The organism is Catellatospora chokoriensis (assembly GCF_011297315.1).
GTDB classification, from domain to species: Bacteria; Actinomycetota; Actinomycetes; order Mycobacteriales; family Micromonosporaceae; genus Catellatospora; species Catellatospora citrea.
Map to the genome: position 1 here is coordinate 56,052 of NZ_JAAOTI010000033.1, position 46,429 is coordinate 102,480.

At 72.1% G+C, this 46,429-nt stretch carries 42 protein-coding genes and 1 pseudogene (1 of these 43 running past the window's edge); 35 read left to right on the top strand and 8 right to left on the bottom strand.

Features of this window, described 5'->3' with window-relative positions; translation table 11 throughout:
* The 3 genes in view from HAV39_RS35460 to HAV39_RS35470 are tightly spaced (at most 11 nt apart) and all read left to right on the top strand, a layout consistent with a single transcriptional unit that may run on beyond the window.
* On the top strand, positions 1–709 hold the 3' end of the coding sequence (locus HAV39_RS35460; RefSeq protein WP_191843535.1) for an FtsX-like permease family protein. It extends 2,297 nt beyond the left edge of the window; only the last 709 of its 3,006 coding nucleotides appear in the window; its start codon lies beyond the left edge, outside the window; its stop codon occupies positions 707–709.
* Positions 706–3,690 (top strand): FtsX-like permease family protein, encoded by a 2,985-nt coding sequence (locus HAV39_RS35465; protein ID WP_191843536.1) that lies wholly within the window; start codon positions 706–708, stop codon positions 3,688–3,690. The genes HAV39_RS35460 and HAV39_RS35465 overlap by 4 nt, the downstream gene beginning before the upstream one ends.
* A gap of 11 nt (positions 3,691–3,701) precedes the next feature.
* Complete coding sequence (locus HAV39_RS35470; protein ID WP_191843568.1) at positions 3,702–4,565, top strand: ABC transporter ATP-binding protein; 864 nt, start codon at positions 3,702–3,704, stop codon at positions 4,563–4,565.
* A 200-nt stretch (positions 4,566–4,765) separates the two neighbouring features.
* Here HAV39_RS35470 and HAV39_RS35475 read toward each other — a convergent pair whose 3' ends face one another.
* Entirely contained in the window at positions 4,766–6,352 is a 1,587-nt protein-coding gene (locus HAV39_RS35475; protein ID WP_239120845.1) for an alkaline phosphatase D family protein, read from the bottom strand.
* A gap of 111 nt (positions 6,353–6,463) precedes the next feature.
* Between HAV39_RS35475 and ftsY the strand changes: the two genes are divergently transcribed.
* From ftsY to proS, 8 genes are all read left to right on the top strand, one after another.
* Positions 6,464–7,717, top strand: a complete 1,254-nt coding sequence (gene ftsY / locus HAV39_RS35480; protein WP_191843537.1) for a signal recognition particle-docking protein FtsY — start codon at positions 6,464–6,466, stop codon at positions 7,715–7,717.
* Between the two features lie 33 nt (positions 7,718–7,750).
* A complete protein-coding gene (locus HAV39_RS35485) occupies positions 7,751–8,557 on the top strand; it encodes an aminoglycoside phosphotransferase family protein (protein ID WP_120318496.1) in 807 nt (268 codons plus the stop codon).
* 248 nt (positions 8,558–8,805) lie between these two features.
* Positions 8,806–10,212, top strand: a complete 1,407-nt coding sequence (locus HAV39_RS35490) for an ammonium transporter (RefSeq protein ID WP_191843538.1) — start codon at positions 8,806–8,808, stop codon at positions 10,210–10,212.
* Between the two features lie 24 nt (positions 10,213–10,236).
* Entirely contained in the window at positions 10,237–10,575 is a 339-nt protein-coding gene (locus HAV39_RS35495) for a P-II family nitrogen regulator (RefSeq protein WP_166386781.1), read from the top strand.
* A gap of 33 nt (positions 10,576–10,608) precedes the next feature.
* Positions 10,609–12,885, top strand: coding sequence for a [protein-PII] uridylyltransferase (locus HAV39_RS35500; protein ID WP_191843539.1), 2,277 nt, complete (start codon positions 10,609–10,611; stop codon positions 12,883–12,885).
* Between the two features lie 290 nt (positions 12,886–13,175).
* Positions 13,176–14,741, top strand: a complete 1,566-nt coding sequence (gene ffh, locus HAV39_RS35505; RefSeq protein WP_191843540.1) for a signal recognition particle protein — start codon at positions 13,176–13,178, stop codon at positions 14,739–14,741.
* Between the two features lie 315 nt (positions 14,742–15,056).
* On the top strand, positions 15,057–16,139 hold the full coding sequence (locus HAV39_RS35510; protein ID WP_191843541.1) for an amidohydrolase family protein: 1,083 nt from the start codon (positions 15,057–15,059) through the stop codon (positions 16,137–16,139).
* Between the two features lie 330 nt (positions 16,140–16,469).
* Complete coding sequence (gene proS, locus HAV39_RS35515; protein WP_120318502.1) at positions 16,470–17,879, top strand: proline--tRNA ligase; 1,410 nt, start codon at positions 16,470–16,472, stop codon at positions 17,877–17,879.
* Between the two features lie 57 nt (positions 17,880–17,936).
* Here the strand turns inward: proS and HAV39_RS35520 are convergent, their stop codons facing one another.
* The gene (locus HAV39_RS35520) at positions 17,937–18,311 is read right to left on the bottom strand and encodes a hypothetical protein (protein WP_191843573.1); all 375 of its coding nucleotides are present in this window, start codon (positions 18,309–18,311) and stop codon (positions 17,937–17,939) included.
* A 199-nt stretch (positions 18,312–18,510) separates the two neighbouring features.
* On the opposite strand from HAV39_RS35520, the gene HAV39_RS35525 reads away from it, so the two are divergent.
* The 14 genes and pseudogenes from HAV39_RS35525 (at position 18,511) to HAV39_RS35590 (ending at position 27,253) form a co-directional block, all read left to right on the top strand.
* A complete protein-coding gene (locus tag HAV39_RS35525; RefSeq protein WP_191843542.1) occupies positions 18,511–19,161 on the top strand; it encodes a ribonuclease FAU-1 family protein in 651 nt (216 codons plus the stop codon).
* 37 nt (positions 19,162–19,198) lie between these two features.
* Positions 19,199–19,867, top strand: a complete 669-nt coding sequence (locus HAV39_RS35530; RefSeq protein WP_191843543.1) for a DUF402 domain-containing protein — start codon at positions 19,199–19,201, stop codon at positions 19,865–19,867.
* Between the two features lie 121 nt (positions 19,868–19,988).
* Positions 19,989–20,453 (top strand): 30S ribosomal protein S16, encoded by a 465-nt coding sequence (rpsP, locus tag HAV39_RS35535; RefSeq protein WP_191843544.1) that lies wholly within the window; start codon positions 19,989–19,991, stop codon positions 20,451–20,453.
* Positions 20,425–20,688 carry an RNA-binding protein gene (locus HAV39_RS35540; protein WP_120318507.1) on the top strand — a complete coding sequence of 88 codons (264 nt, stop codon included), beginning with the start codon at positions 20,425–20,427 and terminating at the stop codon, positions 20,686–20,688. The genes rpsP and HAV39_RS35540 overlap by 29 nt, the downstream gene beginning before the upstream one ends.
* A gap of 18 nt (positions 20,689–20,706) precedes the next feature.
* Positions 20,707–21,225: a ribosome maturation factor RimM gene (gene rimM / locus HAV39_RS35545; protein WP_191843545.1), complete on the top strand. Its 519-nt coding sequence runs from the start codon at positions 20,707–20,709 to the stop codon at positions 21,223–21,225.
* Between the two features lie 5 nt (positions 21,226–21,230).
* Positions 21,231–22,001, top strand: coding sequence for a tRNA (guanosine(37)-N1)-methyltransferase TrmD (gene trmD, locus HAV39_RS35550; RefSeq protein WP_191843570.1), 771 nt, complete (start codon positions 21,231–21,233; stop codon positions 21,999–22,001).
* Between the two features lie 160 nt (positions 22,002–22,161).
* Positions 22,162–22,518 (top strand): 50S ribosomal protein L19, encoded by a 357-nt coding sequence (gene rplS, locus HAV39_RS35555; RefSeq protein WP_120318509.1) that lies wholly within the window; start codon positions 22,162–22,164, stop codon positions 22,516–22,518.
* A gap of 175 nt (positions 22,519–22,693) precedes the next feature.
* Complete coding sequence (lepB, locus tag HAV39_RS35560; protein WP_239120846.1) at positions 22,694–23,581, top strand: signal peptidase I; 888 nt, start codon at positions 22,694–22,696, stop codon at positions 23,579–23,581.
* Between the two features lie 35 nt (positions 23,582–23,616).
* Positions 23,617–24,252, top strand: coding sequence for a signal peptidase I (gene lepB / locus HAV39_RS35565; protein ID WP_191843546.1), 636 nt, complete (start codon positions 23,617–23,619; stop codon positions 24,250–24,252).
* Between the two features lie 54 nt (positions 24,253–24,306).
* Positions 24,307–24,948, top strand: coding sequence for a signal peptidase I (gene lepB, locus HAV39_RS35570; protein ID WP_191843547.1), 642 nt, complete (start codon positions 24,307–24,309; stop codon positions 24,946–24,948).
* Positions 24,949–25,002: 54 nt separating this feature from the next.
* Complete coding sequence (locus HAV39_RS35575; RefSeq protein WP_191843548.1) at positions 25,003–25,467, top strand: NUDIX hydrolase; 465 nt, start codon at positions 25,003–25,005, stop codon at positions 25,465–25,467.
* Positions 25,461–26,093 (top strand): annotated as a pseudogene (locus HAV39_RS35580) (ribonuclease HII); the annotation flags it as partial. The gene HAV39_RS35575 and the pseudogene HAV39_RS35580, both read left to right, overlap by 7 nt.
* Positions 26,094–26,231: 138 nt before the next feature.
* Positions 26,232–26,549, top strand: a complete 318-nt coding sequence (locus HAV39_RS35585) for a DUF2469 domain-containing protein (protein WP_020523399.1) — start codon at positions 26,232–26,234, stop codon at positions 26,547–26,549.
* A 119-nt stretch (positions 26,550–26,668) separates the two neighbouring features.
* Positions 26,669–27,253 (top strand): murein hydrolase activator EnvC family protein, encoded by a 585-nt coding sequence (locus HAV39_RS35590; RefSeq protein WP_191843550.1) that lies wholly within the window; start codon positions 26,669–26,671, stop codon positions 27,251–27,253.
* Positions 27,254–27,296: 43 nt separating this feature from the next.
* On the opposite strand, the gene HAV39_RS35595 is transcribed toward HAV39_RS35590, so the two are convergent.
* From HAV39_RS35595 to HAV39_RS35610, 4 genes are all read right to left on the bottom strand, one after another.
* On the bottom strand, positions 27,297–28,466 hold the full coding sequence (locus HAV39_RS35595; protein WP_191843551.1) for an aminotransferase class V-fold PLP-dependent enzyme: 1,170 nt from the start codon (positions 28,464–28,466) through the stop codon (positions 27,297–27,299).
* Between the two features lie 11 nt (positions 28,467–28,477).
* Positions 28,478–29,683 carry a DNA-processing protein DprA gene (gene dprA / locus HAV39_RS35600; RefSeq protein ID WP_191843552.1) on the bottom strand — a complete coding sequence of 402 codons (1,206 nt, stop codon included), beginning with the start codon at positions 29,681–29,683 and terminating at the stop codon, positions 28,478–28,480.
* Positions 29,680–31,200: a YifB family Mg chelatase-like AAA ATPase gene (locus HAV39_RS35605; protein WP_191843553.1), complete on the bottom strand. Its 1,521-nt coding sequence runs from the start codon at positions 31,198–31,200 to the stop codon at positions 29,680–29,682. The genes dprA and HAV39_RS35605 overlap by 4 nt, the downstream gene beginning before the upstream one ends.
* A gap of 183 nt (positions 31,201–31,383) precedes the next feature.
* Positions 31,384–31,743: a YraN family protein gene (locus HAV39_RS35610; protein ID WP_191843554.1), complete on the bottom strand. Its 360-nt coding sequence runs from the start codon at positions 31,741–31,743 to the stop codon at positions 31,384–31,386.
* A 161-nt stretch (positions 31,744–31,904) separates the two neighbouring features.
* Between HAV39_RS35610 and HAV39_RS35615 the strand changes: the two genes are divergently transcribed.
* The 8 genes from HAV39_RS35615 to HAV39_RS35650 all read left to right on the top strand — a co-directional run bounded on the left by HAV39_RS35615 (position 31,905) and on the right by HAV39_RS35650 (position 39,967).
* On the top strand, positions 31,905–32,759 hold the full coding sequence (locus HAV39_RS35615; protein WP_191843555.1) for a hypothetical protein: 855 nt from the start codon (positions 31,905–31,907) through the stop codon (positions 32,757–32,759).
* Between the two features lie 257 nt (positions 32,760–33,016).
* Complete coding sequence (gene rpsB, locus HAV39_RS35620; RefSeq protein WP_191843556.1) at positions 33,017–33,853, top strand: 30S ribosomal protein S2; 837 nt, start codon at positions 33,017–33,019, stop codon at positions 33,851–33,853.
* A 78-nt stretch (positions 33,854–33,931) separates the two neighbouring features.
* Positions 33,932–34,759, top strand: a complete 828-nt coding sequence (gene tsf, locus HAV39_RS35625; protein ID WP_191843557.1) for a translation elongation factor Ts — start codon at positions 33,932–33,934, stop codon at positions 34,757–34,759.
* A gap of 109 nt (positions 34,760–34,868) precedes the next feature.
* Entirely contained in the window at positions 34,869–35,588 is a 720-nt protein-coding gene (gene pyrH, locus HAV39_RS35630; RefSeq protein ID WP_120318522.1) for a UMP kinase, read from the top strand.
* Between the two features lie 308 nt (positions 35,589–35,896).
* Positions 35,897–36,454: a ribosome recycling factor gene (gene frr / locus HAV39_RS35635; protein WP_191843558.1), complete on the top strand. Its 558-nt coding sequence runs from the start codon at positions 35,897–35,899 to the stop codon at positions 36,452–36,454.
* Complete coding sequence (locus HAV39_RS35640) at positions 36,454–37,545, top strand: phosphatidate cytidylyltransferase (protein ID WP_191843559.1); 1,092 nt, start codon at positions 36,454–36,456, stop codon at positions 37,543–37,545. The genes frr and HAV39_RS35640 overlap by 1 nt, the downstream gene beginning before the upstream one ends.
* A 108-nt stretch (positions 37,546–37,653) precedes the next feature.
* The gene (gene rlmN / locus HAV39_RS35645) at positions 37,654–38,781 is read left to right on the top strand and encodes a dual-specificity RNA methyltransferase RlmN (protein WP_191843560.1); all 1,128 of its coding nucleotides are present in this window, start codon (positions 37,654–37,656) and stop codon (positions 38,779–38,781) included.
* Between the two features lie 97 nt (positions 38,782–38,878).
* Positions 38,879–39,967, top strand: a complete 1,089-nt coding sequence (locus HAV39_RS35650; protein ID WP_191843561.1) for a DivIVA domain-containing protein — start codon at positions 38,879–38,881, stop codon at positions 39,965–39,967.
* A gap of 66 nt (positions 39,968–40,033) precedes the next feature.
* Here HAV39_RS35650 and HAV39_RS35655 read toward each other — a convergent pair whose 3' ends face one another.
* Positions 40,034–40,255 (bottom strand): DUF2631 domain-containing protein, encoded by a 222-nt coding sequence (locus HAV39_RS35655; protein ID WP_239120742.1) that lies wholly within the window; start codon positions 40,253–40,255, stop codon positions 40,034–40,036.
* Between the two features lie 203 nt (positions 40,256–40,458).
* Here HAV39_RS35655 and HAV39_RS35660 point away from each other — a divergent pair, with 203 nt between their 5' ends.
* A complete protein-coding gene (locus HAV39_RS35660; protein WP_191843572.1) occupies positions 40,459–42,042 on the top strand; it encodes a Rieske 2Fe-2S domain-containing protein in 1,584 nt (527 codons plus the stop codon).
* Between the two features lie 378 nt (positions 42,043–42,420).
* Positions 42,421–43,608 carry a S8 family peptidase gene (locus tag HAV39_RS35665; protein WP_191843562.1) on the top strand — a complete coding sequence of 396 codons (1,188 nt, stop codon included), beginning with the start codon at positions 42,421–42,423 and terminating at the stop codon, positions 43,606–43,608.
* A gap of 146 nt (positions 43,609–43,754) precedes the next feature.
* On the opposite strand, the gene HAV39_RS35670 is transcribed toward HAV39_RS35665, so the two are convergent.
* The gene (locus HAV39_RS35670) at positions 43,755–46,232 is read right to left on the bottom strand and encodes a GcvT family protein (RefSeq protein WP_191843563.1); all 2,478 of its coding nucleotides are present in this window, start codon (positions 46,230–46,232) and stop codon (positions 43,755–43,757) included.
* Between the last annotated feature and the right edge of the window lie 197 nt (positions 46,233–46,429).

Sequence of the window (46,429 nt, forward strand, 5' to 3'; positions counted from 1 at the left end):
CACCGGTGAGCTGTCCGAGATCGAGCCGCTGCAGGCGCTGCCGCGGCCGGTGGACCTGCGCTGGGTGTCGCCGGTGCTGCCGGGCGCGAGCACCGCCGGGGCACTGTTCGACCTGCAGACCGCCGACCGGCTCAGCGGCAGCCGGGACAACGCCATCCAGCTGCAGGTATGGCTGAACGACGCCGCCCCGGCCGACGCCGTGGACCGGTTGCGCGCGGCCGGCCTGGTGCCGGTGCGCGACGAGGCCGTGCCGGAGCGCATCGACCGTTACCGCGAGCAGGGCGCCGGGCTGGCGTTGCGGCTGCACCTGGCGGCGGCGGTGCTCAGCGTGCTGCTGGTGGCGCTGGCCGTGCTCGTGCTCGCGGCGACAGACCGCCGGAACCGGTCGGCCGAGCTGGCCGCGCTGCGGATGCAGGGACTGCCCGCCGGTGCGGCCGCCCGCGCGGGCCGCCTCGGCAACCTCGCCATGATCGGAATCGCGGCCCCGGTGGGCGCGCTGACCGCCACCGCGGCCTGGGCCGTCAGCGGCCCGGCCCGGCAGATGCTGACCGCCAGCGGGGGCCTCGCGCCGCCGGGACCGGGTCTGGCGGTCGTCGCGGCGGCGGTCGTCGCGGCCACCGCGGTGCTGCTCGCGGCCGCCCTCACGGCCGGACGTTCGCTGGCCCGGGCCACCACCGGTCGCCCCGGCAGTCAGGAGGGACAGCGATGACGGCGCTGCTGTGGGCGATGGTGCGGGCCCGGCGCGGGCTGGCGGTCATCACGCTGCTGCTGACGGCACTGGCCGCGGCCGCCGCCGCCGCGGGACCGCTCTACCAGGACGCGGCCGCCGAGTCGCTGCGCGGGGTGGAGGTCGCGGCGGCCAGTGTGGACGAGCGGGTGGTCACCGCGCAGACCTCGGACGACCCGCGCGGCGGCGACCAGCCGCTGCGCCCGTACGTGCCCGGGATGATCACGCTCAGTGGCACCTCGGCGCAGGTCGTCGTCACCGGCGCGCAGGGCGAGAAGAACGCGGAGGGCGAGGAGAAGGCGCAGAACATGTTCCTGGCCACCCGGACCGGGATCTGCGAGCACCTGGTGATCGTCCGGGGCCGGTGTGCCACCGGCGAGCGCGAGGTCGTGCTGCGCGAGGACGCCGGCCGCGACCTCGCCGTGGCGCCCGGGCAGGACCTGGCGTTCCAGACGCCGCCGACCGGATCGCGGGACGAGGAGGAGAGGTCCCCGGTGCGCCTCACCGTCGTCGGCTTCTACGCCCCGGTCCGGTTCGACGACCCGTACTGGGGTGATCGAGAGATCCTCACCGGCCTCGACCAGCCCGCAGCGTTCGCCACCGAGCGCACCGTGGCGGCCGTCGAGGGCAGCCGGATGCGCATGGTGGACCTCCTGGTCACCCCTGCGGCGTTCGACGACATGGACCGGCTGCGCGACGACCTGGGCGACGCCGAGTCCGAGCTGGACGCGGGCGGTTTCGGCGTCGACAGCGAACTGAGCAAGCTCATCGCCCGGATCAAGGACGGCGAGTCGCAGCTGGCGTCGAGCCTGCTGCTGGCGGCCGTGCCGCTGGTGATGCTGTGCTGGCTGGTGCTGTTCATCGCGGTGGCCGGCGGGGTCGAGCAGCGGCGCGGCGAGCTGGGCCTGACCGCGCTGCGCGGCGTGCCCGCCCGCACCCGGTGGTGGCTGGCCACCGCCGAGACGTCGGTGCCGGTGCTGCTCGCCGTGATCCCCGGCTACCTGCTCGGGTACGCGGCGACCGCGCTGCTGGCGACGGTCGCGCTGCCCGGCTCGCCGCCGGTGTACCTGAACCCGGCGTCGGCGCTGTACACCGCCGTGGCGGTGCTCGGCGCGCTGCTGGCCGGGCTGCTCGCGCAGGTGCGCGCGCTCACGACACCGGTGCTGGGCCTGCTGCGCCGGGCCAGGGTGCGCCGCCGCGGCGGCCTCGTCGGCGGCGTCGAGGCGATGGTCGGCGCGCTCGCACTGGTCGCCGGCTACCAGGTCGCGGCGGGCGGGGACACCGGCTCGGGCGGCATCGGGCTGCTCGCGCCGCTGTGCATCGCGCTGGGCCTGGGCCTGGTCGCGGCCCGCGCGATCGGCGTGCCCGCCGAGCGGCTGGGCAAACGGGCGCTGCGCCGCGGGCGGCTGCGTACCGGCCTGGCCGCGCTGACGCTGGCCCGGGGCGGCGGCACGCACTGGGTCGTGGTGCTGCTGACCGTCGTGTTCGGCCTGCTCGGGTTCGCGCTGTCGGCTCGGGACGTGGCCGCGCAGGCCTGGCACGAACGGGCCGAGGTGCAGGTCGGCGCGGCCCGGGTGCTCCAGGTCGAGGCGCTGCCCGCGGCCAGCCTGCTGCACGCGGTGCGCGCCGCGGACCCGTCCGGCCGGTACGCGATGGCGGCCATGCGGGTGAACGTGAACAGCGAGACGAAGTTGCTGGCCGTGGACAGCTCCCGGTTCGCGGCGGTGGCGCTGTGGCCCGACGCGTACGGGGCCACGCCCCCGGCCGAGGTGGCGCGGCAGCTGCGGCCCACCGAGGTCACCCCGCTGTCGCTGACCGCGGCCGAGGTCGAGATCACCGTGACGCTGGACCGGCTCGAGCCCGGTGCCAAGGCGGGCCTCACCCTGCGCCTCGTCGGCACCGGCGGGGCCCAGTCCACGGTCCGGGTGGACAAGCTGCTGCCGGGCACGCACGCGTACCGGATCGCCACGCCCACCTGCGCGGCCGACGCGTGCCAGCTCAGGCACCTGATGGTGGACCTCTTCACGCCGAAGCGCTACCTGGTCGACCTGACCGTCGGCGACCTGCGCGACCCCACCGGCAAGACGGTGCTGGCCGGCGCGGAGCTGGCCGGACACCACTGGCGGCTGCCGCAGACCAGCGCCGCGCGGCCCGTGCCGGAGATGGCTCCCGCCGCCGGCGGCCTGCGGGTGTGGGTGGACAGCGTGCTCACGCCGGACATGCGCGCCGCGGCCGATCCCGCGCCCGACCCGCTGCCCCTGGTCGCCGCCGGTGACCTGCCGCCCGAGCTGCTCGGTGCGGGCGGCACGGTGCGGGTCCCGATCGTCCGGGCGGGCACCCTGCCGCTGGTGCCCCGCAACGGCTCGCACGGCGCGCTGGTCGACCTGCAGTACGCCGACCTGCGGGTGGGAGGTGAATCGGACGCGCAGGAGCCCGAGGTGTGGCTGTCCGCCGACGCGCCCGCCGATCTCGTCAGGCGTCTGGAGGCCAGCGGGCTGAAGGTGCTCGGCGAGCGCGACGCCGCCGGGCAGCTGCACCTCTACGAGGAGCAGGCCCCCGCGCTGGCGATGCTGTTCCTGGCCGCGGCCGCGCTCGTCGGTGTGCTCTTCGCCGCGGGCGGCCTCCTGGTCACCGCGGTGCTCGAACGCGGCCGGACCGACGGCGGGCTGGCGACGCTGCGCGCGCAGGGCGTCAGCGAGCGGGTGCTGCGCAGCGCGGACCTGGGCGGCCGGTTCGCCCTGGTGCTCGCGGGCACCGTGATCGGCCTGCTGGCCGCGGTGCTGTCGTGGGCGCTGGCCCGCGGCGTGTTGCCGGTGTTCGGCGACGGGGGCACGGCCGTGCCCCCGCCCGACCTGCCCGGGCCGCTGGTCGCCGCCCCGATCGCGGCGGCCCTGCTGGTGCTGTTGACAACCTGCCTGCTCGCCACGAAGGTGGCCCGCGGGAGCGAGGGAGCGACGTCGTGAAGAACTCCAGCCTGACCGGCCTGGCCGTGGTGTGCCGCCGGGTGGTGCACATCTATCGCGCCGAGGGCGGCGACGTGGTCGCGCTGGCCGGTGTCGACCTGGACATCGCGCCGGGAGAGCGGGTGGCCCTGGTCGGGCCGTCCGGCTCCGGCAAGTCGACGCTGATCGCGCTGCTGGCCGGGCTGATGCGGCCCAGCGCCGGGCGGGTGCAGATCGGCCTGGTCGACATCGGCCGGATCAGCGAGGCCGAACTGGCCCGGCTGCGCGGCACGGACCTGGGCGTGGTGCTGCAGGGGGCCCGGCGCAACCTGCTGCCGTACGCCACCGTGCTCAGCAACGTGTGGCTGGCCCAGCGCCGGGCGGCGCACGTGCGCCCCGCCGACCTGGAGCCGCCGGAGCGCATCCTGTCGCTGCTCGGGCTGACCGGGCTGGGTCACCGCAAGGTGCAGGACCTGCCGCCCGGCGCGGCGCAGCGGGCCGCCATCGCGGTCGGCATGGCCGCCTCGCCCGGCCTGCTGCTGGTGGACGAGCCGACCAGCCAGCTCGACCGGACCGCACGCGACGAGGTGCTGGCGGCGCTGGAGGCGGTCAACACCGAGCGCGGCACCACCATCGTCGCCGTCACGCATGACCCCGACGTGGGCGCGCGGCTGGGCCGGGCGGTCACCATCCGCGACGGCCGCGTCGGCTCCGAGGGCCGCGACGGCCGCGAGTTCGCGGTCATCGCCGGAGACGGCACCGTGCAGCTGCCACCGGACGTGCTGGACGTGCTGCCGCCCGGCACGCTGCTCTCGGTCGAGCACGCCAACGGCAAGGTCACCCTGGTCACCGACGACCACTCGGTGTCCGTGCCGGTGGCGTCCGAGTCCGCCTGACGGCTGGAGACCGGGGCCCCGGCCGGGGTCCGCCGACCCGTGCGCACCGTCCGCACCCCGTTTTGCATAGGCGCTGGCCTATTACATCGAGTTCGATCGCGAAATAGTCGATGTGATAGGCCGGCGTCTATGCAGCGCTGGGGCTGGGGCTGGGCTCGGGTTCTGTGTCGCTATTCCGACACAGAACCCGGTGGCGGACGTCAGGCCGTGAGGTCGTAGCGGAGCACGGGGGACAGTCCGGTGCCGTCGGCGGTGCCCTCGATGACGACCGACGCGGCGCGGCCGTGGTGGGTAAGGGTGGCCACGGCGCTGCCGAAGTACGGCGGGTCGTAGGCGCGCCAGCGCACCCGCGGCCGGGGCACCCCGAACAGGCGGGCGACCAGGGCCGCCGGGCCGGACAGCGCCCGCCACCAGCCCACCCGTAGCAGGGTGCGCATGACGCCCTGGATGCTCTGGTGCAGCGGTGAGCAGGTGATCTGGTGCACGACTGCGGTCGCGCCCGGGATCGAGGCCCGGGCGACGTACGAGTGGTGCACGTCGCCGCCGAGCACGCTGACCGTGGCGGGTCCGCGCACCCCCGCGATCAGGGCGGTGAGCTCGTCGAACGAGTGCCCGACCGCCGCCCAGTGCTCCAGGTCGTACTTCTGGCGCAGCCGCTCCATGCCGGGCCGCCGGGCGGCCAGCACCTCGATCACGGCCTCGCCGTGGTGGATCGTGGGCGCGAGCAGCCACGGCAGGGAGCAGGCCAGCACGAGATGGTCGCAGCCGGCGCGGGCCTGCTCGGCCAGCTCGTCCCAGTGCTCCTGGGGCCACATCCGGCGCTCGGGTCCGTCGATCACCCGGTTGCCCCGGCAGTCGAGCATGACCAGCCGGGTCCGGCCGACGTCGACGGTGTACCCCCACGGGTAGGGGTCGGGCCCGGCGGGCGTCGCGACCCGGGTCGCGAACTCGGTGAGCACCGCGGTGGCGTCCTCGCCGCCCCGGATGCGCGTCCACACCGGGTCGCGGTCGAGCTGGTCCGGGGTCAGGTTGCCGAGGTGCTGGAACAGCCAGTAGGACGCGATCCCGGTGGTGCTGCGCTCGTCCCACCAGGGCTCGCGGCGCACCTCTGCGAGCCAGGCGGCCGAGGAGTTCCAGTCGTCCATGATCTCGTGGTCGTCGAAGATCATCACGCTGGGCACCGTCGACAGCAGCCAGCGGACCGGCGGCTCGGTCCACGACTCGTGGTAGAGGTGCACGTACTCGGCGAAGGTCACCACGTGCCCGTCCGGGGCCGACAGGGGCCGCGCCCGCCCGGCCAGCCAGCTGCGGGTGGGTGCGGACAGGCCGTCGGCGTAGATCTGGTCGCCGATCAGCGCCAGCAGGTCGGGCAGCTCCGCCTGCCCGGTCCGGGCCTGCGCCAGCAGCCGGTGCCCGAGCGCCTCCAGGGCGTCGGGGTCGTGCCCGGCCTCGGCATGCGTCGACGCGCTGGCCTCCCGGCAGGAGCCGAACGCGATCACCGCGTCGGCCCGCCCCGGATCCCGGATAGTGATCACGGAAGCGGGGTATCCGGGCAACGGCCACACGGTCGCGCCGTCGAGTTCGACGGCGTACGACGTCGTGCCGGACGGCAGCCCGGCCAGCACCACCAGCCCCACGTGCACCCCGAACGCCTCGAACGTGTCCGACGTCACGGTGATGTCACCGGCCCGCACGCGCACCTGCGCGGGTTGGTCGGTCTGTACCCAGATGACCGCCTGGTCACCGTCGACGCGGCGCAGGAGCGGGCCGAGGAGGAGGTTCGCCACGCGGACATCCTCCGGGATCGGCGCAGCCGGGGCCAGGGCGGAGCCTGTCGTATCGGCGCGCGCGGCCTCCGGTGTGCGCCGGACGGCCCCAGGTTTGAGAGGATGCCGAGCATGAAAGACGCGCTCGTCCCCGTACTCGTGGTCATCGGCCTGCTGCTGCTGGCCGGGCTGACGCTGTTCCTGGTCCGCCGGCCGCGCCGCGGCGCGCTGCCGCCCGCCGAGGAGCAGCGCCCGGGGATCGAGCGCGGGGAGAAGATCCCGCCGAGCGTGATCACGGCACCCGCGCCGGAGAAGCCCGCGCCCGAGAAGGCGCCGGAGAAGGCCGCACCCGGCAAGCCGGCCGTGGTGCCCGCGCCGGCCCCGCCCGCGCCGGGGGAGACGGCCCCGCCGGTCGAGGTCGCGCCGCCGAAGCCGGCCGAACCGGAGATCGAGACGCCGGAGCCGACCGCGGGCCGCCTGGTGCGGCTGCGCGCCCGGCTGTCGCGCTCGCAGAACGTCTTCGGCAAGGGACTGCTCGGCCTGCTCTCCCGCGACCACCTCGACGACGACGCGTGGGACGAGGTCGAGGAGAGCCTGATCAGCGCCGACGTGGGCGTGCAGGCGACCACCGAGATCGTGGCGAAGCTGCGCGAGCGCACCCGGGTGCTGGGCACCCGGACCAGCGCCGACCTACGCGCGCTGCTGACCGAGGAGCTGACCGAGGCGCTGGACCCGAAGCTGGACCGCTCGCTGCACACCGGGGTCGTCGACGGCAAGCCGTCGGTGATCCTGGTCGTCGGCGTGAACGGCGCCGGCAAGACCACCAGCTGCGGCAAGATCGCCCGGGTGCTGGTCGCCGACGGTCACACCGTGGTGCTGGGCGCGGCCGACACCTTCCGCGCGGCCGCCGCCGAGCAGCTGGCCACCTGGGCCAGCCGGGTCGGGGCGCAGGTCGTGCGCGGTCCCGAGGGCGGTGACCCGGCCGCCGTCGCGTTCGACGCGGTCAAGAAGGGCATCGACGCGGGCGTCGACACCGTGCTCATCGACACCGCCGGCCGCCTGCAGAACAAGGTCGGCCTGATGGACGAGCTCGGCAAGATCAAGCGCGTGGTGGAGAAGCACGGCCCGGTCTCGGAGACCCTGCTGGTGCTCGACGCCACCGCGGGACAGAATGGGCTGAGCCAGGCTCGGGTCTTCACCGAGGTCGCCGACGTCACCGGCGTGGTGCTCACTAAATTGGACGGCACGGCGAAGGGCGGTATCGTGATCGCGGTGCAGCGTGCTCTCGGCATTCCGGTGAAACTGGTCGGCCTTGGCGAGGGTCCCGACGATCTCGCACCCTTCGACCCACAGCAGTTCGTCTCCGCCCTGCTGGGCGACGAGTGACGAGCCGACGAGCGACGAGCAGCTGACGAGTCCATGGTGACAGCCCCTTTCCAGGATCCCACCGAGATCCCGCTGCGTGGCGGAAACGTCAGCACGGTGGTGCGGGTCGGCGAGACGGTCCGGCGCAACGCCGGCCCGTGGACCCCGACCGTGCACGCCCTGCTGCGCCATCTCGAGTACGCCGGTTTCACCGGTTCCCCCCGTGCCCTGGGCATGGACGAGCACGGCCGTGAGGTGCTGTCCTACCTGCCGGGCGAGTGCGGGGAGTACCCGCTGGCCCCGCACTGGGTCACCGACGAGGCGCTGGTCACGGTCGCCACCATGCTGCGCATGTTCCACGACGCGCAGGCGGGCTTCCGCACGCCGCCGGGCGGGGTGTGGCGCTCGTTCGGGCCGCCGCCGCCGGACGCGGAGATCATCTGCCACCACGACGCCGCTCCGCACAACGTCATCTGGCGGCCGGACGGCACCCTCGCGATGATCGACTTCGACCTCGCGTCGCCCGGCTCGCGCATCTACGACGTGGCGTACGCAGCCTGGACCTGGGTGCCGATCTTCAGCGACCGCGACTCGATAACGCTCGGCTGGCACCGGCCCGACCGGCCCCGCCGGCTGCGCCTGTTCGCCGACGCGTACGGGCTGATCCCGCGCGACCGGCACCGTCTCGTGCGGACCATCCGCAAGCGCATCGTGGACCACGTCGAGGGCATCCGCCGCCTCGCCACGGCGGGGGAGCCGGCGTTCGTACGTATCGTGCAGAAGGGCCACCTTCGTCGGCCGCTTCGCGACCTTCGGCTGATTGACTACGAGCGGTACACGCTGGAGCACGCGCTGCGCTGAAACGCGCCATGAATGGTCTCCTCACGTGTGAACATTTCTTCACACGTACGAAACAGATCGTGACGTGCCGGAAACCGAGCAGCGTCACTGCGCGAAACAGGGGTTGGCGATGCTGCCCCCCAACCAGCACCGATGGCACTGCGGCGATCGGTCGGGGATGACATGACGAGCGGCCCGCCGACACGGTGGCGCCACGACGGTCGACCTCGGGGCTGGCTGGGAGGAACCCACTCACTTAGGAGGGCAGCGTGCTGCTCGTCGAAGATCCACCGACGATCGACACCGGTAACACAGCGTGGCTGCTGGTCTCGTCCGCTCTGGTGCTGCTCATGACTCCGGGTCTGGCGCTGTTCTACGGCGGCCTGAACCGTGCCAAGGGCGTCCTCAACATGATGATCATGAGCTTCGCCTCGATCGGGCTCGTCTCCATCATCTGGGTCGTCTATGGCTTCACGGCCGCGTTCGGCACGAACGAGAACGCGGACCTGAACTCCTTCATCGGTAACTTCTCCACCTACCTGGGGATGCCGACCGGCAAGACGGGCGAGATCTGGTTCCTGGCCGGCGCGTCGACGGGCATCCCGACGTACGTGTTCGCCATCTTCCAGATGATGTTCGCGATCATCACGGTCGCCCTGATCAGCGGCGCGATCTCCGACCGGGCGAAGTTCGCCGGCTGGCTGCTGTTCGCCTTCGGCTGGGTCACCCTGGTCTACATCCCGGTCGCGCACTGGGTGTGGGGTGGCGGCTTCATCGGCGCCAAGATCTTCGCGCTCGACTTCGCGGGTGGCACCGCGGTCCACATCAACGCCGGTGCCGCGGCACTCGGCGTGGCCTTGGTGCTCGGCAAGCGCATCGGCTGGCCGAAGGACAAGTTCAAGCCGCACAACGTGCCGTTCGTCGCCCTGGGCGCCGGTCTGCTGTGGTTCGGCTGGTTCGGGTTCAACGCGGGCTCGGAGCTGACGGTCGACGCCATCACGGGTGTCGCGTTCCTGAACACCCAGGTGGCCACGGCCGCCGGTCTGCTCGGCTGGATCATCGTCGAGTGGTTCCGTGACGGCAAGCCGACCCTGGTCGGCGCGTCCTCCGGCGCGGTCGCCGGTCTGGTCGCGATCACCCCGGCCTGTGGCTTCATCCCGACCCTGCCCGCGGTGCTGCTCGGCCTGGTGGCCGGTGCGGTCTGCGCGCTGGCGGTCGGCCTGAAGTACAAGCTCGGCTACGACGACTCGCTCGACGTGGTCGGCGTGCACTTCGTCGGTGGCTGGATCGGTTCGCTGTTCATCGGTCTGTTCGCCAGCACCGAGCTGAACTCCTTCATCACCACGCTGGGCGGCCAGGACGGCCTGTTCTACGGTGGCGGGGTCACCCAGCTCGGCCGGCAGGCGCTGGCCAGCGGCATCGTGACGGTCTTCTCGTTCGTGGTCGCGGCACTGCTCGCGTTCGTCATCGACAAGACCGTCGGCTTCCGGGTCAAGCCCGAGGCCGAGGTCGAGGGCATCGACGTGGCCGAGCACGCGGAGAGCGCGTACGAGCTGTCGTCCTCGGCGGGCGGCGGCAGCGCCGGCGCCTTCGCACTGGCCGGTATCGGTACGCCCAAGGCTCCCAAGGCCGATGTGGAAGAGACGGCACCGGCCACCGAAAAGGTGTCCGGCTAAGGTTCCCAGATGGAGGGGTTGAGCATGAAGCTGGTCACCGCCGTCATCAAGCCGTACCAGTTGGACGCTGTGAAGGAGGCTCTGCACGCCATGGGCGTCGCCGGGCTGACGGTCAGCGAGGTCCAGGGTTACGGCCGGCAGAAGGGCCACACCGAGGTGTACCGGGGTGCCGAGTACACGGTGGAGTTCCTGCCGAAGATCCGGATCGAGGTGGTCACGGACGAGCTGGACGTGGAGAAGGTCGTCGACTCCATCGTCACCGCCGCCCGGACCGGCAAGATCGGGGACGGAAAGGTCTGGGTCACCGAGGTGTCCGAGGTGGTCCGGGTCCGCACCGGCGAGCGCGGACTCGACGCGCTCTGAGGCAGTAGTCGCAACAACCTGAAAGAGGACCACATGGGCCCGGGGAACGTCGTAGCTTCCGCATCGGACAGCGCGGCGGGCCCCGGGCCCGACTATGCGCGGCTCGCGCTGCGCGAGCAGTCCTCCATCGGCCCGGCCGCCCGGCTAGCCCGGGCCGACGCGCTCGACGCCTGGCTGCGCCGGCTCATGCCGGACGGCGTCGCCGGGGTCGCCCTGGTGGCCGTCGGCGGGCTGGGCCGCCGCGAGTGCACCCCGCACGGCGACCTGGACCTGATCCTGGTGCACGCCGGGGTGCCGCGGGTCGACGAACTGGCCGCGTCACTGTGGTATCCGATCTGGGACGCCCGGATGGGCCTGGACCACTCCACCCGCACCGTCGCCGAGTCCCTCGACGCGGCGCACGACGACGTCAAGGTGGCCCTCGGGCTGCTCGACGCCCGCCACATCGCCGGTGACCCGGCACTGTCCGCCCAGCTAAGCCGGGCCGCGGTGGACCAGTGGCGGCGCACCGCGCGCCGCCAGCTGCTGCGGCTGCGAGAGCTGGTCGAGGAGCGCCACGCCGCCCACGGTGAGCTGGCGTACCTGCTCGAAGGAGACGTCAAGGAGGCCGCCGGCGGCCTGCGCGATGTCGGCGTGCTGCGCGGCATCGGTGTCGCGGGCGTCGCCGACGCGCTGCCGCCCCAGGTGCGCGCCGCCGCGACCAGGCTGCTCGACGTACGCGACGCGCTGCACGTCAGCATCGGCCGACGCAACGACCGGCTGCGGGCCCAGGAGCGCCTGCAGGTGGCCGAGCTGCTCGGGCTCGCCGACGGTGACACGCTGCTGCGCCGGATCGGGCTCGACGCCCGTGCCGTCTCGTGGTCGCTGACCGACGCCTGGCGCTCGGTGCAGCGCTGGACCGCCGCCGGATCCCGCCACGGCGACCCGCGCACCCGCGAGGCGGTGGCCGTACGCCGCCCGATCGCCCGTGACGTGGTCGCCGCCGACGGCGAGATCGTGCTGGCCCGGGCCGCCGTCGGCCCGCACCCCGACCCGTCGCTGTCGCTGCGGGTGGCGGCCGCCGCCGCCCAGCACCAGATGCCCATCGCGCGGGCCACCCTCGAATGGCTGGCCCGGTTCTGCCCGCCGCTGCCGACCCCGTGGCCCGCCTCGGCCCGCACCGCCCTGCTGACCCTGCTCGGGGCGGGCACCGGCCTGGTGGCGGCCTGGGAGGCCTGCGACCGGTTCGGGCTCACCTCGGCCTGGCTGCCGCAGTGGACCCGGCTGCGCGGCACCCCGCAGCACCACCCTGTGCACCGCTTCACCCTCGACCGGCACCTGGTGCAGGCCGCCGCGAACGCCGCCACCTGGTCGCGCGAGGTGGCCCGGCCGGACCTGCTGGTGCTCGGCGCGCTGCTGCACGACGTGGGCAAGGGCCTGCCCGGTGACCACAGCGAGGTCGGCGCGGAACTGGCCCGCGAGATCGCCACCGCGATCGGCCTGCCGGCCGCCGACGTGGACACGATCGCCGCGCTGGTGCGATACCACCTGGTGCTGCCCGACACGGCGACCCGGCGCGACCTCGACGACCCGGCGACGATCAACTACGTCGCCAAGCTCGTCGGGGACACCGGCACCCTCGAACTGCTGCAGATGCTCGCCCGCGCCGACGCCCAGGCCACCGGCCCGGCCGCCTGGTCGGCCTGGAAGTCCAAGCTCATCGACGACCTGTGCGTGCGGGTGCGCAAGGTGCTCGGCGGCGGGCAGCTGCCCGAGCCCACCCCGCCCGACCCGGCGCTGCTGGCCGGGCCGCTGCCGGTGGTGCAGGTCGCCGACGACTGGGTGGCGCTGGCCGCGCACGACCGCGTCGGCCTGCTCGCCGCGGTCGCGGGCTGCCTGGCCACGCACAAACTGGAGATCGTCGCCGCGGGCACGTCCACCATCGGCGAGCGCGCGATCATCGAATGCGCCGTGAACAACCGCTACGGCGCCCCGCCGGACCGGGAGCTGCTGGCCGCGGATCTGCGCCGGGTCGGGCTGGACCAGCTGCCGCTGCCCCGCCGCCTGGGCAGCGCCGGCGGCCGCAAGCCGGTGACCGGGGCCGAGCCGCGGGTCATCTGGGGTGAGGCCACCGGCGCGACGCTGCTGGAGCTGCGCGCCACGGACTCGCCCGGCCTGCTCTACCGGGTCACCTCGGCGCTGGCGGAACTCGGCGTCGACGTGCGCACCGCCCGCGTCTCCACCCTCGGCGCCGACGTGGTCGACGCCTTCTACCTCGTCGGCGACATCGACCGCGACACCGTCGAAGCCGCCGTCCTCGCCGCCGCCTGACCCGCCCCGCACGACCTCGCCCGGGTCGTCGCGGAGGTAGGCGACCCTCGATCATCCGACTTGCCTGGCACCTGTGGGTATCTTGATCCCGCTTTCGCCCATGTGCCAGGCAAGTCCGGCGATCTTGCGGACGCGGACGCGGCCGGGGGTGGGCGGTTCGCGGGGTCGGCGGGGTGGGTATGCGGGACCGGGCGGCAGTGGGATCGGGCGGTGAGGGCAGCGGCTACCCTTACCAGGGCTGCCTGTAGCCGCTCATTCAGACGAACTCGACCAATTGGGGATGTTGCGCTGTGTTTGACACCCTGAGCGACCGGCTCTCCGGCATCTTCTCCAAGCTGCGGAGCAAGGGCCGGCTCACCGACGCCGACGTGGACGCCACCGCCCGGGAGATCCGGCTGGCGCTGCTGGAGGCGGATGTCGCCCTGCCGGTGGTGAAGGCCTTCATCTTCCGGCTCAAGGAGCGCGCGCGTGGCGCGCAGGTCTCGCAGGCGCTCAACCCGGCCCAGCAGATCATCAAGATCGTGCACGAGGAGCTGGTCGCGGTCCTCGGCGGGGAGGCGCGGCGGCTCCAGTTCGCCAAGCAGCCGCCTACCGTGATCATGCTGGCGGGTCTGCAGGGTTCCGGTAAGACCACGCTCGCGGGCAAGCTCGCCCGCTGGCTCAAGGCTCAGGGCAACCAGCCGCTGCTGGTCGCCTGCGACCTTCAGCGGCCCAACGCGGTCAACCAGCTCCAGGTGCTCGGCCAGCGTGCCGGTGTCGAGGTGTACGCGCCGGAGCCCGGCAACGGCACCGGCGACCCGGTGCAGGTCGCCAAGGACTCGATCGAGCACGCGCGCCGCCACATGCGCGACATCGTGATCGTCGACACCGCCGGCCGCCTCGGCATCGACACCGAGATGATGGCGCAGGCCGCCGCGATCCGCGACGCGGTCAACCCGGACGAGGTCATCTTCGTCATCGACGCGATGGTCGGCCAGGACGCCGTGGCCACCGCGGAGGCGTTCCGCGACGGCGTCGGCATCACCGGCGTCGTGCTCTCCAAGCTCGACGGCGACGCCCGCGGCGGCGCCGCGCTGTCCGTGCGCGAGGTCACCGGCCAGCCGATCCTGTTCGCGTCCACCGGCGAGAAGCTGGAGGACTTCGACGTCTTCCACCCCGACCGGATGGCCAGCCGCATCCTCGGCATGGGCGACGTGCTGACCCTCATCGAGCAGGCCGAGCAGGCCTTCGACGAGGAGCAGAAGGAGAAGATGACGGCGAAGCTGCTCGGGGGCGAGCAGTTCACGCTGGAGGACTTCCTGGACCAGCTCATCGCCGTACGCCGGATGGGTCCCATCGCGAACCTGCTGGGCATGATGCCGGGCATGGGCCAGATGAAGGACCAGCTGGCCGAGCTCGACGACAGCCACTTCGACAAGGTCACCGCGATCATCCGCTCGATGACCCCGGGCGAGCGCACCACGCCGAAGATCCTCAACGGCTCGCGGCGCGCGCGTATCGCCCGCGGTTCCGGGGTCACCGTCACCGACGTGAACCAGCTGCTCAACCGCTTCGAGCAGGCGCAGAAGATGATGAAGCAGATGGGCGGCATGATGGGCCTGCCCGGCGGCGGCCGCCGCAAGGCGACCAAGTCGCCCAAGAACAAGCGCAAGGGCACCAAGAGCGGTGGCGGCCCGCGCGGCGGTTTCCCGGCCGGCCTGCCCGGCATGGGCGGCGGCATGCCACAGCTGCCCCCGGGCATGGACCCGGCAGCGCTGGAGCAGCAGATGGGCATGGGCGGCGGCAGCCCGTTCAAGGCCCCGAAGCTCGACTTCGGCAAGCTGATGAAGGGCGACGACAAGGACAAGGGCAAGTAGGCCCGGTCCGTCCCGCACGGTTTTTGAAGATCGCCACCTCAGGGTCCGCTACCGGTCACCCCCCGACGCCGGGCCTGAGGTGGCGATCTTCGTCTGCATGGGATCGATGCATGCAGTCGGGGAGGCGCCGGCACAGTTGCTGACTGCCATCACTCAGCTGTGCCGACGCCTCGCGCCTGCGTCTATTATCGAACACCTGTTCGAACAAATGCAAGGGACCGGCCTCGATCCGCCGGTGCTCGACCCGTTCGGGTGACCGCGACGACCCGGGACACCCCCGCGGCGGTGATCGAGTCGTGTGGGACAGTGCGAGGCATGGCGACGGCGCTGCATGTGCGGGGCGTGGTGCTCCCCGACGACGAGGTACGGGACCTGTGGCTGGTCGGTGACCGGGTGACGCTCACCCCGGTGCCGGGGGCGCGGACGGTCTCCGACGGCGGATACGTGCTGCCGGGCCTGGTCGACGCGCACTGCCACATCGGCATCGCGCCCGGCGGGGCCCCGGTGACCAGCCTGGAGCAGGCGCGGGAACTGGCCTTCGTCGACCGGGACGCCGGGGTGCTGGCGATCCGGGACGCGGGCTCGCCGTTCCCGTACGCCCCGCTGGACGACGACCACGACGTGCCGCGACTGGCCCGCGCGGGCCGCCACGTCGCGCCGCCGCGCCGGTATCTGCCCGAGATCGGGGTCGAGGTGCCCGCCGACCAGGTGGCCGCGGAGGTGACCCGGCAGGCGGCCGCGGGCACGGGCTGGGTGAAGCTGGTCGGCGACTGGATCGATCGTGACCGCGGCGACCTCGCGCCGGCCTGGGACGAGGCCACGCTGACCGCGGCCGTGGCGGCGGCGCACGCCGCCGGCGCGCGGATCACCGCGCACTGCTTCGAGGAGTCGAGCGTCGCGACGCTGGTGCGCGCGGGCATCGACTGCGTCGAGCACGGCACCGGTCTGTCCACCGACCTGCTCGACGAGATGGCGCGCCGGGGGACCGCGCTGGTGCCCACGATGATCAACATCGAGACGTTCGGGCACATCGCGGAGCGGGCCGAGGCGAAGTTCCCCGGATACGCCAAGCACATGCTCGCGCTGCGGGACCGGTTCCCGGCCGTGGTGTCCGCGGCGCACGACGCCGGGGTGCCGATCTACGTCGGCTCCGATGCGGGCGGCGGCATCGCGCACGGGCTCGCCGCACAGGAGATGCTGCGCCTGCACGCGGCCGGCATGTCCGCGAACGACGTGCTCGCCGCCGGCTCCTGGCGCGCCCGCGACTGGCTCGGCTTCCCCGGCCTCACCGAGGGCGGCCTGGCCGACCTGACCGTCTACGCCGAAGACCCCCGCCAGGACCTGCGCACCCTGCTCGCCCCGCAACGCATCGTCCTCCGCGGCCACATCATCCGCTGACCCGTCCCCGACGCGCCCGACCCCTCTCCGGGCGCCGGCGCGCCGGGATCGGCGCTGCAGTTTCGGGGAAAGTGCACGAATCCGGGCCGTGAAGACTGCAGATTCCCCGAAACTGCAGCCACCGTGGGGTCTGGCGTGGCGAGGTCAGGGGAAAGGGCGGGCCGGTTCGTGATCGTCGGACTTGCCTGGCACCTGTGCGTATCTTGCGCACGCTTTCGCCCATGTGCCAGGCAAGTCGGGCGATCTTGAGCACTTCGGGCGGCGGGGTAAGGCGGGACACGGGCGGGCTGGGGGGAGCGGGTCCGGCGCGGGTCAGTAGGATGACCCGCTATGGCGCGTGTGCTCACTCCCCGGGCGGAAGACTTTCCCCGCTGGTATCAGGACCTGATCTCCAAGGCTCAGCTGGCCGACAACGGCCCGGTCCGGGGCACCATGGTCATCCGACCGACGGCCTACGCCATCTGGGAGCGGATGCAGGCCGACATGGATGCCCGGATCAAGGCGGCGGGCGCGGAGAACGCGTACTTCCCGCTGTTCATCCCGGAGAGCTACCTCAAGCGCGAGGCCGAGCACGTCGAGGGCTTCTCGCCCGAGCTCGCCGTGGTCACCCACGGCGGCGGCAAGCAGCTGGCCGAGCCGGTCGTGGTGCGCCCCACCAGCGAGACCGTCATCGGCGAGTTCATGGCCAAGTGGGTCGACTCCTACCGTGACCTGCCGCTGCTGCTCAACCAGTGGGCCAACGTGGTCCGCTGGGAGATGCGCCCCCGGATCTTCCTGCGCACGTCGGAGTTCCTGTGGCAGGAGGGGCACACCGCCCACGCCACCGAGGCCGACGCCAAGGCATACACCCTGAAGATCCACCATGAGGTGTACGAGCGCCACATGCGTGACCTGCTCGCCATCCCGGTGGTGCTGGGCCGCAAGACCAACCGCGAGCGCTTCGCGGGTGCCACCAGCACGTACACGCTGGAGGCGATGATGGGCGACGGCAAGGCGCTGCAGATGGGCACCTCGCACGAGCTCGGCCAGAACTTCGCCAAGGCGTTCGACGTGGCGTACTCGTCGCAGGCGGGCACCCGCGAGCACGCCTGGACCACGTCCTGGGGCACCTCGACCCGCATGCTCGGCGGTCTGATCATGTGCCACGGCGACGACAACGGCATGCGCGTCCCGCCGGCGCTCGCGCCGATCCAGGCGCTGGTGACCGTCGTCAAGGAGACCGACGGCTCGATCACCTCCGCGGCCCGCACGCTGGTCGAGGACCTGGTCGCGGCCGGGGTCCGGGCCAAGCTGGACGACCGGGTCGACACCCCGTTCGGCCGCCGCGCCGTCGACGCCGAGCTGAAGGGCTACCCGATCCGGGTCGAGGTCGGCCCGCGGGACCTGGCCGAGGGCCGGGTCGTGCTGGTGCGCCGCATCGACGGCTCGAAGACCCCGCTCCAGCTCGGCGAGGCGGTCGGCGCGGTCACCGCCGCGCTGGAGGCCGACCAGAAGGCGCTGTACGACGAGGCCCTCGCCCGCCGGGAGGCGAACACCGTCGAGGTGTCCACCCTGGACGAGGCGCTGGAAGCGGCCGGCACCGGTTGGGCCCGGGTGCCGTGGTCGGCGGTCGGCGTCGACGGCGAGGCGCTGGCCAACGAGCGCGCCATCACGGTGCGCTGCCTGTTCCGGGCCGACGGCTCCGTCCCGGCCTCGCAGGACGAGCCCGACCTGACCGCGATCCTGGCCCGCTCGTACTGACCCGAACGACACGGAAGCGGCCCCCGGTCAGGCTCCGGGGGCCGCTTCCGCGTCATGTCAGGCTGCCGGTTGCTCGGGCAGCCGCGACAGGATCACACCGAGCGTGTCCTTGATCTGCGACACGTCGGTCTTCAGCCCGGCTACGTCGGTCTTCAGTCCGGCTACGTCGGTCTTCAGTCCGGCTACGTCGTCGTCCAGTGCCGAGAAGCGGGTGTTCATCTCGGCGCGGGTGTCCTCCAGGTCGCGCCGAAGCCCGGTCAGGTCGGACCGGTGCTGCTGGTGGTACACGGTGTGCCGCTCCAGCATCGCGGTGTGCTTGCGCTGCGTCTCGGCGATCTGGCCGACCTCCACGATGACCGTGGTCGCATCCTCGTCGATCTTCAGGATGCGCTTGTGCTCGGCGTGCTGGTGCTGTTCGACGGGAATCGACATTCCCACGTCCTCCTGAGTCTGACTGCAAAGGGACTACTCAGGAGCGGCCACACTCCCAATCCGGTCCGGTCGCCCGGTGTGAGCCGCCCGTTCCCGCTCTCCCATTAGCGGCCGGGGGTGGTGCTGTGGTGCTGTGGCGTCGGGTCGACTCTAGTGTCGTACGACTTGGTCAATCAAGTTTTTCGCTAGGGTTTGGCACATGCGTTTCGAACCCGGACGGGTGATCCTGCACCGCCACTTCCACGGCCACCGGATCGGCCTGCTCAAGACCGCTGTGGTCGCCGCCGACGACGAGCAGGGCCTGCTGCTGTGGGTGCCCCGCGGCGCGCCGATGCTGGACCGGCTCGCGGTCGACCGGCGGGGCCTGCGGGCCATGCCGTTCTCGGAGTGGATCGAGACGGAGACGAAGCTCTGGGAGGTCACCTGGTCGGGGCCGAGCCTGCTCAAGTGGCTGCCGCGCGGCGAGGACCACTCGGTGTGGTTCTTCCGCGACGACGACGGCCGGTTCACCAAGTGGTACGTCAACCTGGAGGAGTCCGGGACGCGCTGGGACGACGGCCGGGTCGCCGGTGTCGACATCGTGGACCAGGACCTCGACATCGTGGTCACCCCGGACCGGTCCTGGCGCTGGAAGGACGAAGAGGAGTTCGCCGAGCGTCTGGCGTACCCGCAGCACTACTGGGTGGCCGACGGCGAGGCGGTGCGGGCCGAGGGCGAGCGCGTGGTCAAGCTGATCGAGGCGGGCGCCTTCCCGTTCGACGGCACCTGGTGCGACTTCCAGCCCGACCCGGCCTGGGACGTGCCCGCCGACGTCCCGGCCGGCTGGGACCGCCCCCGCGCCCGGCCGTGACACCGCCGGCCGCGGCGGGCCGGTAAGGTCGCGGCGCATGTACTTCGAGACGGGACAGACCGTGCTGCGGCGGTGCTGGCGCGGTGGGCGGATCACCTTCCTCCAGGCGACCACCGTGGTGGAGGACAGCGAGCGGGGCCTGCTGCTGTGGCTGCCGGCCGGCACGACGTACTGGCGGATCATGACCGAGGACGGCCGCAGCCACCATGACGGCACCCTCGACGAGCTGGGGCCGGACGCGATCCTGCGTCCGCTGGTGTGGGCCGGCAACGACCTGCTGATGTGGCAGCGGCCGGACGAGCCGTGGTCGGTGTGGTGGTTCTTCCCGGGCGGGCGGTTCGGCAGCTGGTACGGCAACCTGGAGGACCCTTTCGTCCGCTGGCGCGACGGGGACGTGTGCGGCGTCGACTTCGCCGACAACGCCCTCGACGTGCTGGTGGAGCCGGATCTGAGCTGGCGCTGGAAGGACGAGGGCGAGCTCGCCGCCAAGACCGGCCATGCGGACTACTGGGACGAGGCGGGCGCCGCCCGGATCCGGGCCGACGGGGCGCGGCTCATCGAGATCGCCGAGGCGGGGCGGTTCCCGTTCGACGGGACGTGGTGTGACTTCCGTCCCGATCCCGCCTGGCCGGTGCCGCGGCGCACAGCGGGTTGGGACCGCCCGCGCGCGATCCGTCCGGTTCCGTCTGGCACAATGACTAGCTGATATTCGGTGCGTTTCCGGCTGCCCTCTAACTTCCGGGGCGCGGCGATGTCTCGAGCAACGGAGCCCGGCAACCCCACGCAGGGCGATGGCGCTCACCTCAATCCCACAGGAGTGTAAAACCGTGGCCGTTCGTATCCGGCTTCTGCGGATGGGCAAGATCCGCAACCCGCAGTACCGCATCGTCGTCGCCGACTCGCGCGTCAAGCGCGACGGCAAGGCGATTGAGTACATCGGTATCTACCAGCCGAAGGAAGACCCTTCGGTCATCGAGGTCAAGTCGGACCGGGTGCAGCACTGGCTGTCGGTCGGCGCGCAGCCGAGCGAGTCCGTGATCGCGATCCTCTCCAAGACCGGCGACTGGCAGAAGTTCAAGGGCCTGCCGGCCCCGCCGCCGCTGCTGGTGGCCGCACCGAAGGCCGACCGCAAGGCGACCTACGAGGCCGCTGCCCAGGCTGCCGCGGGTCTCGAGCCCGCCAAGGCCGCCCCGGCCAAGAAGGCCGCGAAGGCGGAGAAGGCTGCCGAGCCGGCAGCCGAGGCCAAGGCTGAGGAGCAGACTGTTGCGGCCGGCGACGAGCAGCAGAGCTGACGCCGCGCTCCGGCCCGCGCTGGAGCACCTCGTCAAGGGCATCGTGGACCACCCGGACGACGTCCGGGTGCGTCTGGTCGACAACCGCCGCGGGCCGCGGCTGGAGGTCCGGGTTCACCCCGAGGACCTCGGCACGGTCATCGGCCGTGGTGGTCGCACCGCGCGGGCCCTGCGCCAGGTGGTCGGCTCGGTCGGCGGCAAGGGCATCCGTGTCGACATCGTCGACGCGTTCTGACGGCGGATCAGCAATCACATGCTTCTGATCGTCGGACATGTCATGCGCGCGCACGGCATCCGGGGCGAGGTCCTGGTGCATCCGCGCACTGACGAGCCCGCGTTGCGCTTCGCGGTGGGCTCGACGTTGATCGTCGAGCCCGCCGTGGCGGGACTGCCGGGCAAGCTGACCGTGGAGGAGGCGCGCCCGCACTCGGGCGAGCTGATCGTCACGTTCGCGGAGATCCCGGACCGCAACATGGCCGAGCTGGCCAAGAGCGCGGTCCTCAACGTCGACTCCGCCGAGGTGCCGGCGCCGGAGGACCCGGACGAGTTCCTCGACCACCAGCTGGTCGGGCTCGACGTGGTCACCGTCGGCGGCGAGTCGCTGGGCAAGGTCGTCCGCATCGACCACGCGCCCGCGTCGGACCTGCTGGTGGTCCGCATGCCCGACGGCCGCACCGGCCTCATCCCGTTCGTGAGCGCCATCGTGCCCGAGGTGGACGTGCCCGGCGGCCGGATCGTCGTCGACCCGCCCGGCGGGCTGTTCGACCTGTGAGCGGCATCCGCGTCGACGTCGTCACGATCTTCCCCGAGTACTTCGCCCCGCTGGAGCTGTCGCTGATCGGCAAGGCGCGCACCACCGGGGTCCTCGACCTGCACCTGCACGACCTGCGCGGCTGGACCCACGACGTGCACCGCACCGTGGACGACACCCCGTACGGCGGGGGACCGGGCATGGTGATGCGTCCCGAACCGTGGGGTCAGGCCCTCGACGAGCTGGTGCCGCGGGGCACCCCGGCGCGGCTGGTGGTGCCGACCCCGGCCGGCGCCCCGTTCACCCAGGCCACCGCGTACGAGCTGGCCGCCGAGCCGCACCTGGTCTTCGCGTGCGGCCGCTACGAGGGCATCGACCAGCGAGTGCTGGACCATGCCGCGGAGCGCATGCCGGTCAGCGAGGTGTCGCTCGGCGACTACGTGCTGTTCGGCGGCGAGGTTGCGGTGCTGGTGATGCTGGAGGCGATCACCCGGCTGATCCCCGGGGTGCTCGGCAACGCCGACTCGCTGGCCGACGAGTCGCACGCGCACGGCCTGCTGGAGACGCCGGTCTACACCAAGCCGCAGTCGTGGCGCGGGCACGACGTGCCCGACATCCTGCGCTCCGGCGACCACGGCAAGATCGCCCGCTGGCGGCGCGACCAGGCACTGCTGCGCACCGCCGCCCGTCGGCCGGACCTGCTGGCCGCGCTGGACCCGGCCACCCTGGACAAGCGTGACCTCGCTCTACTCGACGGGGCCGGATTTCCGGCCCGCCCGGTCGATGTGGCAGAGTAGAGGGGTTGCCGTCCGCGGACGGTGACGTCTGCCGTCTGTCGGGCACGCCGTGCGCGACGACGAGGACTCAAGCACACACCGCCCCGTGCGGCGCCCGCCTGGGTCAGTATCGCCCACACGCGTATCGGCAGCCGATGCGCTGAGATTCAAGGATGCAGCGATGAACACGCTGGACGCACTTGACGCCGCCTCCCTGCGGACCGACCTCCCGATGTTCCGGGGCGGTGACACCGTCAAGGTGCACGCCCGGGTCGTCGAGGGCAACCGGTCCCGTGTGCAGGTCTTCCAGGGCGTCGTCATCCGCCGCCAGGGCTCGGGCCTGCGTGAGACCTTCACGGTCCGCAAGCTGAGCTTCGGCGTGGGTGTCGAGCGCACCTACCCGCTCCACGGTCCCGCCATCGACCGGGTCGAGGTCGTGACCCGTGGCGCCGTGCGCCGCGCCAAGCTCTACTACCTGCGCGACCTTCGCGGCAAGAAGGCGAAGATCAAGGAGCTGCGCGAGGCCAAGGTCGCCTGAGACCACGCTTACGCCGGACACGGGCGGTGACACCTTCGGGAGTCGCCGCCCGTTTCGTATCCCCACCCGTCTGTTAAAGCTCGTATCACTGGCTGAACGGGACTCCCGAAAAGTTCTCCGTTCTTCTAGGCTTGCGGCCGACATCAAGTGGCGAACTTCACGAGCGGCGGCAGTTGTGGCACTCCTCCCCACCAACAGGGCATCCCACGACGACGGGTTCACGGGCGAGCAGTGGAAGAAGCGCCGCCGCCGCAGCCGCCGTGGCCGCAAGGGCATGCCGCTGTGGCAGGAGCTGCCGCTGCTGCTGGTGGTGGCGTTCTGCCTGGCGGTCCTCATCCGCACCTTCCTGATGCAGGCGTTCTACATCCCCTCCGGCTCGATGGAGGACACCCTGCTGGTCGGCGACCGGGTGCTGGTCAACAAGGTGGTCTACGAGTTCCGCGACCCCACCCGCGGCGAGGTCATCGTCTTCAAGGGCCCCGACAACTGGGCCCCGGAGAACGGCGCTGACCCGGACGCGGGCTTCTTCTCCAAGCTCGGCCGGACGGTGGGCGACCTCGTCGGCATCAGCCAGCCCGGCGAGAAGGACTTCATCAAGCGCGTCATCGGCCTGCCCGGGGACCGGGTGTCCTGCTGCGACGTCGAGGGTCGGATTTACGTCAACGGCGTGCCCATCGACGAGCCGTACGTGATCCGCAACTCCCCGCGCGGTGACAAGGGTGACAAGAGCTGCAACACGCGTGACTTCGACGAGGTCATCGTCGAGCCGGGCATGCTGTTCGTGATGGGCGACCACCGCCTGGTGTCGCAGGATTCGCGCTGCCAGGGCCAGGTGCCGATCGATGACGTCATCGGCAAGGCGATGGTCGTCGCGCTGCCGTTGAGCCGCTGGGGATCCGTGGCCCACCAGGAGGTCTTCGACAAGGTGCCGGACGCCGGTCCGGCGGCGGGCGCCGCCGCTCCGGACTCCGGCGCGGCGGTGTCGGTGGTCCTGCCGCTGCTGCTCGGGGCGGTCGTGGTGCGCCGCAGGCTTACACGCGACAGGGCAACACAGCTCGGGTGATCGTCGTTTGCAGTTTCGCCGCGTAGGCTCCGTGCGTGATTGACGAGCAGACCAAAAGCAGCAAGGGGTCGTTCTGGCGCGAGCTGCCGATCCTGCTGGGTGTGGCCATCATCGTGGCATTCCTGGTGCGGCAGTTCGTGGTGCAGACGTTCTTCATCCCCTCCGGGTCGATGGAGCACACCCTGGACCTCGACGACCGGGTGCTGGTCAACAAGCTCGTCTACGACTTCCGCGCGCCGGAGCGCGGCGAGATCATCGTGTTCGTGTCACCCGAAAGCTGGCGTAACACCCCGGAGCACGAGGATTACATCAAGCGGGTGATCGGGGTGCCCGGCGACCGCGTCGTGTGCTGCGACCCGCAGGGGCGCATCCAGGTCAACGGCCACCCGCTCGACGAGCCGTACGTCTACCCGGGCAACAAGATGGCGCCCGAGGAGTTCGACGTCACCATCCCCGAGGGCCGGCTGTGGGTGATGGGCGACCATCGCGAGGCCTCGGGCGACTCGCTGGCCAACTACAACAACCACGGCCAGAACATCGAGGAGGCCACGATCCCGCTGGACTCCGTGATCGGCCGGGCCTTCGTGCTGTTCTGGCCGTTCAGCCGGACCACCTGGCTGACGGTCCCCGACACGTTCGCGGGCGTGCCGGAGCCGGCGTCCGGAGGCTGACACAGGGTAGAGGTGGGGTCACCGGAAGCACGCGTGCCGCGTAGGCTCCGGCGCATGATCGACGACGAGAAGAAGCCGCGCGCCGGCCGGGGATCCTTCTGGAAAGAACTGCCGGTCCTGTTGGTGGTGGCCCTCGTCGTCGCCCTGCTGGTGCGGCAGTTCGTGGTGCAGACGTTCTACATCCCCACCGGTTCGATGGAGCAGACGCTGCTCATCGACAACCGCGTGCTGGTCAACAAGCTCGCCTTCGAGTTCGGCGAGCCGGAACGCGGCGAGATCGTCGTCTTCGAGGCCCCGGAGAGCTGGCGCAGCTCCACGGAGCAGGAGGACTTCATCAAGCGGGTCATCGGGGTGCCCGGCGACCACGTGGTCTGCTGCGACGCGCAGGGCCGGATCACCGTCAACGGGCAGCCGCTGGACGAGCCGTACGTCTTCCCGGGCAACAAGGCGGCCCCGGCGCCGTTCGACATCACGGTGCCCGCGGGCCGGGTGTGGGTGATGGGCGACCATCGCGAGGCCTCCGCCGACTCGCTGGCCAACTACAACGGCCACAATCAGGACATCATGCAGGCGACGATCCCGCTGGACGCGCTCGTCGGGCGGGCCTTCGTGCTGTTCTGGCCGTTCGACCGGGCCACCTGGCTGACCGTGCCGGATACCTTCGCCGCCGTGCCGGACCCGTCGCCGGGCAAGTGAGGCCTCCCGCGCCCGGCGTGTGCCGGGCGGGTCGCACGAATTAGGCTGCATGACATGCAGGCAGAGCGCCGGTCGAGGCGGGCCGGACGGGTGCTGTTGGTGGACGCGGCGCAGCGGGTGCTGCTGTTCCGCGGCAGCGACCCGACTCACCCGGACGTGCACTACTGGTTCACCCCCGGTGGCGGCCTCGACGACGGCGAGACGACCGCGCAGGCGGCCGCCCGCGAGCTGTACGAGGAGACCGGCCTGGCCGTGCCCGCGGCCGAGCTGGGTCCCGCGGTGCACTCGGAGGTCGCGCTGTTCTCGTTCGCCGGCGTCGCCTACCGCCAGGAGCAGGACTTCTATCTGGTACGGGTGCCCGAGTGGCACGTCGACACCAGTGGCTTCGACGAGGTCGAGCGACGGTGGGTGCACGCCCACCACTGGTGGAGCGTGCGGGAGCTGCGGGAGACCGGTGAGCTCCTCTACCCGGCCGACATCGTCGCGGTGCTGGACGGCGCGGGGGTCGGCCCGTGCTGAGCCCGTCGCGCCCGGTGCTGCGCGCCGAAGGCGGCGTGTACGCCCTGGAGCGCGCGCTGCAGCGGCGGGGGTTCGCGGTGGTGGCCGGGGCCGACGAGGCGGGCCGTGGCGCCTGTGCGGGGCCGCTGGTGGCCGCGGCGGTGGTGCTGCCGGACGCCAAGCGGGCCGAGATCGAGGGTCTGACCGACTCGAAGCTGCTCAGTCCGGCCACCCGCGACCGGATCTTCGACGTGGTGCAGGCGACCGCGCTGGCGTACGCGGTGGTGGTCGTCGGCCCCGACGAGATCGACTCGCGTGGGCTGCACGTGTGCAACGTGGCGGCCATGCGGCGCGCGCTGGCCGCGCTGTCGGCCCGCCCGTCGTACGTGCTGACCGACGGCTTCCCGGTGGACGGGCTCGGCGTGCCGAACCTCGCGGTGTGGAAGGGCGACCAGGTCGCGGCCTGTGTCGCGGCGGCCAGTGTGCTGGCGAAGGTGTCGCGCGACCGGATCATGACACAGCTCGATATGGTGTACCCGCAGTACGGCTTCGCGCTGCACAAGGGGTACAGCACCGCCGAACACCAGGCGGCGCTGGAGGAGCACGGGCCGAGCCCGGTGCACCGCCGCTCGTACCAGAACGTGGCACGCGCGGAGCGGGGGCGCGCGGAGCGGCGCGGGGTGGCCGAGCTGACGGCGTCGACCGGCCTCCGTGGCTAAACGCGCGCCGCTGGGCGCGGCGCGGTACGGTTCATCGGCAGGATGTGGGCCGCAGGAGGGCGAACGATGAGCGCAGAGGATCTCGAGAAGTACGAGACCGACATGGAGCTGCAGCTCTACCGGGAGTATCGCGACATCGTGCGCCAATTCTCCTACGTGGTGGAGACGGAGCGACGGTTCTACCTGGCCAACCAGGTGGACTTGCACGTGCGCAACTCCGACGGCGAGGTCTACTTCGAGGTCGAGATGCACGACGCCTGGGTGTGGGACATGTACCGTCCCGCCCGGTTCGTGAAGAATGTCCGGGTAATGACCTTCAAGGACGTCAACGTCGAGGAGCTGGAGAAGCCCGACATCTCGCTGCCCACCGAGGGCGGATTCTGAGCATCCGGTCCTAGCACACCGGGCGCGTGATCGGGTGGTTGTCCACAACCGCCCGGTTGTCCACAGGCGTGCCCGGCAGGCCCTCGCGAGCAGGCCCCGCCGCCGGGCACGCTGCCGTCGTGAGGACTATCGCGCCCGCGGCGGCGCTCCTGCTGATCATCGGCGCATCCCTGCCGACCTCCCACGCCCACTCCACCACGACGCGCCGCGTCGTCCCGGTGGCGCGTTCCGCCGACGCGGCGCCCGGGTTGCGAGCGCCCGGCGCGTGGCGGTGGCCGCTGGCGGGCTCGCCGCACCTGGTCCGGAGATTCGATCCGCCGCCGCAGCCTTGGCTGCCGGGCCATCGGGGCGTCGACCTGGCCGCCGCCCCGGAATCGCCGGTGCTGGCCGCGGGTGGCGGAACCGTCGTCTACGCGGGGGTGCTCGCCGGGCGCGGCGTCGTCAGCGTCGACCATCCCAGCGGCCTGCGCACCACCTACGAACCGGTCACGCCGCTGGTCAAGGCGGGGGACACCGTGACCGCGGGCACGCCGCTGGGCATCCTGGCCGCCGGGCACCCCGGCTGCTCCGCGACCGCCTGCCTGCACTGGGGCCTGCGCCGTGGCACCGTCTACCTCGACCCGCTGGCCGTGCTCGGCCTCGGCAGGGTGCGCCTGCTCCCCGGCGGCCGTCCCACTCCCGGGAGATCACTGTTCGCGGGCTGAATCTGCGCGCTGACCCCACGTTCCACGAACAGCGATCATCCGCTCAGCGGCGGAGCAGGTCCGGCAGCCCGGCGGCGAAGCGCTCGTAGTCGGCGGCGTTGTTGTAGATCTGGGCGCTGATGCGGATGAAGGCCCGGTCCCGCCACCACATCACGTTGGGCTCGACCCCCAGCTCGACGCTGATCCGGGTGCGCAGCGCGGCCGTGTCGGCGAGGTCGCGAGCCGCCCCCTCGGGCAGCGGGAGCAGCCGCATCGGCACCTCCGGGCCCGGGTCGGGCAGCGTGTCCGGGTCGATGCCCAGGGCCTGCCCGAGGACTCGCTGGCCGAACGCGGCGAGCGCGACGTTGTGCCGCTGGACCGTGTCGAAGCCGTACCGGTCGAACACGGCGAGCCCGGCGGGCACGGCCAGCCAGGGGCTGTGGTCGAGGGTGCCCTGCTGCTCCAGGAACAGCGGGAAGCCGTCCGGCTGGGAGTGCGACACCACCAGCGGCACCATCCGGTCCCGCCAGTCCGGGGCGACCCGCAGCAGCGCGGCTCCCGGTGGCGCGAACGCCCACTTGTGCAGGTTGCCCACCCAGAAGTCGGCCGCCAGCCCCGCCACCGGGCGGTCCAGCATGCCGGGCGCGTGGGCGCCGTCGACCAGCAGCGGCACGCCCCGCTCGTGCAGCGCGGCGGCGATCGCGTGCACCGGGTGGCGCTGCGCGGTCGCCGAGGACACCTGGTCGACGATCACGAGACGGGTGCGCGGGCCGACCCGGTCCAGCACCGCGGCGACCGTGTCCGCCTCGGACGCGCCCAGCTCCACCGGCGCCGTCACCACGCGCACGCCGCGCCGCCGGTGCTGGTCGTCCACGGCCAGCTCGACGGCGTGGTAGCCGTGGTCGGTGACCACGATCTCGTCACCCTCGCCCGCCGCGACCGCCGCCAGCACCAGCGAGGTGCCCGTCGTGGCGTTGGCGACGAACGCGCTGCCGGCCGGATCCGCCCCGCAGAACGCCGCCGCGGCGTCGCGCGCCCGCGCCACCCGCTCCCACAGCCCTGCGGTGACGAACCGGGTGGGATTCGCGTCGTGCTCGTCGATCAGCCGCTGCCGTGCCTCGCGCACCGGCACCGGGACCGCGCCGAACGAGCCGTGGTTGAGATGCGCGACCGCCGGGTCGAGCGCGAACAGCTCGCGGGCGCCGTCCAGCGGGGCGGGGGGTACACCGGTCATGTACGCGGAGTCTAGGCCTTCCGCCCGGTCGGCAGGGGCCTGGCGAACCCGCCCCCGTGCTCGCGCAGGTGCCCGCGCAGGGCCAGGGACGGCAGCATCGCGAGCGCGGTGCGCAGGGACACCCCGGCGTCGGCGGCGATCTGCTCCGCGTACGCCCCGCCGCGCCGCGGCACCGCGTCCACCAGCTGCCGCTCCACCGGATCCAGGCCGTCCAGCGGGCGGTCCGCGCCGCGCGGCACCGGAGCCAGCTCGCCGATCCCGCCGACCTCCTCCAGCACCTGCGCCACGGTGGCGACCGGCCGCACCGGCTCGTGCGGCTCGCGGCGCAGCTCCTCATGGCAGCCCACCGACATCTCAGAGGTGATCGGGCCGGGCACCGCCATCGCGGCGCGGCGCAGCTGCCGGGCCCGGCGCAGGGTCTGCCGGGCACCGCTGCGCGCGGCAGCCTCCACCAGCACCGTGCCCCGTGACAGCGCCGCGATGACCCGGTTGCGCACCAGGAAGCGCACCTTGAACGGCGCGGTGCCCGGCGGCCACTCGCTGATGAGCAGCCCCTCCTCGGCGATCTGGTCGAACAGGGCGTTGTTGCTCAGCGGATACGGCCGGTCCACGCCGCAGGCCAGCACCGCCACGGTCGGTCCGCCCGCGGCCAGCGCGGCCCGGTGCGCGATCGCGTCGATGCCGTACGCGCCGCCCGAGACCACCGTCCAGCCCCGTTCGGCCAGCCCGTAGCCCAGGTCGGTCGCCGCGTGCCCGCCGTAGACCGTGTTGGCCCGCGCGCCGACCATCGCCACGGACCGCTCGACTGCGTCGTCGAGCCGGTGCGGGCCGCGCAGCCACACGCACTGCGGCGGGTAGGTGTCCCGGTCGATCGTGTTGGGGCCGTCGATGCTGATGTGCCGCAGATCGGCCAGCCGCGCGGGCCATTCCCCGGACTCCGGCGTGAGGATGCGCACGCCCAACCGGACCGAGCGCTCCCACAGCCGTGCGGCGAACTCCGCGGGCGGCCGCCCGCGCAGGCGCAGTGCGGCGGCCTCGGCGAGTTGCCCGCCCTCGCGGCCCGAGGCGAGCCGGTCCAGCGCCTCGACCGGTCCGTGTGCGGTGACCAGCTCGTACAGGGGGCGGCTGCCGGGTTCGACCAGGGTGCCCAGCACGATGCGGGCGTCGCGGACCGCCTGCTCGTCGGCGGAGCCGGTGGGGACGTCGAGGATGTTCATGCGTTGCCTCCGTCGCGCAGGGTCAGGGCGATGTTGATCTCGTCTTTGCCGGGCCGGTCCAGGCCCGCCAGGTCGCTCAGCGTCCAGGCCATCCGCAGCACCCGGTCGTGTCCGCGGGCGGACATCTCCCCGGTGTCCAGCCGCCGGCGCAGCCCGTCGGTGACGTCGTCGGGCAGCCGCCAGCGGCGCTGGCGCAGCACCGTGCCGGGCACCTCGCCGTTGCAGCGCGCGCCCAGCCCGGCCCAGCGCGCGGCGGCCGTCGCCCGCGCGGCGGCCACCCGCTGCGCCACCACCTGCGACGACTCGCGCACGGACGCGTCCGTGAACAGGTGGGAGGCCTTCAGCGGCGGCAGCGTCAGCCGGATGTCGATGCGGTCGAGCAGCGGCCCGGAGATGCGACCCAGGTAGCGCCGCTTCACCTGCGGTGTGCAGGCGCACCCGGAGTCGCCGGACGGGCGGGCGCACGGGCAGGGGTTGGCCGCGAGCACCAGCTGCACCTGCGCCGGATACACCACCACGCCGCGCGATCGGCCCAGCGTGACGACCCCGCCCTCCAGGGGCTGGCGCAGCGTGTCCAGCGCATGCCGGGTGAACTCGGGGGCCTCGTCCAGGAACAGCACACCCCGGTGCGCCAGCGACAGCGCGCCGGGCCGGGCCAGCCCGCTGCCGCCGCCCACCAGCGCCGCCACCGAAGCGGTGTGGTGCGGTGCCTGGTAGGGCGGCCTGCGCAGCAGCGGCTCACCCGGGGCGAGCACCCCCGCGATCGAGTGCAGGGCGGTGACCTCCAGCGAGGCCTCGTCGTCCAGCCGGGGGAGCAGGGAGGGCAGCCGCTGCGCCAGCATGGTCTTGCCCGCGCCCGGCGGCCCGAACAGCGCCAGGTGGTGCCCGCCCGCGGCGGCCAGCTCCACACCCAGCCGCCCCATCTCCTGGCCGGCGACGTCGGCCAGGTCAGGCTCCGCCCCGACCTGGCGAGCCGCCACCGCCGGCGGTTCGAGCAGGGTGCACCGGCCGCGCAGGAAGCCGATGACCCGGCCCAGGGTGTCCGCGGCCAGCACCCGCATCCCCGGCACGAGCGCCGCCTCGGCGGCGTTGCCGACCGGCACGATCGCCTTGGCGATCCCCTGTCCGGCGGCCGCGGCGACCATCGGCAGCACTCCGCGCACCGGGCGCACCGAGCCGTCCAGGCCCAGCTCGCCCAGCACCAGCACGTCGTCGAGCGCGGCCAGCGGCAGGGTGCCGGTGCCGCCGAGGATCGCCAGGGCGATCGGAAGATCGAAAGCAGATCCTCGTTTGCGGAGGTCAGCAGGGTCGAGGTTGATGGAGATGCGCTGCTGCGGCCAGCGCTCCCCGGAGTTGGTGATCGCCGCCCGGACCCGCTCCCGGGCCTCGTTCAGGGCGGTGTCGGGCAGGCCGCTGAGCACCACCACCGGCAGTCCCGCGGCGAGGTCGGCCTCCACCCGCACCAGGTGCCCGGTCACCCCTTCCAGTGCCGCGCACAGCACCATCGCGTAGCTCATCGCGAACCTCCGCTTCGCTGCGGCCCGCGCTGAGTTCCGTGCCCGCCGGCTGGCCGCGAACCTCCGCTTCGCTGCGGCCCGCGCTGGGTTCCGTGCCCGCCGGCTGGCCGCGAACCTCCGCTTCGCTGCGGCCCGCGCTGAGTTCCGGGGCCGCCGGGTCGCGCCTGCGCTCGTTCGCGCATGTCAGAACGCGCCGCGGAGGTGCTCGACGACGGGGTCGGCGTCGCGCGGCGCGTGGACGCTGACCACGTCGAAACGCACCTCGGCCGGGCGGATGCCGCTGACGGCCAGCCACTGCGCGGCCAGCTGCCGCAGCCGCCGGACCTTGGCCCGGGCCACCGCCTCGGCGGGTGTGCCGTACGTCGCACCGCGCCGGGTCTTCACCTCGCAGAAGACCAACGTGTCACCGTCGCGCGCCACGATGTCGATCTCCCCGGCCGCGCCCCGCCAGTTGCGGTCGAGCAGCACCATGCCCGCGGCCAGTAGATGCGCTGCGGCCAGGCGTTCTCCCCAGGCGCCCAGTGCCTGTGTCACCTTCGTCATGGTCGCCGAGCCAACACGGTGGACACCCCGCCCGCCACGGCGGCGGGGGTGTCGGCTGTGGACGGTGGGCCGCTTGTGGATACGCGCCTGATCATGGGTTTGATCTGTTAAGGCGGCGGCTCGTTGGCGCGAAGATGAAATCTGCTCTACGGTGGGCGGCCGTGGACGGACATGACGACTTCGCCGACTGGCCGAGCCCTTTTCGCGAGCAGCGCGGCGGCCGGGACGACCGGCGCCCAGCGGACCAGTACGCATACGACTTCGACGGGGACTCCCGCGTGCCGGCCCCCCGTTCCGGCGACAGCCGTTACTCCTCGCTGGCCGACCTGAGCGCCGGGCCCGGGCCCGGCGGCGGCCGCGACGAGCGCGACTGGGACCGCGGCGGCGACCGCTACCAGGCCCCGCCGGACCCGGACTTCGTGCCTCGCGGGCAGCGCTCCGGGCAGCCGATGCCGACGGCCGACCAGGACTTCGCCCCGCGCGGATCCCGGTCGGGCGCGCCGCTGCCCCCGCCGGACGCGGACTTCGCCCCGCGCGGCCCGCGCCAGGCCGAGCCGATGCCGGACATCGACTTCGCCCCGCGCAGCCCGCGCGAGCGCGGGCCGGTGTCGCCGCCCGCGCTGGCCGGCCCGCCGATGGGCCACCAGGACCCGATCCAGCAGCCGACCTCGACGGTCGACGCGGCCGCGGTGCGCCGCTCGGTGGCCGAGTCCGACGGGCTGTACCGCAGCAAGCGCCCGGCGCTGCTGGTGGCCTTCTGGGCGCTGGCCGGGCTGGGTGAGCTGCTGATGGTGCGCCCACTGCTGGCGGGCATGTTCAAGACCGAGGCCGGTCTGGCGCTGGCTCCGCTGCTGGCGATGACGGCCTTCCCGTTCCTCGCCCTCGGCCTGTACGCGCTGACCACGGGCGCCGCCACCGCGGTGCAGTTCCAGGGTCCGCGTGTCTGGCTGCGCACGCCGCTGGCCTACCTGCTGGTGGGTGCGGCACTGATGCTGGCCGCGGCGACCGCCTCCTGAACGGCCGACCCCGGCGTTGCCGGTGTCCCGGGCGAGGGTGACCCGGGACACCGCGTACACTTGGGTATCGCGACCACTTCACGTGGTCGACTTCGCGCGCCCTCCCGCCTTTAGAAAGGCAGGGCGGCGGCCTCCCTGGTCCCCGTTCGCGGGGTTCCACCATGGCCGACGACCGGGCGCCAGGCGGCAGCCGCCGGCTGCCGGTTCAACCAGGGAAAAGCACGGGCCTGCGCCCGTGCCGAGAGATTGGCCTACACATGGCTGTGGTCAGCATGCGCCAGCTGCTCGAGAGCGGCGTTCACTTCGGGCACCAGACCCGTCGCTGGAACCCGAAGATGAAGCGCTTCATCTTCACCGAGCGCAACGGCATCTACATCATCGACCTGCGCCAGACGCTCGACTACATCGAGAAGGCGTACGCGTTCGTCCGCAACACCGTCGCCGAGGGCGGCACCGTGCTGTTCGTCGGCACGAAGAAGCAGGCCCAGGAGGCCGTGGCCGAGCAGGCCGCGCGCGTGGGCATGCCCTACGTCAACCACCGCTGGCTGGGCGGCATGCTCACCAACTTCCAGACGGTGTACAAGCGCCTGCAGCGGATGAAGGAGCTGGAGTCGATCGACCTGACCGGCACCGCCGCGGGGTACACCAAGAAGGAGACCCTGCAGCTGTCGCGGGAGAAGACCAAGCTCACCAAGACCCTCGGTGGTCTGCGGGACATGAGCAAGCTCCCGTCCGCGGTCTGGATCGTGGACACCAAGAAGGAGCACATCGCCGTCGACGAGGCCCGCAAGCTGGGCATCCCGGTGATCGCGATCCTGGACACCAACTGCGACCCGGACGAGGTCGACTTCCCGATCCCGGGCAACGACGACGCGATCCGCTCGGCCGAGCTGCTGACCAAGGTCATCGCGACCGCGGTGGCCGACGGCCTCATCGCCCGCTCGGGCAAGGCCGCGCGTGGCGGCGACGTGAAGCCGGAGCCCGGCACCGTCGCGGCCGACGAGCCGCTGGCCGAGTGGGAGCAGGAGCTGCTGACCGGTGACAAGCCGGCCGCCGAGGCCGCCCCGGCCGAGGCTCCCGCCGCCGCTGAGTGACCCGCTGTCACACGGTGCGGGTCCCAGACCCGCACCGTGTGGTACGACTTGCGAAGTCTTCTACCAAAGAGGGAACTGATGTCCACTATTTCCGCTGCAGACGTCAAGCGGCTCCGTGAGCTGACCGGCTCCGGCATGATGGACTGCAAGAAGGCGCTCGAGGAGGCCGAGGGCGACTTCGACAAGGCCGTGGAGATCCTGCGCGTCAAGGGCGCCAAGGATGTCGGCAAGCGTGCCGGCCGCTCCACCGCCAACGGTCTGGTCGCGCACAAGGGCAACGCCCTGCTCGAGCTGAACTGCGAGACCGACTTCGTCGCCAAGAACGACGCGTTCATCGCGCTGGCCGAGCAGCTGGTCGCCCACGTCGCCGAGACCAAGCCGGCCGACGTGGAGGCGCTGCTCGCCTCGAAGATCGGTGACGGCACCGTCGCCGACCTGATGCAGGACCAGTCCGCCAAGATCGGCGAGAAGCTGGTCATCGGCCGCTTCGCGGTGCTGGAGGGCGCGGTCGCGGTGTACATGCACCGCAAGAGCGCCGACCTGCCCCCGCAGGTGGGCGTGGCCGTGCAGTACAGCGGCAAGTCCGACGAGGCCGGCGCGGACGACGCCCGCTCGGTCGCGATGCAGATCGCGGCGATGCGGCCGAAGTTCGTCACCCGCGACGAGGTGCCGGCCGAGGTCGTCGAGTCCGAGCGCCGCATCGCCGAGCAGACCGCTCGCGAGGAGGGCAAGCCCGAGGCCGCCCTGCCGAAGATCATCGAGGGCCGGGTGAACTCGTTCTTCAAGGACTTCGTCCTGATCGAGCAGCCGTCGGTCACCGACCAGAAGAAGACCGTCAAGCAGGTGCTGGCCGAGGCCGGCATCGAGGTCACCCGCTTCGCGCGGTTCGAGGTCGGCCAGGCCTGAGCCGCCCCGAGCGGAACGCACTGAAGGAGGGAGGTCGCTGGTGTCAGCCAACGGCCTCCCTTTTCCCTACCGTCCGCGGGGTCGCCGACGGTGAGACGAAAGGTCGCTGATGTCCGGACACCAGTTCAATCGGGTCGTGCTGAAGCTCTCCGGCGAGGTCTTCGGCGGTGGTGAGGTAGGCGTCGACCCGGACGTCGTGGCCGGGGTCGCCCGCCAGATCGCCACCGTGGTGCGCCGCGGCGTGCAGGTCGCCGTCGTCGTCGGCGGAGGCAACTTCTTCCGCGGCGCCGAGCTGCAGAAGCGCGGCATGGACCGGGCCCGCGCCGACTACATGGGCATGCTCGGCACGGTGATGAACTGCCTGGCGCTGCAGGACTTCCTGGAGAAGGAGGGCATCGAGACGCGCGTGCAGACCGCGATCACGATGGCCCAGGTCGCCGAGCAGTACATCCCGCTGCGTGCCATCCGGCACCTGGAGAAGGGCCGCGTGGTGATCTTCGGTGGCGGCGCCGGCATGCCGTACTTCACCACCGACACGGTGTCGGCCCAGCGCGCGCTGGAGATCCACGCCGACGTGGTGCTGATGAGCAAGAACGGCGTCGACGCGGTCTACACCGCCGACCCGCGCACCAACCCCGACGCGGTGCGGATCGACCAGATCACGTTCAGCGAGGTGCTGCGGCAGAACATCCGGGTGGCCGACGCCGCCGCGTTCAGCCTCTGCGCCGACAACGGCCTGCCGATGCTGGTGTTCGGCGCCGAGGGCGACGACACCATCGTCCGCGCCGTCAGCGGCGACAAGATCGGCACCCTGATCACCGCCTCCTGACCCCGACCCCGCCCCTGCGCGGGGTCGGACAGGCGGGGTGGGACGCCTCGCGCAGGGACGGACGTGACGGGCGGTACCCTATGGCCGCGTGGCGGACGGGTTCCGGCCGTGGCACGGGTGCGCGGGTGCGGACACGTTCCCGCGGGCTCGGACGTGATGCGAGCATCACGCCGCCGTCAGGCGGATGATCGAAGACAGAGCACAGCACGGAGTCAGTGCCCGGCGACCAGGTCGCCGCGGAACGGGGCCCACAGGCTGCCGCGCCGCCACCGGTCGGACGCGGCACACGATCAGAGACGGAGAAGCCCGTGATCGACGACACCCTCCTCGAAGCAGAGGAGAAGATGGACCGGGCGGTCGAGCACGCGAAGGAGGAGCTCGCGGCGATCCGCACCGGCCGTGCCAACGCGGCGATGTTCTCCAAGATCGTGATCGACTACTACGGCACGCCCACCCCGCTGCCGCAGATGGCGTCGATCGGCGTGCCCGAGCCGCGCATGGTGATCATCAAGCCGTACGACGCCTCCCAGCTGGGGGCCATGGAGCGGGCGATCCGCGACTCGGACCTGGGGGTCAACCCGGGCAACGAGGGCAACCAGCTGCGCATCCTCGTGCCGCCGATGACCGAGGAGCGCCGCCGCGACATGACCAAGGTCGCGCGGAGCAAGGGCGAGGACGCCAAGGTCGCCATCCGCAATGTGCGCCGCAAGGGCAAGGAGGAGCTCGACCGCATCGTCAAGGACGGTGAGGCGGGCGAGGACGACGGACGCCGGGCGGAGAAGGAGCTCGACGACCTGACCGCCAAGTACGTGGCGCAGATCGACGAGCTCATCAAGCACAAGGAAGTCGAGCTGCTCGAAGTCTGATGAGCGAGCCATACGACGCGGACCCTCGCCGGTCCGGCGCTTCCCGGGCGCGGCAGCCCTACGATGCCGCGCCCGACGCGTATACCGACCCCTCCGACCGGCCGGCCGAGGACTCCCGCGGCGGGCGTCGCCGCCGCGAGGACGCCTCCGCACACGCCGAACACGGCGCCGCGGCGGGCTACGGCGACCCGGGCGACGACGGGACCGGCGGACACGACCAGGCCGGCACGCCCGGCGGTGCCGCCGACGGTGACGAGAACGAGCCGGCCGCCAGGGACTACGGCCGCGCGGGGCGCAACGTGCCCGTCTCCATCCTGGTCGCGGTCGGCCTGCTGCTGGTCATCCTGACCCCGCTGTTCTTCTTCAAGCCGCTGTTCCTGGTCATCCTGGTGGCCGCGGCCGGGCTGGGCATCTGGGAGATGACGCGGGCGCTGCGCACCTCCGGGGCGCGTCCGCCGCTGATCCCGCTGCTCGGCGGCGGCGTGGCGATGATGTGCCTGGCCTGGTTCTCCGGCGTGGACGCGCTCAGCATCGGCCTGCTGATCACCGTGCTGGCCACGATGGTGTGGCGGATGGGCGACGGCCCGGCCGGTTACCAGCGGGACATGGGCGCGGCCGCGCTGACCATGGTGTACGTCCCGTTCCTGCTCGGCTTCGCGGCGCCGCTGACCACACCCGCGGACGGGCAGTGGCGGATCCTGGCGACGCTGGCCGCGGTGGTGCTGTCCGACACCGGCGGGTTCGTGGCGGGCGTGCTGTTCGGCAAGCATCCGATGGCGCCGACGATCAGCCCGAAGAAGTCCTGGGAGGGCTTCGCCGGCTCGATCATCGCGACCGGTGCGGGCAGCGCGGCGATCCTGTGGGCGCTGCTGGACGTGGCCCCCTGGAAGGGCGTGCTGTTCGGCATGGTGGTCTCCGTCGCGGCGGTGCTCGGCGACCTCGCCGAGTCGCTGCTGAAGCGAGACCTCGGCATCAAGGACATGAGCAACATCCTGCCCGGCCACGGCGGCATCATGGATCGACTTGACTCGATCGTGTTCGCGGTGCCGACGGCCTACCTGTTGCTGTCCGTGCTCGCCCCTGTGGCGTGAGGTGAGACACAGCGCGCGGCGCAGGTGGGCGTGGCACGACCGCGAGCAGCACTGTTGGCACCATCGAGGGCTGTCGCCCTCGTGTGAACGTGGGACACTGGACCAGTCATGACGAGCCTTCCGCTGATTTCCGTTACCGATGGTGACGGCGCGACCGCGCGCCGTTCCTCCATGCCGCCGCGCCACCTCGCCGACCTGGATCTCGCCGGTCGGCGCAGCGCCGTGTCCGACCTCGGTGAGCAGGCCTTCCGCGCCACCCAGCTGTCGACGCACTACTTCGGGCGCCTGGAGCGCGACCCGGCCGGCATGACCGACATCCCGGCCGCCGCGCGCGAGCGCCTCACCGAGCAGCTGCTGCCCAAGCTGCTCACCCCTGTCCGAGAGCTGGCCTGCGACGACGGCGAGACGCGCAAGGCGCTGTGGCGGCTGCACGACGGCTCGCTGGTCGAGAGCGTGCTGATGGGGTATGGCGACCGGGTCACGGTCTGCATCTCCAGCCAGGCCGGCTGCGGCATGGCGTGCCCGTTCTGCGCGACCGGCCAGGCGGGGCTGACCCGCAACCTGTCCACCGCCGAGATCGTCGACCAGGTGGTGTACCTCGCCGGGGTCGCCCAGTCCGGGGTGATGGGCGGCGAAGCACGCCGGCTGAGCAACGTGGTCTTCATGGGCATGGGCGAGCCGCTGGCCAACTACAACCGGGTCATCGCCGCCGTGCGCCGCCTGACCAGCCCCGCTCCGGAGGGCCTGGGGCTGTCCCAGCGGCACATCACGGTCTCCACGGTGGGTCTGGTTCCCGCGATGCGGAAGCTCGCGGAGGAAGACCTCTCCGTGACTCTTGCGCTCTCGCTGCATGCGCCCGATGATGACCTTCGCGACGAACTCGTGCCGGTGAACCAACGGTGGAAGGTCGCCGAAGTGCTCGACGCCGCGTGGGCGTATGCCGCCCGCACGGGACGCCGGGTCAGCATCGAGTACGCCATGATCAGAGACGTGAACGACCAGCCGTGGCGGGCTGACCTGCTGGGTCGCCTGCTGGCGGGGCGGCTGGCGCACGTCAATCTCATCCCGCTCAACCCCACACCGGGCAGCAAGTGGGACGCCAGTCCCAAGCCGGTGGAGCGGGAGTTCGTCCGGAGGTTGCGTGCGGCCGGAGTGGCCACTACGGTGCGTGACACCCGGGGACGCGAGATTGACGGCGCATGTGGACAGTTGGCTGCGAGCGAGGTTGAGGGATGAGCGAGCCCTGCGAGCGAATCTTGAAGCCTTCGACTCATGGCTGCGTGCGAGCGCAGCGAGGAGAAGACATGAGCGTTTACAGGATTGAGGTTTCGGCGTGAGCTCGCATGGTCAGCGGTTCCGCCGCCGGGCGGTCCGTCGCGGTTACAAGGTCGACGAGGTGGACACGTTCCTCGACCGGGTGGAGGCGACGCTCAACGGCGCCCCGGTCGGTCCCGAGGTGAGGTCGCAGGAGGTCCGGGACGTCGTGTTCCGGGTGCGCTTCGGCGGATACGACGAATGGCAGGTCGACCTGCACCTCGACCGGGTCGAGCGGCAGCTCGCCGAGCTGGAGGAGCGTCCGGCCGCCCCCGGTCGCGGCGCCGAGCTGCGGGCCGGCCTGGGCGGTCCGACGCCGGCCCCCGCGCCCGTGCCCGACCGGATGGGCCCGCCGCCCCCGCCGCTGCCGACCCGCACCCCGGCCGCCAACGCGCCGACCGGCGCGCTGCCGCGCTACGAGCAGCCGCGCTTCGACGAGCAGCCCTCGTACGCGGGCCAGAGCTCGATGGGTCCCGGGCCCGGCAGCCAGCAGCAGGCTCCCGTGGTGCCACCCGGCCCGCAGGGCAGCTTCGACGGCTTCGGCGGCGGTCACGGCCGCGCCGACATGACCAGCGAGATCCGGATGGAGCGGCCGCAGCCGCCGCGTATGCCGGAGCCGCCCCGCAACGAGCCCCCGCGCGTCGACCCGTACGGGCCGAGCAGCGGTTTCGGCTCCGTGACCGCGCAGCAGCCGGTGTACGGCGGCGCGCCGCAGCGCGGCGGGTACGACAACGACGCGACGAACACGTTCGGCGCGGTGCCCCCGGCCTCGGCCAACCCGTCCACGTACGGTGGCGGCGGCGGTTTCGCGCCCCCGCCGCCCCCGCCGCCGGCCGCGCCCGCGGGCCCGGCGTACACGGGTGAGCTGGCCCGGGTGGACCAGCTGCGGCGCACGTTCCAGCTGCGCCGGTTCGGCAGCGGCTACGACCCGCAGCAGGTCGACCGGCTGTTCGAGAGCGTCCTGGGCTCGCTGTCCGGGCGCACCGGCGGCACGGTCAACGAGGGCGAGCTCGACGCGGGCCGCCTGAACCTGGTGCCCGGCGGCTACTACGAGGCCGAGGTCGAGCAGGCGCTGCGCGAGGTGCGCGACATCGTCGGCCGGCGCTGACCGCAGACAGCACGACGGCCCCGGCCGCAGCCCTCACGGGCGCGGCCGGGGCCGTTTCTTGCCAGGTCAGTCGCGCAGGCCGTTGCGGCGCAGCACGACGTCGATGATCATGATCGCGGCGAGGATCCCGGCGATGCCGATCAGCCAGATGGACTCGACATTGCCCTCGTGGTTGCCGAACAGCATCAGCAGCAGCATGACGATCACCACGGTCCCGGCGATCCGGGCGGCCTTCACCGGCGTGGGAGCGTGCTGGTCGGGCGAGGTTACCGGCTCTTCTGCGGCCACGATCAGGTCCTTCTCTCTCGACTCCAGGCCTCCGCCGACGGCGCGCGTCGCGGTGGCGGCAATACAGTTTGGCATGGCGTGATCCAGAGCCCGGGGGGAGTCCGGCATCCCACGGGCGAGGTGGCGGTGGGCGAGCCCACCGGAGCGCTCAGGTAGCGTCTATCAGGTCCACTACGGGGCGAGAAGGGAATCGGGCAGTGCGGATCACCGGTACGGGACACGCCAGCATGCGGATCGACACGGCGGCGGGTTCGATCCTGTGCGATCCGTGGGTGAACCCGGCGTACTTCGCCTCGTGGTTCCCCTTCCCCGACAACTCCCAGCTCGACTGGGAGCACCTCGGCGACGTCGACTACCTGTACGTGTCGCACCTGCACCGGGACCACTTCGACGCGGCGCACCTGAAGCGCTTCGTGAGCAAGAAGGCCACCGTGCTGCTGCCGGAGTACCCGACCTCGCAGCTGGAGGACGAGCTGCGGGCACTGGGCTTCACGAAGTTCTTCAAGACCGTGTCGGACGAGGTGCACGAGCTCGACGGCGGCCTGAAGATCATGATCCAGGCGCTGATCTCGCCGACGGACGGCCCCATCGGCGACTCGTCGCTGTGGGTCGAGCACGACGGCGTACGCGTGCTCAACCAGAACGACGCCCGCCCCACCGACCTGATCCGCTTCACCGAGCTCGGCCACGTGCACGCGCACATGCTGCAGTTCTCGGGCGCGATCTGGTACCCGATGGTCTACGAGCTGCCGCAGGCTGCCAAGACGGCGTTCGGCAAGCAGAAGCGCGAGCGGCAGTACGACCGCACCTGGCGCTACATCGACGACCTCAAGGCCTCGCACGTCTTCCCGATCGCGGGCCCGCCGTGCTTCCTCGACGACGAGCTGTGGCAGTTCAACGACATCCACGGCGACGAGGGCAACATCTTCCCGGACCAGTCGGACTTCGTGCGGGAGTACGCCAAGGTCGGCGGGACCAACGGCGTCGTGCTGCTGCCCGGCTCGGTGTCCACGCTGACCGCCGACTCGTGTGACACCACGCACCCGGTGGCGGACCTGGACGAGTTCTTCGCCCGCAAGGAGGAGCACCTCAAGGCGTACCAGGAGCGGCAGCGGCCGGTCATCGAGCGGGAGAAGGCGTCCTGGTCGCACCCGGAGATCGACGTGCTGGCCGGCATGAAGGCGCGCATCGAGCCGCTGCTGGACGAGTCGGTGCGGCTGGCCCAGGGGGTGGGCGGTCCGGTGCGCTTCGACCTCACCGACCCCGCGGGCGAGCTGGTCGAGTCGATCCTGGTGGACTTCCCGAACAAGGAGGTCCGGATCGCCGCCGACGAGAAGGTGCGCTATCGCTTCCGGACCGAGCGCCGGCTCATCGAGCACCTGCTGCACATCGACGAGGGCGACTGGGTGAACTCGCTGTTCCTGTCCTGCCGCTTCTCCGCGGCGCGGATCGGGCAGTACAACGAGTTCGTGTACGCGTTCTTCAAGTGCCTGTCCGAGGAGCGCCTGCAGTACGCCGAGGGCTGGTACGAGTCGCAGCGGCCCGACGCCGAGGACATCACGGTGGACGGCTGGTCGTTCCAGCGCCGCTGCCCGCACCTGAAGGCCGACCTGACCCGGTTCGGCATCGTCGAGGGCGACCAGCTCACCTGCCAGCTGCACGGCTGGAAGTGGAACCTGGCCACCGGCCGCTGCCTGACCAGCGTCGGCCACGAGATCCGCGCCGAGAAGGCCGGGCAGCCGGCGGCGGGCGCGCAGGACCAGCCCGCCGCGACCCCGGCGGGGTAGCCGCCGGGTCGGCGAGTCCTCGGCCGCCGCTGCCGTGAACCGCCCCGATCAGCGGCACTAGCCCCTGATCCGGGCGGCTTCCGTGCCTTCCCGCGTCAGGCCATGAAGCCGACGCGGTCAAGGCCGGGTCTCCCGTCACCGCGCCACAGCTCGGGCCGTTGGCGTTTATGCAGGTCAAGCCAGGGTTGGCGGGGCGAGCGGGGACGCCGGCGGGTCGGGGACAGGTCTCCAACCTTCCCAGTGAATAGCAAGACAGCGATAAACATAAGTCTTCAAATATTCATAATCGCTGTATACGTTCCTCCAAAACACAGTTCCGGCGGGTCCTGCCACGAGCCACGAGCCAGTGCCGCCGGCCTGACAGGGGAGGAACCAACCATGAAACGTGCCCGCACGTTCGTGCTGGGTGTCGCGGTGCTGCTGGCCGGCGCCACCGCCCTGCCCGCGGCCGCCGCCGCGCCACCGGAGGCGGCCGTGCTCGCCGTCAGCGGCGAGGTCGTGGCCGACAGCTACGTCGTGGTCCTCAAGCCCGGGGCCGACGTCTCCGCCGCGACCGGCCTGGCCGGGCGGCACGGGGCGAGCCTGCGCAAGACGTTCCGGGCGGGCCTGCGGGGCTTCTCCTTCAGCGGCAGCGCCCTGGCCGCCCGCCGCATCGCCGCCGACGCGTCCGTCGCCTACGTGCAGCCCAACATGGTCCACCGGGCGAGCGCCACGCAGTCACCCGCGACCTGGGGCATCGACCGCATCGACCAGCGCAACCTGCCGCTGAGCAACTCCTACACGTACGCCAACACCGCCTCGTCGGTGCGGGCTTACATCATCGACACCGGCATCCGGTTCGCGCACAGCGAGTTCGGCGGGCGGGCCGTATCCGGGTTCGACGCGATCGACGGCGGCGCGGCCGACGACGCCAACGGCCACGGCACCCACGTCGCGGGCACCGTCGGCGGGACCACGTACGGCGTGGCCAAGGGCGTGACCCTGGTCGCGGTGCGGGTGCTGGACGCCGAGGGCAGCGGCACCACCGAGCAGGTCGTCGCGGGCATCGACTGGGTGACCGCCGACCACGACCCGGGCGAGCCCGCGGTCGCCAACATGAGCCTCGGCGGCGGCGCGGACACGGTGCTGGACAACGCGGTGAAGGCGTCGATCGCCGACGGCGTCACGTACGCCATCGCGGCCGGCAACGGCATCCTGGGCATCTTCGCGGCCAACGCCTGCAACTACTCACCCGCCCGGGTGCCCGAGGCGATCACGGTGTCGGCGACGCAGAACAACGACAGCAAGGTCTCCTGGGCCAACCGGGGCACCTGCGTCGACATCTTCGCGCCGGGCGTGAACATCACGTCGTCGTGGTTCACCAGCAACACGGCCACCAACACCATCAGCGGCACCTCGATGGCGACCCCGCACGTGACGGGAGCGGTCGCGCTGTACCTGCAGAACAACCCGGGCGCGACGCCCGCCCAGGTGCAGTCGGCGCTGATCGCCAACGCCACGACCGGCGTCGTCGGCTCACCCGGCAGCGGTTCCCCGAACCGCCTGCTCTACACGGGCAACTTCTAGCCACCCAGCATCCCGGCGCGATCACGACCCCCGGACCGCGCCGGGCCCCGGCAGGGCGTGCCGAGGGGGCCGCCTTGCGAAGACGTCGGCCTGTCCCGTCGAGTGTTTCGCGGCCTCGACGGAACAGGCCGACGTCCCTTACGGCGTCACATCTTGATGCGCTCGTTCTTCGGGTCGTAGAGGGGGCGCAGGGAGGCCGTGGCGGGGTAGATGCGCTCGGCGATCTCCACGGTCCACGTGCCGGCGTCGATCCAGGCCTGGTCCAGGGGCACGTCACCAGCGTCGATCATGGCGAGCCCGACGGCTCCGCCCAGCGTGTGCCCGTACGACGCGGCTCTGATGTAGCCCACCGGCACCCCGTCGCGGCGGACCACCTCGGCGTGGAACATCATCGCGTCGGGGTCGGTGACCAGGATCTGCAGGAGCCTCCGGCGCAGCGGCCCCTCGGCCCTCTTCGCCAGCACCGCTTCGCGGCCGATGAAACCGCCCGGCTTGTCCAGCGCGACCGCGAACCCGAGCCCCGCCTCCAGCACCGAGTCGGTGTTGTCGATGTCGTGGCCGTAGTCGCGATACCCCTTCTCCATCCGCAGGCTGGACAGCGCCTTCAGGCCCGCGTGCCGCAGCCCCAGCGGCCGCCCGGCCTCGACCAGCCGGTCGTACGCGTGCACCGCCTGCTCGGCCGGGATGTACAGCTCGTAGCCCAGCTCGCCCAGGTAGGTGATCCGGATGCACAGCGCCCGCGCGAACCCGAGGTCGATCTCCCGGGCGGTGCGGAAGGCGAACGCCTCGTTCGACATGTCCGCCGTGGTCACGGCGGCGAGCAGCTCCCGCGACCGGGGCCCCTGGATGTTGATCTGGGCGTACGCCCCGGTCATGTCGGTGGCGAACGCGTGCGCCCCGGTCGCCTCGAAGTGCCGGCGCATCCGCGTCTCGACGTGCCGGTGCGCGGTGTCGGAGGCGACCACCCAGAACCGGTCGTCGGCCAGCTTGGTGACGGTCAGGTCGGCCTCCAGCGTGCCGCCCTCGTTCAGCCACTGGGTGTACGTGATCGTCCCCGGCTCGCCGTCGACCCGGTTGGCGCTGAGCCGCTCCAGTGCCGCTCCCGCGTCCCGCCCCTGCACGAGGAACTTCGCCATGAACGACATGTCCATGAGGATCACGCCCTCGCGGGCGGCCCGGTGCTCGGCGGCCCAGTTCCCGAACCAGTTCTGCCGCCCCCAGGACAGCTTGGCGACCTTGGGCTCCTGGCCCTCGGGGGCATACCAGTCGGGGCTCTCCCAGCCGCTGACGTCCTTGAAGTAGCCGCGCTGCGCGCGCAGGCGCTCGTGGATGGGGGAGAGCTTGGCGTCGCGGGCGGTCTCCATGGACTTGCCCGGGTAGTGCGGCGCGTAGACCATGCCCAGCGACTCCACGGTGCGCGTCGCCCGGTAGGCCGGGTTGCTCTGGTACGTGTGCAGCCGGTCGATGTTCATGCCGGTCACGTCGATGTCGGGGCGGCCGTTGAGGATCCAGTGCGCCATGGCGCGGCCGATGCCGCCGCCGGTCAGGATGCCGATCGAGTTCAGGCCCGCCGCGACGAAGTAGTTCTTCAGCTCCGGGGCCTCGCCGAGGATCGGGGCCAGGTCGGGGGTGAAGCTCTCCGGGCCGCAGAAGAACTTGCGCACGCCGACCTCGGTCGAGATCGGGATGCGGGCCATCGCCTTCTCCAGGTACGGCGCCATGCGGTCCCAGTCCGGGGGCAGCTCGCCGAAGGAGAACGTGTCCGGGATGCCCTCGACCTTCCACGGCGCGCACAGCGCCTCGAACAGGCCGATCATGAGACCGGCGCCCTCCTCGCGGAAGTAGCCGTACGACGACGGGTCCTCCAGCACCGGCAGGTCGCCGTGCATGCCGTCGATGGGCTCGGTGATCAGGTAGTAGTGCTCGGCGGCCTGCAGCGGGATGTTCACGCCGGCTTTCTCGCCGAGCTGGCGGGCCCACATGCCCGCGCAGTTGACCACGAACTCGGCCTCGATGTCGCCGTACGGCGTGCGCACGCCGGTGACCGTGTTGCCCTGCTTCAGGAAGCCGGTGGCGGGCACGTTCTCGATGATGCGTACGCCCTGCAGACGGGCGCCCCTGGCCAGCGACATGGTGACGTCGACCGGGTTGGCCCGGCCGTCCTCGGCGACGTAGAACCCGGCCAGCACGTCGTCGACGTTCGCGAGCGGGAACAGGCCCTTGACCTCGCCGGGGGAGACCTCGTGCACGTCCACGCCGCACAGCCGGTTGAACGCCGACACCCGGCGGTACTCCTCCAGCCGGTCTGCGTCCGTGGCGACCTGCACGAACCCGACCTGCTTCAGGCCGGTGGCGAGGCCCGTCTCGGCCTCCAGCCGGCTGTACAGGTCGCGGGTGTACTTGCGCATCTCGGTCGACGTCTCCGACATCGAACCGAAGGTGACCATGAGACCGGCGGCGTGCCAGGTGGTGCCCGAGGTGAGCTTGTCCCGTTCCAGCAGCACCACGTCTTTGCAGCCCATGTGCGCCAGGTGGTACGCGATGGAGGTGCCGATGATGCCGCCGCCGACGACCACCACGCGGGCGCGCTCGGGCAGCTGGGGACCGGATGTGTTGCTCGTCATAGCGCGCGAGCCTACCTTCCTGACCCGCCAATCAGTCACCCGCCGCCCACCCCACCCCCCACCTGCCCCAACCCGCCCGCCCGGCGCCCCACCGCGCCGCAACTCTTAAAGAGTCGCGGGCTCCGGGCTGCCCTGAGGCCGCGACTCCTGAAGAGTTGCGGCGGAGGGGGCGGGGGCGGCGGGCGGGATCGGGGCGG

Excerpts from the sequence above, each read along its gene's own strand:
- HAV39_RS35465 (WP_191843536.1), top strand. The coding sequence starts at position 706 with ATGACGGCGCTGCTGTGGGCGATGGTGCGGGCCCGGCGCGGGCTGGCG.
- ftsY (WP_191843537.1), top strand. The coding sequence starts at position 6,464 with ATGAAAGACGCGCTCGTCCCCGTACTCGTGGTCATCGGCCTGCTGCTG.
- HAV39_RS35485 (WP_120318496.1), top strand. The coding sequence starts at position 7,751 with ATGGTGACAGCCCCTTTCCAGGATCCCACCGAGATCCCGCTGCGTGGC.
- HAV39_RS35495 (WP_166386781.1), top strand. The coding sequence starts at position 10,237 with ATGAAGCTGGTCACCGCCGTCATCAAGCCGTACCAGTTGGACGCTGTG.
- HAV39_RS35500 (WP_191843539.1), top strand. The coding sequence starts at position 10,609 with ATGGGCCCGGGGAACGTCGTAGCTTCCGCATCGGACAGCGCGGCGGGC.
- HAV39_RS35510 (WP_191843541.1), top strand. The coding sequence starts at position 15,057 with ATGGCGACGGCGCTGCATGTGCGGGGCGTGGTGCTCCCCGACGACGAG.
- proS (WP_120318502.1), top strand. The coding sequence starts at position 16,470 with ATGGCGCGTGTGCTCACTCCCCGGGCGGAAGACTTTCCCCGCTGGTAT.
- HAV39_RS35520 (WP_191843573.1), bottom strand. The coding sequence starts at position 18,311 with ATGTCGATTCCCGTCGAACAGCACCAGCACGCCGAGCACAAGCGCATC.
- HAV39_RS35525 (WP_191843542.1), top strand. The coding sequence starts at position 18,511 with ATGCGTTTCGAACCCGGACGGGTGATCCTGCACCGCCACTTCCACGGC.
- HAV39_RS35530 (WP_191843543.1), top strand. The coding sequence starts at position 19,199 with ATGTACTTCGAGACGGGACAGACCGTGCTGCGGCGGTGCTGGCGCGGT.
- rimM (WP_191843545.1), top strand. The coding sequence starts at position 20,707 with ATGCTTCTGATCGTCGGACATGTCATGCGCGCGCACGGCATCCGGGGC.
- rplS (WP_120318509.1), top strand. The coding sequence starts at position 22,162 with ATGAACACGCTGGACGCACTTGACGCCGCCTCCCTGCGGACCGACCTC.
- lepB (WP_191843547.1), top strand. The coding sequence starts at position 24,307 with ATGATCGACGACGAGAAGAAGCCGCGCGCCGGCCGGGGATCCTTCTGG.
- HAV39_RS35575 (WP_191843548.1), top strand. The coding sequence starts at position 25,003 with ATGCAGGCAGAGCGCCGGTCGAGGCGGGCCGGACGGGTGCTGTTGGTG.
- HAV39_RS35585 (WP_020523399.1), top strand. The coding sequence starts at position 26,232 with ATGAGCGCAGAGGATCTCGAGAAGTACGAGACCGACATGGAGCTGCAG.
- HAV39_RS35595 (WP_191843551.1), bottom strand. The coding sequence starts at position 28,466 with ATGACCGGTGTACCCCCCGCCCCGCTGGACGGCGCCCGCGAGCTGTTC.
- dprA (WP_191843552.1), bottom strand. The coding sequence starts at position 29,683 with ATGAACATCCTCGACGTCCCCACCGGCTCCGCCGACGAGCAGGCGGTC.
- HAV39_RS35605 (WP_191843553.1), bottom strand. The coding sequence starts at position 31,200 with ATGAGCTACGCGATGGTGCTGTGCGCGGCACTGGAAGGGGTGACCGGG.
- HAV39_RS35610 (WP_191843554.1), bottom strand. The coding sequence starts at position 31,743 with ATGACGAAGGTGACACAGGCACTGGGCGCCTGGGGAGAACGCCTGGCC.
- rpsB (WP_191843556.1), top strand. The coding sequence starts at position 33,017 with ATGGCTGTGGTCAGCATGCGCCAGCTGCTCGAGAGCGGCGTTCACTTC.
- tsf (WP_191843557.1), top strand. The coding sequence starts at position 33,932 with ATGTCCACTATTTCCGCTGCAGACGTCAAGCGGCTCCGTGAGCTGACC.
- pyrH (WP_120318522.1), top strand. The coding sequence starts at position 34,869 with ATGTCCGGACACCAGTTCAATCGGGTCGTGCTGAAGCTCTCCGGCGAG.
- HAV39_RS35640 (WP_191843559.1), top strand. The coding sequence starts at position 36,454 with ATGAGCGAGCCATACGACGCGGACCCTCGCCGGTCCGGCGCTTCCCGG.
- rlmN (WP_191843560.1), top strand. The coding sequence starts at position 37,654 with ATGACGAGCCTTCCGCTGATTTCCGTTACCGATGGTGACGGCGCGACC.
- HAV39_RS35665 (WP_191843562.1), top strand. The coding sequence starts at position 42,421 with ATGAAACGTGCCCGCACGTTCGTGCTGGGTGTCGCGGTGCTGCTGGCC.
- HAV39_RS35670 (WP_191843563.1), bottom strand. The coding sequence starts at position 46,232 with ATGACGAGCAACACATCCGGTCCCCAGCTGCCCGAGCGCGCCCGCGTG.